We start from the raw sequence: 57,671 nt of genomic DNA, 5'->3' as shown, positions 1-57,671 counted from the left end.
CCGGCCGGACCTCTGCGCCGATGCGCACGATGCCCTGCTCGTCGAGGTCCTGCAGCGCGTCTTCGCCCACGTTGGGGATGTCGCGGGTGATCTCTTCAGGCCCGAGCTTCGTGTCGCGCGCTTCGCACTCGTACTCCTCGATATGGATCGAGGTGAAACGATCGTCCTTGACGAGCCGCTCGGAGATGAGGATGGCGTCTTCGTAGTTGTAGCCTTCCCACGGCATGAACGCCACCAAGACGTTCTGCCCGAGCGACAGCTCGCCGCCGTCGCTTGACGGACCGTCGGCGATGATCGCCCCGCGCTTCACGTGCTCGCCTTTGCTGACGAGCGGCAGTTGATTGATGCACGTGCCCGCGTTGGAGCGCATGTACTTGATCAATGGATAGGTCTTGACGATGCCTTTGGCGTTCTCGATCTCGATGCGTTCGGCGGTGACGCCGACCACCTTGCCCGAGTCATCGGCGACGACCACGCCGCCGGAATCCTTCGCGGCGCGATACTCCATGCCGGTGCCGACCAGCGGCGATTGCGGCCGCAGCAGCGGAACGGCCTGGCGCTGCATGTTCGCACCCATGAGCGCGCGGTTCGCGTCGTCGTGCTCGAGGAACGGGATGAGCGCCGTGGCCACGGACACGATCTGCTTCGGCGAGACGTCCATCAAGTGGACGTCGTTCGGCGTGGCTTCGATGTACTCTTCAGCATACCGGCACACGACGCGCTCGCCCAGCAGATGACCCTTCGGATCGATCTCCGAGTTGGCCTGAGCCACGCGGAACTGATCCTCTTCGTCTGCCGTGAGGTAGATGATGTCGTCGGTGACGATGCCCTTGCGCACGATGCGATACGGGGTCTCGATGAAGCCGTAGCGGTTCACGCGGCCGTAGGTGGCGAGCGATCCGATGAGGCCGATGTTCGGCCCTTCCGGCGTCTCGATCGGACAGATGCGTCCGTAGTGGCTGTGGTGGACGTCGCGCACTTCGAAGCCCGCCCGCTCGCGCGAGAGCCCGCCCGGGCCAAGCGCGGAAAGCCGGCGTTTGTGGGTGAGTTCGGCCAGCGAATTGGTCTGGTCCATGAACTGCGAGAGCTGGCTTGACCCGAAGAACTCTTTGATCGCTGCGACGACCGGCCTGATGTTGATCAGGACCTGCGGCGTGACCGTCTCCAGGTCTTGCACGGTCATGCGCTCGCGCACGACGCGCTCGAGCCGCAGCAGGCCGACGCGGAATTGGTTCTGCAGCAGTTCGCCGACGGAACGAATGCGGCGGTTGCCGAGGTGGTCTATGTCGTCGATGGATTGCGAGCCGTTGACCACTTCGATCAACTGGCGGACGACCGCGATGAGGTCCTCGCGCGTCAAGCAGCGCACGGACTTCGATTTGACCTTGCCGTGAATGTCCTTCACGTCTTCGATCTGCGGCGCTTCGACGTTCATCTTCGCGAACTGCCGCTCGAGCTTGCGGCTGAGCTTATAGCGGCCGACCGCGGCGAGATCGTAGCGCTTCTCGTCGAAGAACGTGTTGCGCAAGAGCGTCTCGGCGTTGTCCGGATTTTCGGGCTCGCCGGGCCGCAGCTTCTTGTAGAGCTCCTTGAGGGCGTCCTCGCGGGTCTTGATGTCTTTGTCTTTTTCGAGGCAATTCATGATCAAGGCCGGGACTTCGCCGGTCACTGGGTCGGCGAACAACGCCAGGAGGGCTTCGTCGGATTCGTACTTCTTATCCAACGCGCGCACGAACGTGGTGACCATGATCTTGCGGTTCTTATCGATCCGCACGCCGATGGTGCCTTCGGTCGTGTCGTTCTTCGTGCCGTTGTCAGTCTCGAATTCAATCCATGCGCCGCGATTCGGGATGACCGTCGCGCGGTAGATGGGCCGGTTGTTCGTGTCCTGGTCGCCGGCGAAATAGACGCCGGGAGAGCGGACCAACTGACTGACGATGACGCGCTCCGCACCGTTGATGAGGAACGTGCCTTTTTCAGTCATGAGCGGGAAATCGCCCATGAAGATCTCTTGATCGGGAATACCCTTGATCTCGCCCGACTCGGAGGTGATGAGCCGGACGCGCACGCGCAGCGGCGCGCAGAACGTCATGTCGCGCTCGCGGCATTCGTCAACGCTGTATTTCGGCTCGCCGAGGCTGTGCTCGCCGAACTCGAGCACCAGGTTGCCGGTGAAGTCCTTGATAGGCGATATCGACGTAAAGGCGTCGCGCAGACCCTCGGTGATGAACCAGTTGAACGAGTCCTTCTGGAGCTCGATGAGGTCCGGGATGTCGAGAGTGTGGGGGATTTTCGCAAACGTAAAACGCTCGCGCTTGAGGCCGGGCGGCCGCAAGTCCATGCTCGCGCTTTCGACCGTCTTGACCACGCCTTTGGTCTCGATCAGCGCTTCGAGAGCGGCGCGCGGATCGGTGAGCCGCGCGAGACGCGCGATAGGCCGAGGCTGGCGAGCGCGCGCACGAGCGACCGCGCTCCCTTTTTTCTTCGGCGGAGCTTTCGGTTTGGGAGGTTTTGGCGCTTTCGGCGCCTTGGGCACCTTCGGCACCGCGACTTTCGCGACTCGTGGAGTTTTCGGTTTGGGGGTCTTTGTTGTATCTTTGGTGGCCATCGTTCCCGGTTTCACCTTACTTTTGGTTCCGCCCATGCCGCGGGGCGGGAGTTGGCATCAAGTCATCGTGCGCCAAGCGCCTGCTCTAAGGAAGGCCGGTCGCTTCGTTGATCTGTTGACTCACATAGGACACGCGTGGGTCCAGCTGCGGTATGGGGACCGCGAAAGCGAAGCGGACGACGCGCTACTTAATTAAGCGACGGATTTACGGCGAGCCGTGTGGCTCAAGCCGACCCCGCCGCCCGGCGCAATCGTCCCACTTTGGCATAGATTCCAATTATAACACAAAACCCGATACAGTCAAGTTGCCGGGATGGCACCTTGAAAGAGCGGCGTCGATGTTCAATTCCGACAAGTCGTCGTTTCGCTGATACTCAGCCTTTTCTTCGGCCGGCGGACGATTCCTGGCAGCTAGCTCTAAGCAGATGCCGCTCGGAGCTTGACCGCTTCGCCGTAGACGCGCATCGCCGCGTCGAGGCTGTGCCCGAGACGATATTTCGCACGGACTTTCTCCCGGCCGGCGCGGCCCATCTCCGCAGCGTGGGCCGGATCGGCCAGGATGAGCTTCGCCGCCGACGCGAGGCCGCGGCGATCTCCCGACCGGACCATGATGCCGTCGAGCCCGCTTTGCACGAGCTCGCCGATGCCGCCGATGTCGTAGGCTATGACGGGCCGGGCGTGCGCCATCGCGTCCAGGCCCGTGAGCGGAAACGGGTCCAGCCAATTCGGCGTGATCAGCACGGCGGAACATTCGGCGTACGCGGATGAGAGCGCGCGAGCGTGCAGCATCCCCCGAACGTCCAAAGCCGGAAAGCTTTTTGCGGCCGTTTGAAAGCGCGGCAAGCCCGGCCCGCCTCCGGCGATGATGACTCGCGCCGTCACGCCGCTCTGCTGCAGGTCCCGAACGAGCCACAGCACGTCGTCGATGCCTTTTTGTTCGACAAGGCGTGCCGCGAACATCAGCGCGGGCGCGCTTGGATATGACGGCGCGAGCGGAAGATCGGCGAATGGCGTGAACGACGGAACGACGGCTATCCGTTCGCGGTCGACGCCGTTTGATTCGAGGATCGTCGCAACGCACACGCTCGGCGCTGCGATCATATCGGAGCGCTTCACCGACTCGAACAGTCGCTGACGCATGCGGAGCTTGCGCCAGGTTTGGGGGCGGGGCCCCGCCACGCAGCCGCTGACGACGCTATGAACGAGGCACGCTGAGCCCATCGGGCGCCGGCACGGCAGCCCCCAATGCGGGAGACGCCGGTCGCCGTTCGGACAATTCGTCCGATAGTCGTGACAATGCCAGACGAGCGGCCAGCGCGCGCGCAGCGCATCGAAGACTTCCCAGTCGAACGCGTTGTGCACGTGCACGACGTCGGGAGAGAATTCGCTTATCGCATCGACGACGTCTCGTGCGGCAACCGGATCGCCGGCTTCTCCCTCGCGGGCGAACGGCACGACGGCCAGCCCGATTCCCGGCGGAAGAACCGGGGCATCGGCGGCGACGTGAGAGACACAAAGACCGACGTGATGTCCGCGATCGTGTAGTCCGACGGCGTAGCCGTTGACAAATGCCTCAGCGCCGCCTTCGCGTGAGAACTGATCCGCGACCAGGACTATTCTCATCGGCACGCAAGTTCAGGCGCTATGCCGTCATTTCCCGGCATCGTCGCTCACCTCATCATCGGCAGCAAGCCCGAGCCCTATCTCGAAGCCGCGCTCTCATCCATCGAATCTGTTTCCGATCATCTCGTCGTCAACGACAACTCGGGCGAAAGTCCGGGGCCGCATGCGTCCACGCTCGCGAACTGCGCATTGGCGGCCCGAGGAAAGATGACGGTCGTCCGCACGACGTTCAGCGATTTCGCCGCGGCGCGAAACGTCTGCATCGAAGCCACCCCACCGGATATAAGGCAAGGCTGGGCCTTGTTCTTCGACGCCGACGAAGTCCACGGCGACGAACTGACCGCGATCGCTGCGCTGTTGGCGAAGCTACCCGCGGACGTGGAAGCGGTCGAAGGCTACAGCCGGCACTTCGTCGGCTCGTTCGGCTGGTGGCGCGACATCGCGCGCCGCCTCTGCTTCTTTCGCCTATCGCCCAGCCGTCGCTGGAGCGGGGCCGTCCACGAGCGGCTCGTACCACCCTGCAAGAGCATTGTCGTCGCTGACGTGTGGCACCACTACGGCCACGTGACCCCGCCCAGGCGTGAATGGGAAAAAGGTCGATTGTATCATTCGCTCGGGCAATCGGGCTTTGTGGCGACCGACGATCAATTGCGCGCCGCGTCGCCTGCGGGCGTGTGGGGACATATCGCCGCCGACGTGCTGCCGTTCGCCGGCTCGTATCCCGAAAGCGCGCTGCCTACCATCGAGCGACTTTCTTCGCTGTGGGCCGGCACGTTTGCCGAAGTCGACGCGCTTTTCTCTAAGGCCGCACGCGGCTGGCGCATCCGCCCGTGGCTGCGCCAGATGAACTACGGCCGGCTTTTGGCTATGCGCCGCCTCGAATCGCATCTGCGCCGGCGGTGAGCCCGCTACTCCCCGGTCGCACTCGACCTTAGCCCGGCGTTCATGCTTGAGTGCTGATCGGCCGGAATAAAGGCACGTTCTTTCGCATCGGGCAGAGGCATCGGCTCTTCGCCGTAAATCCTGTCGAGGCCGAACATCCGGACGATCTCGACCGCTCGTTTGATCTGCTGCGGGCTGACCTCCCGCCGCCATCCGCCGACGACGTCATCGCCGCTCACGATCGAACTGTAGCCTTGTCCGTCCAGATTTGTGCGCACCGTCTGCGAAGGGGTCGCGATCTCTTTGCGCACGTGGTCATCGAAACGCACGCGCAAAAATCCGGCGAACTTGCCCAGTTCTGCCTCCGGCGCCCGGCAAAAGTCTTCATAGAACGTCAAGTGGACATCGTTTGGAACGCATTGCGCCAGAGGAACGTAGTTCTCCACGCACCACGCGAAGATCTGGCGCTCCCACTCCGTGCCCGCCCGGGCCATTTCGCCCGCGAAGGGCGCGAGGTAGTCTTCGACGAGCGCGGGCTGCGACAAGAATCGCGCCTGCAAATCCATGTCCCACGATAGTGCCATGCGTGAAAGCGCCACCGCACATGGGTGCCGCATCAGCATCACGACCGGAATGTGCGGAAAATTGACGCACAGCCATTTGAGGAACAGATTGACGCGGATATCTTTGACGAGCCGGCGCTGACAGAAGAAACGCCGGTTATACCTGTCGATCCAATCGTGGCGGACGCGGCCCGCCAACACGACTTTCGCCGGCTGCAAGAACTCCGGCGACCGGTCGTTGGGCCGGATGTATTGGTTCAATCTGAATGCGATGCACTCAGGGATGAGATCTTCGCGGAACGGTTCGAACATCATCCGAAAATCGTTGCGATAGTTGATGACGCGCGAGACCCATGTCGAGCCCGAGCGTCCGCTGCACGCAAGCAGCACGGCGGCATTCGGATCGCCGTTGCTATCGATGAAGTGCTTGGTGAGGATATTTCGGACGACGGGGTTCATGCGCCGCTCATTCTGTCCAGGCTGACGGGAATCCGCCGTCAGCGTTGCAGCGCGCGCTGATATCCCTGCAGCGTGAGCGCGGCGGTGCGGCTCCACGTCAGACGGCGAACGCGTTTGTCGAGCGCGTCACCTTGTTCGCGGGGCGCTCGCTTGAGCGCAGCATTCACCGCCTTTGCGATGGAGTCGGGATCGGCAGGGTCCGCATATTCGGCGGCATCGCCGAGGTACTCCATCTCGCTGCCGCGGTCGCCGGCAACGATCTGCATTCCGCACGCTGCGGCTTCGAGGTTCACGATCGAGGCGACTTCACCCCACGAAGGCATGACGTGGACCTTCGCCTTTGCGAACATCGCATAGACTTCCGACGGTGAGACTTTGTCGAGAATCGTGGTCGCAGATCCCGAAAAACGCCGGACGGCGGAAAGATAGCCCGGGTCGTACGCTTCGCCGACGAAGGTCAGCTGCTCGGGCATATCGCGCAGCGCCAACGCTGTGATCGCTTGGTTCTTCATGGATTCGATCCGTGCGGCGCAAAGCAATCCCTTGCGGCTTTGCGCCCAAGGCTGCGCGAGCGCGTGATCGACGGCGTTCGGCACGACCGCGAACGGCACGTTCCTGACGTGCAGGCGCACCGAATATTCTTGCGCTTCAAACGCGCTCATCGGGAACAGCATGCTCGCGGCGCGCAACAAGCCGGCTTGCAGAGTCTCGGCTCGATCCTGGCGGATGCGCGTTCGCCGGTCTGCAAAGCGCGCGGCATCGAGCGCCGCGAATTCTTTCAAGCGCCGCTCTGCGTCAATCGCCCGACGCGCCTTTTGAATGACCCGTTCGCAGGCCGGAGCGCGATAGAAGAATTCGCGCCTGCTGATCCAGATCGGCGACAAGCCGATCGGCACATCCGCGCGCCGGCACGCGTCGAATTGGGCGGCGCAGATCTCGGGCTCGAACATGCCGAAAATGTGGACCATATCGTAGCCGCGCGCATCGGGCGTCTTCGACTCCACGACGCCGACATCGACGCCGAGCTGGCGCAATCCGGCCGCCGTGTTCGCCGCCTGGAGCACATCGCCGCCGTGACGCGCGCTCGCGTCGGGCCGCAGGACGAACAGAATCCGGAGCTGATTCACGGCGAGCGCGTTGGACGAGCGTTCACGCCTGGCCGGCGCCGATGGCCGAGGCGGCGTGGAGACGCGCATACACGCCGCTTTGCGCGAGCAGCCCGGCGTGGGTCCCTTGTTCGACCACGCGCCCGTCGACGATGACGAGAATCGTGGTCGCGCGGCGGATGGTCGACAGCCGGTGCGCGATGATGAAGGTCGTGCGGCCGACGAGCAGCCGCTCGAGCGCCTCGTTGATCAGCGTTTCGGATTCGACATCGAGCGAAGACGTCGCCTCGTCGAGGATGAGAACGCGTGGGGCGCGCAGGATCGCCCGCGCGATTGCTATGCGCTGGCGCTCGCCGCCGGAGAGCCGCATCCCGCGCGAACCGACGCGCGTCGAGTAGCCATCGGGAAAACGGCAGATGAAATCGTGGGCGTTGGCTTGAAGCGCGGCTTCTTGCACCTCGGCGGGCGTCGCCTCGAGGCGCCCGTACCGGATGTTCTGTTCGATCGTGCCGGAGAACAGTTGCGGGTCCTGCGGCACGATCGCGATCGCGTCGCGCAAGCTCGCGAGCGTCACGCTTTCGATATTCTTGCCATCGACGGAGATCGATCCGCCCGAGGGCGCGTAGAAGCGCGGTATCAGATTGACGATGGTCGTCTTGCCGGCGCCGGACGGCCCGACGAGCGCCACCACGCTGCCCGGCGCGACGCTCGTGCTGATGCCCTTGAGCACGTCGGTCTTGCCATCGTATGAGAATCTCACATCGGAGAACTCGACCGCGCCCTGCACGTTCACAAGCGGCACTGCGCCGGGAGCGTCGCTCGCCTCCACAGGCAGGTCCAGTATCTCGAACGCGCGTCGAGCGCCGATGATCGCCTTGTTCAGATCGCTGACGTAGTTGGAGATCTGATTTACAGGATTGCCGGAGACCATGGCGAGCGTGAAAAATGCGGCCCACTGCTCCATCGTCAGTCTGCCGACCACGACTTCGTAAAAGGAGTAGCCGGCGAGGATCGCAAGTCCGAGACTGACGATCACATCCACGACCGGCGTCTGGGTCAGCGCGATCTGCGACATCTTCAGCGACGCGCCGAGATACGCGTCGTTGCTGTTCGTGAACCTCGCGAGCTCGTAGCGCTCGCGGCCGAACGCCTTGATCACGCGCATCGAGTCGATGGATTCTTGCAGCACGGAGTTGACGTCGGCCACGCGCGCGAGCGAGGTGCCGGTCACGCCGCGCAAGACGCCAGAAAAACGAGAGACCGCATACGACACGAACGGCGCGACCGCGAGGAGCACAAGCATCAAGCGCCAGTTCACGACGATCATCGCGATGAGAGAGCCGACGAGCGTGAGCAACGCGCCGACGAACTGCGGCGACGAATTGACGCCTTGGACCATGAGATTGACGTCGTTTGAGAAGCGCGACATCAGCTCGCCGCCGCGCCAGCGATCGAATATCTGCAGCGGCAGACTTTCGATGCGCCGGAAGAGTTCGGCGCGAACGCGCGCGACGATCTGCTGGCCGACCGCCGCGATCGTGTACGACCCGGCGTAGGTCGCCGCATTCTTCAACACATTGAGCAACGCGAAGCCGGCAAGGGTCTCGAAGAGCAGATGAACGCTCTTTCCCTGCACGGACGAGACGAGGTACTCGGCGACTTTGAAGTAGGCGATGGTAGCGGCCGACCCGAGCGCCGTGCACAGCAGGCCGAGGAGCATTTGCCAGAGGTGCGGACGCGCGTAGGCGAGCAGTCGTTTGTAGACCATCGATTGCGGCCTCTTTGTCCTAAAACTCGCTGAAATCCCCCGCTTTCACGGCGCCGGAGCGGTTGAAACAAATCCGAGCGGCATGTAGTACGCCTCTATGAACGGACCCGCACGCACGGGAAAAAGCCGGTCCGGCTGTTATGGAGGGCACCGAAATGAGTTGCTACTATCACCCTGCGGTTCCGACCGCGGTCTTGTGCCGCGAATGCAATCACGAGATTTGTTCCACTTGTGCTGTCGACGCGATTTGTCCGGGCTGCCGGCTCGGACGCGCGATCGGCGCGAACGCGCCAGGTCCGCGCTCGCTGAACGCTGCGCCTGAAGGCGCCAGCTCATCGAACGCCGGCGCGACTTCCCAGGCGACGGCTCCGCCGCCGCCGCCGCCCGGACCAGAACGGCCAAAGGCCACGGTCACGTCGATCGAGACGCCGCCGACACCTGAAGAGCGTCTGCTCGCTGCGGTTTGCTACCCGTTGTGGCCGCTCGCACTGCTGATGGTCTTCCTTCGTTCGCACCGCACGCAATTCGTGCGCTTCCATGTGGTCCAAGCCTTGGGTGTGAACGCGCTCGGCGTGCTCGTTTACTTCGCGTATAACTTCGCAGCCGGTCTGCCCGTCGTCGGGTGGCAGAGCGCGATGTTGCTGCCGTTCATGATGCCCGCTTGGTTCTTCCTCGACTTGTACCTTGCGGTGCGGACCTACGGCGGACACTCGCCGCGCGTGCCGATCGCAGCGGACTACGCGGAGAAGTACGCGGCGTAACGGCACCGCGTTGTAGGAGGGGCTAACTGTACTCGGGCAAGCATCGCTTGCCCTATTTTTCTCCGCTGCAACTGGGGCAAGCGGGGCCGACCATAAAAGTCGGCCCCTACATTTCCGTTATGGGCTCTCGATCGCGTCGACGACCGCCGCCGCAGTGGCGAGATCGCCCCCTTTTGCTTTCTGATAGGCCTGCGCCGCACCAAATTTATCATGCGCTGCGATCAATTTTTTGATTTGTGACAGCAGTGGTTCATGCACGAGCGCCGCGAGTTTCCTGGCGTTTGCTTTCTGGGCGGCAGCCTGGGCTTGCATCGCTCGCATGAATTGCATCCCGGCTGTATTTGGACACGCTGTCACCCAATACCAAGAAGCGCCGCTGGGCGCGACCTCGAGAAGGTCGCTGAAGAGGGTGGCCGTATCGTTGCCGAATCCTATTTCGATGTCGTACGTCGGCATCACCGGATATGGAAAACTTTTCGCGGGCACGTAGTTCCACAGCGATGGCTCACTCTTCGGTTTAACGGGACCGATGTCGAGATTCGAATACGAGCCGCTTGGAAACCCGTCCATCTGTTGCGTGACGAGGTAATCGAAGAATGGACGAGTCCGGCTCGTCACGCATGCACGCAGCGTCGGGTGGAGGAGTTTCATCGCAGCCGCGCGGTTCTTCGTCTGCATGGCTGAAAGGTAGTCTTTCACGAACTTGACCTGTTGGGCTTTGACCGCTCCTGCATCTGCAGACGCATCGATGGCGAGCGTCATCGCGGTCAAAAAGAACAGCGCGCTCAGGCATATCGCTTTGATCATGACGGCGTTCACTTCGTCAGCACGTGCACGTCGGCGGCCTAGTAGTCATCGTCCCCCTGATTCTTAGCCTGCTTGAATCGCCCCTCGGTCTTCGAGGAGTCGCGTTTTGCGACAATCAACCCCGTTGCCATGGCATTCTACCTTTTGAAACTTATCGGACCGCGGCCCACGTTCGGCCCGGGAGACATGACCGCCGACGAGGCGCAACTCATGGGCGTCCACGGCACATACTGGAAGGCGATGTTGGACCGGGGCGTCGCGATCGCATTTGGTCCCGTGATCGATCCGAGCGGCTCGTGGGGTCTTGGCATCGTCAAGGTCGAGAACGAAAAAGAAGCGCGCGCGCTCACCGCTACCGATCCCGTGATCTTGGCGAATCGGGGCTTTCGGTACGAATTCTTTCCGATGCTGACGGTAGTCTCGCGGGAGTGAGCGACGCTTGCCCTCCTACGATGGGCGAGCGATGCTCGCCCTAATACAGGTCCGAGTCAAGGGCGCGAGCGGTAGACCTGATATCGCGTGAGAAACGCGCGCGCCGTGGCGTCGTGCTCGACGATCGGCTGGGTGTACTTTTCGCCGGTGAAAAAGCCGAGCTCGACCTGCCGCTCCCTATCGATAGTCCAAGGCGCCAGCGCCGCCGACGTCGGCAATTTCGCCAGCTCGGGCACATAGCGCCGGATATACACCGCCTGCGCGTCGAAATAGCGCGCCTGTTTCTCCGGATTGTAGATACGCGGATATGACGCCTGATCGGTGCCCGCACCGGCGATGCGTTGCCAGTTGCCGTTGCATAACGCTTCGTCCGCCTCGAGAATCTCCTTCATCCAAAGATCGCGGCCGATGCGCCAGTCCGCGCCGAGATCGAAGCACAAGAACGACGCTGCGCAGATCGCCGCACGCTCGTGCACGTGTCCTTCGGCATGAAGTTGGCGGAGTGCTGCGTCGACCAAGGGGTAGCCGGTTTTGCCGGCCACCCATCGCGCCACCATCCCGGCGTCGGACTCGGCCGAAAAACCGCGCATCTTCTCCTGCAGCTCGAGTTCATGGAGCGACGGCTCGAAGTAAGAAAGTTGGATGTAGAAATCGCGCAGCGCCAGACGTCGCAGGAACGCTTCCATCGACATCCGCTCTTCTGCCAACGTCCACGAGCGCGCCATGCGTTCGGCGACCGCGTGAAAGATCTGGCGGGGACCGATGCACCCGAACCGCAACGATGCAGCCATCCGCGACGTACCGCCGCGGCCCGGGAACTCCGCGTTCGTGCGATAGTCGCCGGCCGACGCCGTGACGAAATGCTTCAAGCGATCGAGCGCCCACTCTTCGCCCGGACCGGCGGACCCGAAGGACGCAACGAATTCCGGCAGCGCTCCCGGCTCGGGATCACGGCCGGTCGGTGCGGACTCCTGGGCGGGCTGCGAGACGGTCAGCGACTTCCAAGTCTCGTAGTACGCCGGGAAAACGCGATAACCGTCGCCCGGCGCCTGTTTGCGCTCCGCCACAATCTCCGGCTCGTGCACGCAATCCGCGCGTCCGATGTGCAGTTCGATGCCGGCGTTCGCAAGCGCGGCGGCGACGGCCGTCTCCTGCGCGCGTTCCTCGCGCGCATAGCCGCGCGCGCAGTACACCGCCGTCGCACCAACCCGGCGCGCAAGCGAAACCAAGCCGGCGGCCGCGTCGCCGCCGACGAGCGTGAGCGTCGCATCGCGCTTGGCAAGTCCCGCGCGCATCTGCTTCAAGCACGAGGATACATAGGCGCGCTGACGCTCGTTAAGCGCATCGAGGTCGGCGAGCGCGTAGGTCGCGTACGTCGCAGGCGCGGCGGCACGCGCTGCCGCGAGCGCCGGATTGTCGCTTATGCGCAGATCGCGGCGAAACCAATAGAGATTGACGGCCATCTCATTGCGGGTTTGACGTGCCGGCGACTATCCGCCTGCACGGACGGCGCACAATGCGAAACAGCCGGCCTTTTCAGGGCCGGCCGTGACTCGCTATCCGAGTTGACGTTATTTCAAGGAAGCGACGTAGGCGGAGATGTCCGCTAGTTCTTTGTCGGTGATCGTGAGCTTCGGCATGGACGAATCCTTATCGACGCCTGCCGGATTTCGCACCATGTATGCGACCTGACCCGCCTTGAAGCCCTCACCTGCGAGCGTCGGCCCTACCTGCCCGTTCTTGCCGCCCGCGCCGTGACAGCTTTCGCAATTAGCGGCGAAGAGTTTTGCGCCGTTCGCGACGTTGCCGGCGGCCACTTTCGCCGACGGCAGCTTGGCGAGCGGAATCGGAAGCGAGCCCTTTGGAGGTACCGGCGGCCCGGTGTCGACCGCCATATGCGTTGTCGCGGCCGGCATTGCGGCATCGGTGGCGGTGGCGGTTGTGCTCGAGCCTGAATCTGATTTGCTGCTGCACGCAGCAACCGTGATACCCGTGGCGAGTATGATGGCGAACAATGCCGCAATCTTCTTCACTTCGACGGTCTCCTTTTCCGAAGCGGTGAAAATCTGCTTGAGCCTTATCGGGGCTTGACGGCCATTCCTTCCGGCGGCGTGCGAACCGGTTCGCGCACGAATGCCAGCGCCACGGCGCCGAGCGCAAGGTACACAGCCACGAGGGCGAACAGCCAGCGATAAGCCAAGCCGAGATCGCCGCTGCTCGCACCCATGAGATCGACGAAGACGCCCCCGATGAGCGGCGCGAGCACTTGGGGCCCGGCAGCGCCGATATTCCAAATCGCCATCAGCGCCCCGGCGCGATCGGCGGGCAGCAAGTTGCATGCGAGCGCCCAGTCGACGGAGTAATAGGCGCCCCACCCTATGCCGATAGGAATCGCAACGGCGACGGCGACTTGCAGACCGGGGGCGAGAGCCAGTCCCACCGCGCCCACGCCGAGGCCTGCGATCGCGCCGAACATGAGGCCCTTCTTCGAGAAACGGTCGCTTGCGATGCCCGCCGGCAACGTGCCCACGAGCGAGCAGAGCGTCATCGTCAGGAGCAGGTCGACGCTCGTCGGAATATAGGCGGCGACATGCAGCGCGTTCTTCAAGAAGAACGCGAAGAACGGAACGATCGAATACAATCCGAGGCTGACGAGCGAGCGCGAAACAAGCAGCGCGACGAACGACTTCTTGTGCGTCCAGAACTCCGGCGGAACCGCCGCTGTGCCCGTCGGCGCTTCTGCGGAGAGCGGCTGCTCTGCGATGGAAAAAACGGTGGTCAGCATGCCGGCGAGCAGCAGCACGGAAATCGCGACGGCGAGCAGTACGAGCCCGTGTTGGAAATCCGCGATGCTCAGACCCGGTCCGGGTTGGTGCACGAAGATGCGCGCGAGAACGAATCCCGCGGCGTTGCCGCCGAGCCGGAAAAGACCCATCACCGCGGACGCCCGGCCATGACGGCTTGGGTCGACCCGGTCAGGAATGAGCGCTTGATATGGACCGTTGGCGGTATTGAGCGAGATCTGAACGGCCGCGAACGCGGCAATGACGGCGATGAACGACGGCGCGAGCGCGAATGCGAACAACGCCGCGATGTCGCACAGCGTTCCTGCCACCACGAACGGCAAACGGCGCCGTGCGCGGTCGGACGCGCGCCCTGCCACATACTGCGAAGCGATCGCGAACAGCGCCCCCAAACCGAGTAGAATCGCGGACGCCCGCCCGACGAACGACGGATCGGCAAACCGGGCGATCTGACCCTGAAGCGCGGCGCCGAGCAAAGCCGCCCAGTGGGCCTCCAAAGCGAACCAGTAAAACGAAAGCGCGGCCGGATTGGGGTTTCGCGGATTCGCTTTGGTATCGGCGGTCATGGTGGCGTCCGGGCGAGCAGCGCTTCGGCATAGTCGAAATCCGCGGCATCGTCGCAATCGAGCGCGAGGGCAGGGTCGGCGCCGCGCAATGCGACGACCGGCGCCCCGAACAGCGCGCTCGCGCGCGCCTCGATGTCGGCGACGCGAAGCGCGCCGCGCAAGTACGCAATCGTCAGCATCGGACCGAAAAGGGCGGCGAGCGCCGATAGGTTTTTTCGTGCACCGAACGCGCGCGTCACGATGCGCTCGCTGTGCAAGAGAGCCGCCGCACGCACCACGAACGCGCTCGCGCCGGTCCAGGCTCCATCGGCGAGCGTCGCAAAGCTCGACCTGCCCTTCGGATATTCGCGCTCGAATTCGTCGCGCGTGAAAATGGGATAGACCGCGCACGCGTCCGCGGGCGCCCGCTCGAGCAGATCCGCCAGGGCGCGCGTGGAGACGAACGGCATGTCCGACGCGCAGAACACAGTCCGATCACCGCTCGCGGCGCGCAGGGCGGCCAACAGATTCTCCTCACCGGTAGCGCGTTCGAGTATGAACTCATCCGCGTCGGCCATGCCGCGGGCGGCCTCGGGTCCCACGACGACGATCCGCGCCACTTCGTGAACTCCACGCAATGCTTCGATGGTGCGCGCGAGCATGGTGCTGCCGCCGATGCTCACACAAGCCTTGACGTCGGTGCCGAACCGTCCTGCAAGATCGGGCGGCAGACGCCCGCCGGCCGTGATTACCGCATCGATCACGCGCCGACGGTTCCGCACAGCACCGCCCACTTCTTCTCGCGCACGGTCGTGCAGACCAGGGTCGCATGTTCCGATCCTTCGGGCTTCAGCAATGCGGTGACGTCATCGGGCGTAAGCGGAAATGCCCGCGTCTTCACAACGAGATGACCGATGTTGCGAGCGCGAAGCCGCGCGCGGACGCGCTTGACGTTGAACGGGATCGCTTCGATCACCGGATACCAGCGCACGAACGGCGACGGCGCCGGCCGGTCCGCGGCGAGATATGCGACCCGTGAATCCATCGGGCCGGCGTCGGACGCGTCGCACACGGCGGCTAGCAATCCGGCGCGGATGACGGCTGGGTCCGGCTCGCCCACGTATGTGCCGAAACCCCGCAAAGCCGCTTTTTCGGTAGGGTCGCCGTCGAGAATGTGTATGCCCGAGGCATCGATCACCGTCGCTCGCCGCGCGCCGTCGGCCCGGGCGAGATCGCCGCACCACAACACCGCTTCCTTGCACGTGCCGCGTTCGGACACGAGTTCGATCTCAAGCGGCGCGCGCGCGAGCGATAAACGCAGCTGTGGATCCTCGAAGGTCAGGCCGGGCGCGACTTTCACCGCGAGCCGGCAGCCGGGCAGTTCGGCCGCGCGCGCCAGCAGCGACTCAAGGGCCGGTGAGTACCGGTGCCCGCCGCGCACGCGAACGCCTTCTCGGCGCCGCGATGGGTCGGCAAATGCGGCTTCTTGCCCGCGCAGATCAAACGTCAGGGCGTCGCTCGCCGCGATCCGGACGCGAGATCCGACACCCAACGCGTCCGCGTTGGCGCGCGCGCAGGCGAGCGCATCCGGATCGAAATCGACCGCGGCGACGCATTTCGTGACGGCCGCAAGTGCGACCGCGTCGCTTCCGATTCCGCAGCAGAGATCGGCCACGGTCCGGTAGGCGGCAAAGCGCGTCGCGCGGTGACGAGCGACCGCTTCCGACGTCGCCTGTTCGTAGCCGGCTCGCGTGAAGAGCATGACGTCCGCGCGCGAGAACTTGCCCGCGGCGATCGCTCTGCGGCGCGCAAACGCCGTGGCAAGCGCGGCGGCTGCCACCTCGGGTATCGCACGCGCGCGCGCGTAGGCCGCGGCATCGGTGGCGCGCTCCTCCGAAAACGCGCTCAATCCGGCCAGCAATGCCCGGCCGTCGTCGCTCGAAAGACCGGCATACGGGCTCTGCGGCGTCATCGCAAGCGGTTCATTGCGATGCGCGCGCAGCCGCGTCGTCCGCATCGAGCGCTTCCACGGCCAGTTCCCACGCGGCGAGGGCCGCGGTCGCCGCGCGATCGATCTCGTCGAGTTCGGACCGCAACGACCGCACTCGCTTGCCGTCACGGCTGATCTCGGGCGAGGCGAATCGTTCTTCGATGTCCGCGCGGCGAGCGTCGAGACGCACGATCTCCGCTTCCAGCCGCGCGCTTTCTTGCTCGAGCGAGACGCGCCGGTTCTTGGACAGCCGAGCTTGGCTGACCGGCGGAGCCGGCTCGTCTCGGACGATCTCGGCCGCAGGCGTGGCAAGCGAAGCCTGCGCTTCGGCGGCGCGCCGCGATTCATAGGCTTCGTAGCCTCCGTCGCCCAGCGTCCACTCGCCGTCGCGAAGGCTGAGCACCCGGTCGGCGATGCGCGCCAACAAGTACCGGTCGTGCGAGACCACGACGATCGATCCACCGTATCCGTCGAGCGCATGCTCGAGCGCCTCGCGGCTCGCGATATCGAGATCGTTCGTAGGCTCATCGAGCAACAGGCAATCCGCATCGCGCGCCATCAGACGGGCGAGCATGATGCGCCGCCGCTCGCCGCCCGAGAACGACTCGACCTTTTTGTCGGCCGCGTCGCCGCCTAGACCCATCGCGCCGAGAAGCGCTCGCGCCCGTTGCGGCAGCACGCCCGCTTCTTCGCCGACTGCGTCCACCGCGCGCATCCCGATGTCCAACGCCGCGGCCGAATCTTGCGAAAAGTACGACGGCTTCACGCCCGAGCGAAAATTAACGTCGCCCGAATCTGCCGGCGCGAGGCCCGCGAGGATCTTCAAGAGCGTCGACTTTCCCGATCCGTTCGGCCCGACGACGGCAAGCCGCTCGCCGTGTGCGAGGTCGAACTCGAGTCCGGCGAACAGCGGCGCACCGTACGCTTTTGAAAGGCCGTCGACCGCGAGGTCGATGCCATCGCGCCGCGCGCTTGACGACGCGAGCTTGACGGCGATTTTTTTCGCCCGCCGCCGCGGCGCATCCGGCGCATCGAACTTCGCCAACTGCTTTTCGCGGCTTCGCACTTGCGCGTAGTTATGCGACCCGTGCGTGCGCAACTCTGCGATGACCGCCTGCCGGCGTACGCGCTCCGCCGCATACCGCTCGTATTCGGCTTGAGCGAGTTCGTCTTTGCGGAGGCGCTCTGCGACAAAGGCGCTATACGCGCCCTCGTCGCGGCCTCGCGTGTACGCCGTGATCTCGCCGCGCTCCAGATCCCAGATGCCTGTGGCGACGTGATCGAGCACGTAGCGATCGTGCGAGATGATGACAAACGCGCGGCGGTCGCGCGCGATCAGTTGTTCCAACCAGCGGGTCGCCTCGATATCGAGATGGTTTGTGGGTTCGTCGAGCAGCAGCACGTCCGGGTCTTCGAGCAAGACGCGTGCCAGCGCCGCACGCGTGCGCTGGCCACCCGAGAACTCTTCGGTGGAGCGGTCGAGGTCTTCGGTCGCAAAGCCGAACGCTGCGATCATCGAGCGCATGCGGCGTTCGAAACCTTCGCCGCCGTGCCGTTCGAATTCGTCTCGTGCGCGGGCGTATTTCTCTAACAGATGCGCGAGCGCGACGTCGCCGTTCTCCCCCGACATCGCTTGCTCGAGGGCGCGAAGCTCTCGTTCGTGTGCGCGCACGGCGGCGACGGCGATCTCGAGCGCTTCGCGAAGCGAGCCGTGCGAGTGCTGCGACGCTTCTTGGCCTACGTATCCGATCCGGGTGCCGCGCGCGCGCACGACTGCGCCGCCGTCCGGCGCATCGAGACCCGCGAGAATGCGCAGCAGCGTCGACTTGCCGGCGCCGTTCGGGCCTACCAAGCCGATCTTTTCGGCGTCGCGAAGAACGCCCGTCGCTCCGCCAAGAACGCGCTGTGCGCCGTAGTAGCGCTCGATGCCGCCGAACCGGATCCATTCCATCGTTGCCGTCAGCCGATGACGACGACGTCTGACGCACGTTGTTCGTCGTAGATCGCCCGGACCGCGGCCGTTTGCGCATTCGCGCACGATACCGAAACGGCGATGCGTCCCTCGGCCATGCCGTCGATCAGCCGGAATCCGGCATGGGTTGAGAGTTGCTCGCCAAACGAACCGCCCAGGACGACACCCGAGATGCCGCCTGCGGCGAAGAACAGCAACGCGTCGACAAGCGGTGCTTGATCTGGGATCGGTGAGACGAAGCGCCCTGGAGGCAACATGCCAAACGCCGCGCCGATCAGTGCACCGGCGAGCGCGCCGATCATGCCGCCTCGATCGACGCGCCGGCGATGTTCGGCCTCAGTGCCGAGGCCGGGCGCGCCGGCCAGTGGATCTTCCGGGCTTAAGTCGCCATGTACGCCGTGTGCCGCCCCGATCGCGAGCGCCCGCGTGCTATCGTGCGCGCCGATCCGAATCGACGCAAGGCCGATGCCCGCCGCTCCGAACGCGGCGATGAGATTGCCGGCCGCAATTTCGTCCGCCGCGAGGCCTGCGACGACCGCCTCGTCTGCGGGCAGGTCCATACATTCACGCACCTTAATCTTGATGTGGATGTCTGCGGCGCCGTGCTCGCATGTCGAGCGCAAGCCGCCGCCATCGGCTGTCGGGAGAAAAGAGCGTGGACGTACGTCCGAAGGTGATCGTTGGCCGCTCCGTCGCCGTGCGCAAGACGCAGCCGGAACCCGCGTATTTCACCGACGTGCATCGCCGCTGGATCGGAAGTACGGGCCGCGTCCATGCGGTGGTTCCCGGTCAGCCGCGCGAGAACCCGCTCGTCAAGGTCGGATTCGAGGACGGCTCGCAGATCGTATTCTATCGCCTCGCCGACCTCGACGTCGATCAAGACGAGCCGCATGACGCGCACAAAAAACACGGCGAACGCGGAAGCCACCTGCCCGACGCACCGTGAATCCGGTCATCGTTTCGTGTAGCGTCGATTCCATCAAGAGCTTGCTCGCAGACAGAGCGGCGCTGACGGCGAGGGAGCAGTACGGCGCCCCATTCGACCCGTCGGCGCGCTCGTTTGGATTCGCCGTACACGGCGATTCGCAAACACCGCCGATTGCGGTCATGCTCATGACGATCGCCGGCGGAGTGGCGACCATCGACGAGCTCATCGTCGCCTCGCCCTCAAGCGGGTCCGCAGCCGCCTCAATGCTGGTCCGCCGGTTCGAAGAGACCGCTTCGTATCACAACTGCCACAAGGCGCGCGCACTCGTAAAACAAGATGGGGCGACAGCCGAATTATTGACGCGTGCGGGTTACCGCGTCGAGGCGCTCCTCAAGCGCCATTATTTCCAGGCCGATTTCATCGAACTCGTCAGGTGGCTGCAGTGATCGATCAGCGAGCGAGCACGTGCTGCAGCCAGTCGAGCCCATCCACAATGCGCGGACCGTCGCGCTCCATGATGTCGTCGGACGGAGGGCGGAGCACGCGGCCGGTGCGCACCGCTCGCAGACTGCGCCACGGCTCGCGCGATCGGGCGTCTGCGCCGAATGGCGTATCGCGGGCAACAATGATCACGTCCGGGTCCATCTTCACGACAGACTCCGCGCTCAGATTGGGATAGGGCTCATCCGCGGTGGCCGCGACATTCACCCCGCCGGCGGCCACGATCATATCGTTTAAGAACGAATGTGGACCGGCGGCATAACCGGGAAGTCCCAGGAGATAAAGCACGCGCACGTGCGGCGGCGATTTGAGCGCGCGCGCCCGTATCGCGGCGATCCTGCGATCGAGGAGATCCTTCAGCGTCGCCGCCTGCTCTTGACGGCCGCACGCATGGCCGACACCGACGATGTCGCCATCGAGATCGCGCAAGTCGCGATTGGGCATATACTCGACCGGCACGCCGAGCCGGTGCTCGATCGGCGACGCTTCGGCCTCTTCGTCGTGCAATGCCAGGACCGCGGTTGGACGCAGCTGGGCGACGCGTTCCAGGTCCGCGGTGCGCACGTCGCCGACGTGAGGCAAAGCGCGGGCGGCTGCAGGGTAGTCGTCGTATGCCGTGTCGCCGACGAGGTAGGCGCCGCATCCCACGGCATAGACGATCTCGGTGAGCGATGGCGCGAGCGAGATCAGCCGGGACTCGCGTGCAGCGCCGGAAGATGGCGGCGCATGCGGCGCGCACGAACACGTCGTCGCGAGCAGCAATGCGGCGCCGACGGCCGCGCGCTTGACGCTCACTGCGACGTCGTCAGCCGGACGCTTAACGTCGTGCCAAGCACCGGGTAGCCGAAAGTATCTTCGACCCGCTGGCCGGTGATGTTGTCGAGACGCACGGTGAGGCCGAACCCTCGACCGAGCGGCCGCGAGACGTAGGCGCTGAGATTCGCATACGCGGGCAGGGCGGTGGTGTTCGCCTCATCGGCGTAGCGTCTGCCGGTGAACGCGAGACTCAATCCCGCGCTGCCGCGGCCGAGCGTACGCCAATATTCAGTCGATCCGGTGGCAGTCGGACGATAGAGAAGGCGCGTCCCAGGCAGCGCGCTGAGATCGGCGGCGCGCGGATAGTCGGTATACCCGAAGCGGATGTGCGCGCCCGCCGAAAGCTTGAGTTCGGTCTGTGCTTCCATGCCGCGCACGCTCGCCTTCGCGATGTTGACCGGCAGAAACGTCGTCGGATTGAATACGATGAGATTGTTCGTATCGACGCCGAACCACGTCAGCGTCGCGTTGCCCGCTCCGAAATCCGCGGTCGCGCCGGTGTCGAACGTGGCTGCATACTCCGGCCGCAATGCGGTATTGCCGGCGAACGGAAAGTAGCGGTCGTCGAGATCGGGCGTGCGAAAGGCGCGCGCGTAGTTCGCGCGCAGCGTCACGCCGCCGAGCCGTTCGCTCATCCCTAGCGACGGTACGCTCGTCGACGCCGTTCCCTGCGGCCGCTCGCTGCGCAAACCGATCGAACTGCTGAAGCGCGCGTCCGGCGCATGCAGATCGTCGGCGACATACCACGCGGTCGTGGCGTCCGCGGCGACCGTCGGTGGTTTGGTCGTCAGTCCGGAGAACAGCGACGTATCGCCGCGCGAATCATAGCCGACGGTCACGAGCTGTGCGGAGCCCGCGCTGATCGAATCGCGAACCGAGAATCCACGCGACGTCGAGTTGTCGAGCGCGTCGAAGCCGAACGCAGGATTCGACGGCACGGGAACGCCGACGTGCAGCCGCCGGCCGTCGGCGAACAGCTGCAGCGTCCACGCGTTGCCGCCCGCCGGCACATCTAACGTGAAGTCGCTGCGATCAAAGATGCGCTGCTGTCTGCCGAGCGGAGTCAACTCGAAGGAGGCGTCGCCAGGGATCCCGGTGTCTTGCGTATCGTCGCTGAGACGGACTCGAGCGTGCGCCGTGCCGAAATCGCGCGAGACAGCGACGGCAACGTCGCCGATCTTGGCGTCAGTGTCCGTCCGCGTCCCCGGCGAAAGCGCATCGAAGGCTGGATAGTCGAATTGATCGCGGGCGTGCGTCGTGCGCGCGTCTACCCGTATGCCGAGTGACGATGCATCGTTGAACGACGCCGTCACGCCTTCGTCCACGGCGCCCGCATAGCCGAGTTGGATGAATGCGCTCGACGAATTCGCGGCCGGGCGGGCGGTGATGATGTTGATGACGCCGCCGATCGCGCTCGAACCGTAAAGCGTCGATGCGCCACCGGAAACCACTTCGATGCGGCTGATGCCGTTCACGGGCAGCGACGAGAAATCGACCGCCCCCGTGTCCGGATCGTTGATGGGACGACCGTCGATCAGGACAAGGGTCTGCTCTGATTTCGCTCCGCGCAACGCGACGGTTTGCAGCGACCCGGTCAACCCTGTATCTTTGACGGTGACGCCGGGCACGAAGCGAAGCGCATCGGCGACCGATGCGGCGCCCAAACGCTCAATATCCGCTGCGGTCAGCACCCAGGTTTCGCGCGAAGTCGATCCGATCGTGCCGGGATGGCGCTGCGCGGTGACGATCTCGGTGTCGAGCCGCTTGATGACGGGCGTCGCAGTCGGCGACGGCGATGCTGCCGACGCCGCGGGCGCCGGCGCTGCATCGGCTGCGCCGGATTGCTTGGACGCGATAAGCAACGCAGCGCAGAGCAGCGCGCCGGCCACGATCGTTCTCTTCATTTTGAAATACTCCGATAGTTGTCCGACGGCAAGCACACGAGGTACCCGTCGACGGGATGACGGTGGGTGGTGACTGCGATTCCATATGCGCGCTCGAGCGCGTCGGGAAGGAATATTTGTTCGGGGGGCCCCTCGATCAGCGTGCCGTCCGTGAATAGGGCGGCGCGGTCCGCGAATCGAGCGGCGAGTGTGAGATCGTGCACCGCGACCGCGACCGCGACGCCGCTGTCGGCGAGATCGCGCAGCGTCCGCAGCACTTCGATCTGATATCGAAGGTCGAGATGCGACGTCGGTTCGTCAACGAGCAGCGCGGCGGGCGTCGTCGCAAGCGCAGCGGCGATCCATGCGCGCTGCACTTCGCCCGCGCTAAGGCTGCCGATCGGGTCGTCGGCTCGGTCGGCGAGACCGGCGCGGTCGAGGCCCGAATTTATCGCCGACTCATCTTCCGGACCGGGCGCGAAACGATACCATGGGCGCCGCAGGGCAAGGCCATATCCTGCGAGATCGCGCGGCGTCACGTCCGGCGGCGGCGCCGAATCCGACGCGATCAGCATGACCCGCGCGGTCCGTTCGATCGTGCCGGCGGTGGGAGGCTGCACGCCGGCCAGCAGCCGCAAGAGCGAGGATTTCCCCGCGCCGTTGGGCCCGACGACCGCGGTGAGCATCCCGGGGTAGAGCGCGATGTCGACGCGATCGAACACGCCGCGCGGCCCGTAGTCGAGCCGCAAACCCTGCGCGCGCACCGCGGCCGTCATACGTCCACCGGCCGGCGCGCGACCGCGAGAAAAAACGGCACGCCAGCGAAGGCCAGCAGCACGCCGAGCGGGATCTCGCTGGGCGGCGCGATCGTCCGGGCAAGCGTGTCGGCGAACATCACTGCACCCGCGCCGGCCACTGCACAGGCCGGAAGCAGGCGGCGCGCATCGCCGCCGACCACTCGCCGCATCGCGTGCGGCACCATGAGTCCGACGAATCCGACCACACCGCTCACCGCCACGCACGCGGCGGTGATCAGCGATGCGATCGACAAGACGCGCCAGCGCGCGCCGTCGACGTTGAGCCCGAGTCCGCCCGCGGCCGCGGCGCCGAGCCGAAGCGCGTTGAGTTCGTTCACCACAAGAGCCGCGCCGGCAAAACCGACGGCGAGGTAGCCGGCAACCCACAAGAGTTCTGTCCAGCCGCGTCCGCCTATCCCTCCGGCGAGCCAACCCAGCACCGAAAGACCGCCGGTTTCGCCGGCGCGCAAGAGGATCAAGGTCACCGCGGCCGCGCATAACGCGGAAATCGCGACGCCGGCCAGCACGAGACGAAGATTGCCCGCCGTGCCGTCGCGCGCGCCGACCATCGCGACGATGAACGCGCACGCGAGCCCGCCTCCGAACGCAAGCGCGGGAATCGCGGCGAACGAAACGCCGATCGTGAATCCGATGGCGGCCGCCAGCGCAGCACCGGCGGAAACGCCGCTGATGTACGGATCCACGAGCGGATTGCGAAAGAGCATCTGCAGCATCGCGCCCGCCACGCCGAGACCGGCGCCGACGCACGCACCGATAAGCACGCGCGGCAAACGGATATCCCACACGATGATCGTCGCGAGATCCGAAGGCGACGGATGGACGAGCGCAGCGAAGATCGCGGCGGGAGAAAACGCCACTGCGCCAATCGCAAGGCCGGCAACGGCGCACGCGATCACTACCGCGCACAGCGCGAAGAGTTTCACCGCGACCGCGCGGGAAGACGCCATTGAAAACCCGCCCCTCTCTCGCGAAGAGGCCGTGTGTTTGCAGAGCGCGGTCGAGGCAGGTCTCCTGACTCCCGGATCGTTGCCTGGTGCCGGCGCCTTCCCATCGCAAGGACAGTGGCGCTGTCGGCGGCTCCCCGGTTACAGTGGCGCGTCCGCGCCGGATTCACACCGGCTTCCCTGACGCCTCGGACCGTGATGGCCGCCTATTCTTGCACAATAGGACATTTCCCGCTGTACGATAATCACCGACCATGCCCGCTGCATCGATGCAATACTTCGAACCGAACTTCGTGAACGAAGCGTTGGTCGTGCTGGAGCGTTTCGGCCCTCGCGCGAAAGCGTTGGCGGGCGGCACGCGGCTTGGGCCTTCCCTGCGCGGCGATTGCGGCGATGTGGTCGCGCTTGTCAATCTCAAGCGCATCGCCTCGCTCGCCGCCATCACCAGTGAACACGGACGCATGCGGATCGGCGCTCTCGTCACGGCAGCCGAGCTTGCGCATTCGCCGTCGATAGTCGCGGCCGCGCCGCTGCTCTCTCTCGCAGCGGCAAGCATGGGCTCGAGACAACTGCGCGCGCTTGCCTCGATCGGCGGCAACATCTGTTCCGGCGACGCCGCGTCCGATCTCACCACGGCCCTCCTCGCGTGCGACGCGGCGTGCGTGTTCGCGGCGCTCAATCACGGCGAGCGGCGTCTGGCGCTGAGCGACGTCCTCGTGCCGGGCGGCACCATCTGCGCGCCCGGTGAGTTGTTGGTGGCGGTCGAAGTGCCGCGCTGCGACGGTCTCACCGCATTCGAAAAGATGACGACCAGGCGTGGATTCGAGATGGCGCTCGTCGCTGTCGCCGTCACGATCACCATGGAAGGCGCACGCGCCGTTTCAGTGCGGATCGCGCTTGCGGGGGCGGGACCCACGTGCCAGCGAGCGACCAATGCTGAACGGTTCGCGACCGCGGAGTCGCCGGACGGCTACGGTCGCGAATGGGGCGAGCGGGTCGGTGCTGTTGCGGCGGAACGCGACGCCGCGCCGGATAGCGATGAACGAGCCGGCGCGGACTATCGCCGGCATCTCGTCGCGGTGCTGACGGCGCGCGCGCTCCGCACGGCTCTGGGCAGGCGGGCTTGATGCAACCGGTTCATTTGTGCGTCAACGGACTTGAGACGGACGTCGAAGTCCATCCTCTGGAGACGCTGCTTCACACCTTGCGAGATCGGATCGGATTGAACGGCACGAAGGAAGGTTGCGGCACCGGTTATTGTGGCGCGTGCACGGTGCTCGTCGACGGCGACGCGGTCAATGCGTGTCTCTTGCTCGCCGTCGACGCCGACCGCAAGGAGGTAGTCACGATCGAGGGTTTGGCCGGCGATGCCGGCGCGTTGCATCCGGTGCAGGCCGCATTTGTTGAAAACGGCGGCCTTCAGTGCGGCTTTTGCACGCCGGGCATGATCTTAAGCGCAGCTTCGCTCCTGGCCGCGACTCCCGATCCCTCGGATGACGAGATCCGCGCAGGGATCTCCGGCAATCTCTGCCGCTGCACGGGCTATCAATCGATCGTCGCGTCGGTGCACGATGCGGCGCGGCGGCTGCGCGAGAGCGGAAGATCGGGCGAACGGCCCGGTCCGCGCGCCCACATCCGGTCGCGAGCGTGAGCGCAGGCAGCATCGGCACGGTGCGCCCTCGCAGCGACGCAAGGGCAAAGGTCACCGGTACCGCTGTGTACACGGCCGATGTCATTCCGGATGATCCGCTCGCCGGAGTCGTGCTTCGGTCTCCGCACGCATTCGCGCGCATACTCAGCGTGGACACCGCGCGCGCCGCCGCGATGCCGGGCGTTCGCGCCGTCGTCTATTCCGGCAACGTGCCGGCCAAACCACTGGATTTCGGCATCAAAGATCAACACCTATTTCCGATCGACTTCGCGCGTTACCGCGGCGAGCCGGTCGCGGCGGTGGCCGCCGACACCGAGACGCAAGCGCGCGCCGCGGCCAAGGCAATAGATATCGTGTACGAAGTGATGGATCCGGTGACGAACATCGAGCAAGCGCTTGCACCCGGCGCGCAACTCGTCCACCCGGCATGGAAATCGTACGAGCACAGCGGCGAGCGGATTCTGCGCGAGAATGTCTGCGCAGTCAATCGCATCCGGCGCGGCGATGTCGACGCGGCGCTCGCGAATGCCGCGGTCGTCGTGACATCGCGCTTCACTTTTTCAGGCGGCCTCCCGGGATATCTCGAGCCACGGGCTGCCGTCGCGCAAGCCGGCCCGGACGGCACGCTCACGGTATGGTGCGGATCGCAGGCGCCGTATTCCAACCGCACCGAAATGGCTGAATTTTTCGAGCTCGCGCCGGCGAAGGTCCGCTTCATCAACCAATTCGTCGGCGGCGCTTTCGGCGGAAAGATCCTGATGGCTCCGGAGTGGTTCGCGGCCGCGCTCGCGCTTCGTTGCGACCGTCCGGTGCGGATGGCGTGGTCGCGCCACGAAGATAATCTGAACGCGGCGCCGCGCCATGGGGGCACGGCCACGTTCACTTCATGCGCGGACGCCGACGGCACGCTGCGCGCGATGCGTGCGTCGTTCGCATTCGACACCGGCGCGTATATCGGGTACGGCGGCGGATCGGCGCTCATCGCGACCATGCTCGCCTCCGCACCGTATCGCATCCCCAACTTGGATCTTGAAGCCACGCTCGTCTACACCAACAAGCAGGTCGCAGGGCCCGTTCGCGCCCCGGGCGGTCCGCAGGCGAACTTCGCGAAGGAGCTGCATCTCGACGAGATCGCGCGCAAACTTGGAATCGATCCGCTCGAGTTTCGGCTCAAGAACGCGTGGCGGGAGGGCGACGAGAGCCCGTCTGGGCAGCGCCTCACGTCTGTCAGCGTCGTGGACGTGCTGCAAAAAGCAGCAGACGCGATCGGTTGGGACAAGCCGCGCGCGAGCGGAAGCGGTCGCGGCATCGGCGCGACGTGGTGGTTCTCCTCGTGTGGGCTCTCCGAAGCCCGCGTCGAGGTGCTCACCGACGGGCGCGTTCGCGTGATCTCCGGAAATCCGGAGATCGGCACCGGGTCGGCCGCTCAAGCGCTACCGATCATCGTCGCCGATGCGCTCGGAATCGATCCGCTCGGCGTCGAGGTCGTGCTCGCCGACACAGGCGATAGCGCCGAGGACGGCGGCGTTCACGGCAGCACGTCCACGTTTTCCGCGGGGCAGGCCGCCGGCGCCGCTGCGGCTGAAGCGCGTGCGCGGTTGCTGGATCGCGCGGAATCGCTTCTCGAAGCGCGCCACGATGATCTCGATGTCCGCGACGGCTGCGTGTACGTCGTCGGCGCACCGGACAGCAAAGCGACATTCGCGCAGCTCGCCGCGCACGGCGACGAGCCGGTCATCGGCCGCGGCACCGCGCCGGAAATGGGCGACCCCGAGATCGACAACGATCTCGTGCAAGCGCACGGTTTTGCCGCGTGGCCCGCGGCGTCATTCACAGCCACGGCTGCCGAAGTCACGGTCGATAAGGAGACTGGCCGCGTGGACGTGCTGCATATCGCGACAGCACAGGACGTGGGCTTTGCGTTCAATCCGGCGGGCGTCACCGGACAGATCGAAGGCGGTGCGGTGCAAGGCCTCGGCTGGGCGCTCACCGAGGGATTAGTCTACGATGGCGCCGTGCTACGCGATCCCGACTTCAAACACTATCTGTTGCCGACGGCCGTGGACGCGCCCCGAATCACCGCGATGATCGTCGAGTGCCCGTCTGTCGAAGGACCTCGGGGGATGAAAGGCGTCGGCGAGCCGCCGGTCACCACGCCCGCCGCTGCCATCGGCAATGCGATCCGCGACGCGTGCGGCGCCGTGCCGCACGACACGCCGATGACGCCCGAACGGGTTTGGCGCGCGCTGCAAAAATAGTAGAGCAATCCGTACCGGGGCAACCGTACTAGGGCAAGCATCGCTTGCCCAAAAATGGGTGAGCGTTGCTCACCCTACTACGGATTTAACTAAGCTACCTTACGATCGAGTAGTCTTGCAAGTCGAAGTAGACTGCTTGGCACGGCGTGTCGTCGCAGTGCGCCGGACGAAACGCGGATTTCCGCGCGCTTTCCAGAGCGGCCGCATCGATGTCGGCGTTGCCGGAGCTGACGACGATGCGCACGTTCGCTGGCGTGCCGGTCGGATCGATCAAGACGCGCACGACGGCCCTGCCTTCAATGCCGGCGCGAAGCGCGGCCATCGGATACGACGTGTAGTAGTCTCGCGTCAAGAGCGGGGCGCGGTAGACCGATGACTTCATATCGGGCGGCGGTTCGAGGTATCCAAGTACCCGCGCCATGAAATCGTCCAGTGCCAGCAAGCGCCCGACGGCGCCGCTTTCCAACTCTGCGACCAGCACGCCGCCCGGAAACGACCACGCGCGAATGGTGGGGTCGGGTTCAACGATCGACGTGCCGCCCGCTGCCGCGACCGCGCCCGCAGCGTCGTCCACCGGAACGGCGAGCGCGCGAAACTCCGGCGGCTGAACGACCGGCGGCGGCGATTCGCCTTCGATCGACGCCGGAACCGCGACCAAGACTTGGCGAACGGTCATGTCGTCGTCGGTGAGCACTTCGCGGTCGAGGCCGCCAGCCTCGACCCACTGCCATTCGTGACCGAGATCGATGTTTCGGATGACGTCGGGTGCGCCGAAGATCTTTACCGCATCGAGTACGCTCGCGCCGATAGCCACGCTGCCGAGTGCCAGTCGCGGCGGAGGCTGCGCGTTGACGGCGGGTGATGGCGTAGCGACGGGCGAGGCGCCGCCGAGAGATACCACATAAAGCGCACACGCGACGAGCTCACCGGCGCGCCGGAAGAAATTCCGCAAGCAGGTCTTCATCCTTGGCCCAATGGGGAGGCGTTCCGTAACCCGTTGCGGCAGCAGAACCGACTCCGCGAGATAGTCCGTAGCGAAGCACTCGGCGCTCGCCGTCCAGATAGCGGCGTTTGGCTTCGAACTTTGCGTAGTACCACGCGAATTTCGCGGTCTGCGCCGCGCCGTCCGCCACGTTGTCGCGCACGATGAGCCCGTACTTGCGCGAAAACGCCATTGCCCTTGCCACGTAGATGCGTGGGAACCTTTCGTGCGCAACTCCCGCGACCACCACGTGCGCGAAGCGTTCGCCTTTCACACCGACAATCCCATCGCAGACCAGCGCGCCGGCGGTTCGCGCGGCCGCTCGCGGCTCGATGATCCCTTCCTCCAACGCCCCGATCGCGGAGCGCAGGCTTCCCGCAACGCCGGCACTCACCGCCGAGGCGATGGCTTCCTCGATGCGTGTAGCGTCGCCAATCAACCGGCTCATCGCAAACGCCGGTTGTCGGCGCCATCGAAGCATGAATCCCGAATCGCGCGCGAGCAGCGCGAAAGCTTCGGACGGTGCGAGCGCGGCGCATGCAGCCCGCCACGTCGTCAGCCGATCGCGAAACCGGCGCAGAACCTCACGCGTCGTTTCAGGCAGCGCTTTATCGGCGCCCCCGTACAGCACGTTGTCGGTCAATAACGTTCGCACCGCTCCCCGGTCACGTCCGCGCTTTTGTTCGCCACCGCCGACGTCCAATTCGAGTTGCGCGGCGCCGGATGCATCGCCGCAAAGAGCCCACAACGTCGCATCCGAGAATCCGACGAGCGGCGACGCCAACACGCGCAACACGCGCGCCTGGTCGTACGGGTCGTCCACGACATGCGCCAACGCGAACAGATCCGCGATATCATCCGGTGCGGCATACGCGTGGGGCGGCGGGAGCGCCGGCAATCCGCGAGCCGCCAGCAGCCCGGCGTACACGGACGCGGCATCCGCGTCGCGCGCAAGGATTGCGATTTCGCCGGGCTGGATTCCGGCGCCGAGCAGTCCGCCGACGCGATCCGCGATCCAATCGGTTTCTTCGAGTTCGTCGGCGAAGCGGTGGGCATCCACCGCCGGCCCCGGCAGCGGTGGACCTGCGACCGCGACCTGCGCCGCCGGTGGCACGGAAAGTGCGCGCCTTCCATGGAGCTCGTCGATGGCCGATGCTTCGTGCCCGGCTACTGCGATGAATGCGACGCCGGCATCGGCCGCGATCGCCAAGAACTCTCCGAGTGCGGGCTCCGCGTCCTCCGAATCGTCGACGGCGATCGCAGCGCAACCCGAAAATGCGCCGGCTGCCACGGAGGCATCGGACGAAAGCCAATCCATTGCAAAACCGACGATTTCACTCTCCGATTTCATCGTCGCCTGGCGCGCGACGCCGAGATACTCGCGGTATAGATGTGCCAAGACCCGCGCGAGGTCGCGCTCGGCGCGCCGCTGTGTCCGCAATCCGGCTTCACTCGCCAGCATGGCTTCACGTGCGCGTTTGCTGCCACGCCCCGTCCGCTGAACCTGGACGAGAAGATCGCGGGCTTGCTCGACATCATCGCCGTAGAACGCCGATACGCCCGCAATGCAGCACGTCTCAAATTCGGCCGCTGAGACTCTCGAACGGCGAAGCAGTTGGAACAACGCGTCTGCCGACTCAAGCAGCGCACCGGGCCGTCGCGCGAACGGCAAATCGAGATCGATCGAGCCGTCGCAAAGTTCCGGCCACGAGAGGTCGAGCAGACCGCGTGCCGCGCGCTCCACAGCGGCGTAGCTGGCCGCCGGGCCGCCGATCAAGAATCTCGGCGTGATCGCCGCGGAGGCGTAACCATCGCGCAGCATGCGCGCGAGGTGCCCAACGAGCGTGTCGACGACGATCGACTCGGACGCTCCTCCGGAGGCGGCGAGCGCGCGATCGAAAGCCCGGCACGCCGCGTCGTGCGAACAAATGACCAATACGCGGCCTAGCGCCGCGCGCTCCGCGGCGATCAACGCCAAGGCGGTCGTCTTGCCGGCGCCGCTCACCGAACGCACTTCAGCGGACAAAAATCGATTCCCGATCCGGTGGACGTTCGCGGCAGGCAGGCAGATAGGCGCAGAAGCGGCACGGCGGGTCCGAACCCACCCCGAAATGCGCCAAGCCGTCGCGCGTCAGCAGATCGCAGCGCCGGATGAGCGCGGCCAGCGACGCATCGAGCGTCGCGCGCGAACATGCTGCCGTCCCAGCGCGAAGCGGCGGCGGGTTCGCGCCGTCCTCGACGATGTCGAGTGCGATGACGCGCACGTCGTCGTGGATGTCGCGAATGGAGACGAGCGCGACCCTCGCCACTTGGTCGCCGCGCGCCCGGCGCATGAAGTAATACAGAGCGAGCTGCGCTTCTTCGCCCGTTCGCACCGCTTCGAGATATGCGCGCAGGTCATCGGGCACGCGTCCTGTCTTGTAGTCGAAGATCGTCACCGCGCCGCCGCCGGCCGGCCGGTCGATGCGATCGATATACCCGATGAAATCGTGCCCGCCGGCGTGCAGACGATTGATCGACTCGACCTCGACGATTTCCATCGGCGCCGCGGCAGCCTGCTTGACGAGCCAGTCGACATATTTCGGCGCGGCGCGGCGTGCCTGGAGGCGCGAGACCTCGTATTCGAATTGCGATGCGAAATCCGGCCGCATCGAGCCGAACGCGGCATCGATCTCGCGCAGGAACCGGTCCTCTAACACGCGTTGGTCGACGGCTGCCGGCTCGCGGATATCGCGATGCAACGCTTCGAGCGCCTGATGGACGGCTTTGCCGTATGTGGCATGGATCGAGCCGCGATCCTCGACCGCGTCGCACAGATACTCGAAGAACCACTGCCTCCCGCACTTCACGAACGCGTTGAGGCGCGAAGCGGAAAACGTCATCGGCGGAGCGATGACGGCTCGAGCGACCTCCGCGGCCGGCCACTCCCATGGTATTGGATCATCATCGGAAGGCGCGACGGATAGCTGATGCATGGCGGCTCCTCGACCACCACTTCCGTGCATGAACGAAGGACGAGCGATTGGCCACGCTGCGGTCGCCGCATCCGCGCGGACGAGCGCGTCGAGCAGGAGGCGGACGCGCTCGCGCGCAGGCGGCGGACGCGGGTGAACTTCCCACACGCGATCCGAATCTTCCGCCGCGAAGCCGATCTCATCGGCTGCGCCGGATTCAACGGTACCGGAATTGCCGTCGATCGAATCCATCGCGGTGACCGCAACGCGCGCGACCGCCGCGACGGTCGCGCCGTGAGCATCGAGCACGGTGGAGACCGCGCGCAAACCGCGCGCTGCGCGCATGGCGCGATCGCGGACGTCGCGGCCGCGAAAGCAGTTGAGCGTCTGCGCCAGCGTCGAAAGCAGCGACGATCCTTGGCATGCGATCTGCGCCGCGCGGATTTGCGCGATATCGAGGCCGACCTCGGGTGACGCGAGCCAACGAATCACGCTCTCGTCATCATCCGCTACAGCGGCTTGGAGCAGACCGCATATCCGTGCCTTCGCCTTGTTCCGCGGCATGCCGCCGCTTTCAACCGCCTTCTCGTTCTCGTTCGCCGTACTTCGAGCAGCGTAGCGCCGCGCGGCCAGCAGCACCTGTGCGAGCATTGCCGATGCAGGATCGCCTTCGGCCGCCGCCACAGCCAGCGCCGAATCGTCGACCTTCTGCTGCTCTGCAGCGATGGACAACGCGAAGAACCCGTCGATGAACGCCGCATCCCGCGCGAACGCCCGGCTATCGCCGTGCGCAAGTTCGGCGAGCGCAGCTGCAACCGCCGTTCTACGCCCCGCCGGAGCGCTCACGAGCGACCACGCCCGGTCGGGGAGCGGCGAGACCATTCAAACTCATCGACGTCAAGGACCAAGCCGAATACTCCCGTCATGGTGGTGAACGGTTTTCCCGCGGCATAAGGGTCTTGTCCCCCGGTCGCCGTACAGAGGTCAGAAATGCGCACGTAGCCCCAAAAATTACGTATATAATGAAGATGCCGTCGCCGCCCGGGGCGAGGGTCAGCGGATTTCGAGCGTCCGTCCCGCAGCGCCTGGCGCAGGTCACGCGCCCGTTGTGTCGCCGCTCAAAGTCTTACGCACTAGGTAATGTTAGCGGCTTTCTAGCCCGATATTCTACACATGGGGACCTGTCCCGAAACGGCCTCCAAAACACCTGGGACTACGGTAAATTTGAATGCTGCCAATCTTTTTCGGTGTAACGATACCGGGGGCAGTGCGGTCGTATCACCTAGAGCCCGTCTCCACTGGTCGAGATGTGGCCCTCATGCAGAAGATCGCCGGCGGTGACGGCGAGGCCTTCGCTGAGCTGGTGAGGCGATACACCCGAATGCTCTACAACGTAGCCTACCGCTACAACGCGTCTTCTGCCGAGGACCTCGTGCAGGAGTCGTTTTTGCGCGCCTACCAGCACGCCAACACTTTCTCCGGCCGCAGCAAAGTATCGTCGTGGCTCTACCGGATCTGCGTCAACGTCTGCCTGACCCACCAGGGCAAGGCCGGCCTGCCGATGACCGACATCGACGACGTCAACGAAGCCGAGTTGCAAGGACGTCACGATGAACGCCCGGAGGCCACGGCAGAGCGCGGCGAAACTTTCCGAGCACTCGAAGACGGTCTGCGTGCCCTGCCCAGCCAGCAGCGCATGGTCTTCATCCTGCGCGAATTGCAGGGACTCTCATACGGCGAGATCGCGGACATCTTAGGCATAAACGAACAGGCCGCCCGCACGAACCTCTGTCGCGCCAAGCGACGGTTGCAAGTGTGGCTCGACCCGCTGATAAGCTGAGCAGGAAGGAGAACGCAGATGGAATGTTCTGAAGCGCTCGACCTGCTCTACTCGGCATTCGACGGGCAGATCACACCAACCCAACAATCGTTGCTCGACGGACACCGCCGCGTGTGCTTCGCCTGTGCGACAAGTCTTGTCAAAGCCGAGCGGTTCCAAGAGCTCATCCGGCACGTGCCGCAGCTCTCCGTGCCGCGCGGACTCGAGCAGCGCATCATCAACCGGGTCACGCAAAAAACCGGCGCCTCGTCGTCATCGGGCAACAAGGTGCGGTCAATCGCGTCCGCCGCAAGCCGCTACTGGAAAGGCGCGGTCGCCACAGGCGGCGTGCTCGCCGCGGCATTCGCCATGACGTACGTGGCTCGCGATGCGATCAGCGCGATGATCACGCACCGTCCCAAGGACGAAACGGTCACTGCAATGGTGCAGGGCACGCTTCAGGACGTGGGACCGAACAATAAACAGTCTGAGGTCAACGGCTCGCAGATGCCGTTAAGCACCGGCGAAACGCTCACCAATCCGGGAACCAAGCCGGCGGTGGTGGCCTTCTCGCCGAACTTGGCTGTGACCATAGGCAGCCTCACGCAAGTTCACTTCAACAAAGTCAAGATCGGCGGCGACGGCTCGCTCGACACGGTCGACGTCCATGTGGATCGCGGAAGCCTGGGCGTGCACGAAGACCTCCATCACGGCGATTCTCCGATCAGCGTCGCGACGAATCAAGCCACGATGGAGCCCACCGGCACGAACTTCACGGTGACGGAATCCAAGAACCTGACCCACCTCGCGGTGGCGAAAGGCAGCGTCGCCGTCTACATGCCGGGCCGCACGTTCAACGTACTGGCCGGCCAAGTCGTCCAGATCTCGCAAGACGGCGTTCTGCACGAAGTCATCACGAAAGCCAAGCAGAAACCCGTCAGCAAGCTCGCGGCGCCGAAACCGCTCCAATCTCCGACGAACTGACAGATTCGGGATACGCAACCGACGAGGGTGGCCGCAAGGCCGCCCTCGTCGCATTTCACGCACGATCGGCCGATAACTCAAAGGATGCATCCAGCCGCCGTCGTCTTGGTCCTCGCGCTCACGCGTGGCGAGCGCATGACCGAATTGATCAGCTCCAGCGACCGCTTATCGTGGGTCTTACCCAAGGTCAAGCTCGATCAGCAACGCGCCGCCGGAATCATCATCGATGAAGATCTGGTCACCGTCGCCGACATGACCGCGACCGTCACCAGCATCGACAGCGGCGTCGCCACGTTGGATTCCGTCGCGGACGTCACCACTCTCGATGTGCCACGCCGTGACAAGCGCAGGCGCAAAGTTTCAGAAACCGTGACGGTTGACGCGCGCAACACTCCGCAGCGGGTCAGACTTTCGCCTGAAGACGCGGCCACGGCCGACTTGCCGGTCGAGGCTGTATCCGTCGGATCGTCGTGGACCACCCATGAGTCGGTATTGACCAGGCTTGGGAGCGGCGTGCTTGCGGTGCGGCACACCGTCACTGCGTGCGACGGCAACCGGGTGACCGTCGTCGTCCATGGTTCCGGCAAGATCGTCGGCATCGAATACGATCTGCCGCACCTCTTGCCCGGCTCGATGATTCTCGACGGCACCGCGATATTCGACCGCACGGCTGGAGCGTTCGTCAGCGAACATTACATCGTGCACAATTCGCTCCTCAAGCCCGACGGCACCGAACACATCGGCTTTGACGAACACGAAGTCGTGTCGATCATGACGAGCATCGCTCGTTAGCTCTTCAAGGACCGGGATAGACCGCCGCAAGATTGCGCAGCCATAGCTCGCCGCTTGCCGCGCGCTTGTCCGCCTGCGCCACGTAGAGACGCGTGATGGCCACCGGGAACCTCACTTGGGGCAGGAGGTCTGCGCGCACAGTCCGCCATCCTGTCCAATCGACATGGCGCGCGAGCGTCACGCTGTCGATGATGCCGTCGGCGTTGCGGTATGACGCGCGGATCCATTCGCCGTTGCCGTCGCCGTAGACGTCGCACGCGAGCGCGACCGGCACGCCCGGAATTGCGAAGTCGTTCACCAGGTACGCCGCGCGCGTCGAGCCGGCAGCCGGGAACCGGAAAGACAATCGAGTGCTCTGGGAGCCGTCGGGCGCTGGCTGCTCGTCCAGCGCGCCGTCAACTGCGCTTGACGACGGGGAAAAGCGCCATGCGCCAACCGCCGGACTGACAGGCAAGATGCGCTGCAGCGCTGCGACGTGATCTCCGATGTTGACGAGCGCCGAGGCTCGAGCGCCGCCTGCCTGTGCATGCACCGTGACCGCAGCCGCAGCCGAGCCCGCGACGAGGACTCCCGACGGCGTGATCGACGCGCCGCTGCTAGCCGACCACGTGAGCGCATCGGCGTCGAACACGACCGGCCTTCCCTGAGCGTCCGTTGCATTGGCTATAAGCGGAACCTTCGCTCCGGTCGGAACTTCGATTCCATAACCGGAAATCGTCAAACCGGCGATCGACGCGGCGACGTTCACCGCCAACGTCGCCGAAATCGTGCCGCTCGCCGCCGTGATCGTCGCATCGCCGGGAACGCGCGCGACAAAGCCGCCCGAATTGTCTTGCGTCAGTGCGCCTGCGGGATCGGCTCGCCACGTCAGCGATGCGGGCGCGACGCTGACCGGCTGAAGGTTTCCGTCGACGGCTTCTGCACGCACGGCGAACCTGCTGCCGAGCAGCACGACCGGTGCTGGAGCTCGCAGCACGAGTTGCGCGATCGGGCCCGCTTGCGCCGTGTTGACGACGAAGAGCCCATCCGCGATGGCCCGCTCGCGGCCGTCTGACGGAGTCGTCACGACGCTGACCCCCGGATCACCCGCATGACGCACGACCATTTCGCTCGAACCGCCGCTGTCGAACGCCATCGCGTCGGCGGCGCCGAGCGCGATGAAGAGCGCGCCGAACATCGGCCGCGTGATGCCGACGGAGACGCCGGGCCGGCGGCCGTCGACCACCACGAGCCATAGCGTGGCGCCGTTCGCCGAGAGACCGGCGCCGGTCAACGGATAGCGGACGTTCGATTCCTCAGGTGCCGGCGCGGCCGGATCGTCATAGACCGCGCCGCCGCGTACGAGCAGTGGACCGCCTCCAACCGCCGACGCGATAGACGCGAGCGGTGGATCGCCGTCGTAGCTAACGTCGACGGTGTCGTCCGGCGAAAATGCAGCCGCGATCGAAGCTGCGGCGTCGCCGTGCCCCGCGATGCCGATCTCGCCCTGCGCTAGCGAGGCCAGCGTCGCGAGATTTTCGGCGACCGACACAACGGTGAACGCACCGGCGCTGCCGGCAGGCTTGAGCACCGCTTCCGTCGCGCCGTACGCGTTGGCATTTCCGAGTTGATCGGTGAGCATCGCGAGTCGCGTGGACGCGGTCCAATCGTTCAGACTTGAGATCGACAGCGGTGAATTATCGGCCGGCGTGACGGTTGCACGCCACGTCAACGGCCCTAGATGGGGCCGCTTATCGGTGTCGACGAGGAATACCGCCGCGTTGCTTGGTTGATGCAAGAGCCGACCGCCGACGACCAGCGCGTTGAGCGGCGCACCGGTGCCGCCGATGTCGAAATAATCGCCGTTGATCCCGGCTTGTGCGGCAATCGAATCCGCGATCGTGGAAAGACGCGCGCCCGGACCTTGCACGACACCGCTTTGCGAAGCGGCGCTGAGCGCGACGAATGGGTTTGTCAAATCGACGGTGATGATCGAGATCGAAAGCGGTGCGTCCGCTTTGCCGCCCGATGCGGCGGCGAGCGCTTGAGCGCCGCTTAACGCCCAGTGCTCGTACGAAACGCCCGGTCCGATCTGTTCTTGCGCAGTGCGCGTCGTCGAATACGCGGGCCATCCGGGCGGCAACGGAAAGGTGTCGAACGCTCGCGCCGGCGCGGCGGCGCCCGCCGAGAGCATCGCCGCGAGGGCGGCGCCGAGCAGCGATCGCATCCTGCATGGCATGCGGGCGAGTTCTGCGAATTGGCCACCGATGCCTCATCGTATTCGTCGGTCCGCTGCGCTTGTGCTCACGTGCATTGTCGCAGCCTACACGAGTACGGCGATGGCGGCGCCGGCCGATGAACCGGTGCAGCTCGCATTGCACCTTTCGCCAAACGCCCACGTCACGGTCGCGCGCACAGCCGTCCACATCATCACGTACGACATGAATCACGCTCTGATGTCGCTGCTCGGTGACCGAGTCGCACCGACGACGCTGATCGACACGATCACGGCATCGATCGAGATCTCGCCGGCAGGCGGGCACATAGAGGAGGATATGACGAGTCTGCGCCGTTATGGGGGAACCAACCCGAAGGACAAATCGGTCGTGACTCGCCACGATCACTACGCGGGCGACCTGGCAAGCAACGGCGTGCGCACCCCCGCGGTCGAACGCTTAGCCGATGCGGGCGACGGCGCGCTCGACGAACTGCCGGCCGCTCCGCTGCGCGTCGGCCAAGCTTGGACCTTCAGCCGGCCGGTCAGTCTGGACCGGTCGCTCGGCCAAGGTACGATGACGTTCACGAACACGCTCACGGGTTTGGCGGACCGCAACGGTCATCAGATCGCGCTGATCAACGTGAGCGGCGCCGGCGTCGCACAGCCTGCATCGGATCTGCAAGCGAAAGGCTTCCACCCGGCATCGTACGTGCTGCACGGCAACGCAGAATTCGACGTCACGGCTGGGATGCCGGGCGTGCAGCACTACGAAGCGAACGTCGAATGGGATGCGCACGTCCTATTCTCCCGGATCGGTCTGAAGTTCGCCGACACGTACGATTCGGGCGGATGGACCGTCGCGGAACGTCACCCTTGACCACGCGCCTCGTTTTGTCGCCGGACCACGATCTCGACGATCGCATCTCTGCCGCGCTGGCCGCCTCGTCGCTTCAAGCTATCGGATACGCGTGCGTCATCGATCTCGATCGGATGTGCTGCGGCTCGTATCGCGCCGCCGCCGATATCTACCCCGCCAGCGTGATAAAAATCGCGGTGATGGCCGAAGCGTTTCATCAGTACGCTGCCGGCGCGTTGACGCGCGATCAAGCGGTATCCATCAGCGGCGCGAATCTGACGACGACGGCGGAGCCCACGCCGTTCGTCCCCGGATACCGAGCAACGGTGCAGGAGTTGGTCGAGTTGATGATCACACGATCCGACAACATCGCGACGAACCAGATGTTGGACGTGTTGCGACGGGAGAACGTGACCGCATACATGCGCGAGCTCGGGCTTGCGACGTTTCTTATGGGCCGCAAGCTGTCGGGCTCCGAACCGCTCATCGCCGATCCCGAGACCGTCGGCCGCAACCGATTGCCACCCGAAGAGACCGCGTGGCTGCTCGCAGTCATCGCGCTCGACATGGTCTCGGAAGCGGCGGAGCAGCGAGCGATCCTCGAGCGCTGCGTCCACAACGATAAACTTGTGCTTGGCCTCTTGCCGGGCGACCGCTTCATGCATAAGACCGGCGAGACGGACGAACAGAGTCACGACGCCGGCATCCTCGTGACTTCACAAGGACGCCGCTACGCGATCGTGCTCTACACGACGCCTGAGCCGCAACCCGACCGCTCCGACGCGTCGTACATCGATCCCAGGTTGACGTCGTGGATGCGCCACCTGCGAGGATCGCTGTGATGCTCACTATCGATTTGACCGGCTCCATCGTCTTGGTCACCGGCGGATCGCGAGGCATCGGCGCCTCGATCGTGCGCAAGCTCAATGTAGCGGGCGCGTCGGTCTTCTTCACCTTCGCGAGCCGCCGCGATGAAGCGCATGCGTTGGCGGATGAGTTGGGCGAGCGCGTCGCGTGCGCGCAATGCGATCTCGCCGACGGCGCTGCGTTGCCCGATCTTGTCGGCGCCTGCGTCTTGCGCTTTGGCGGCTTGCACACTCTGATCAACAATGCCGGCACGTTTGACACGAATCCGTTCGACGGCGAGGACTTCGCGGCATGGCGCGCCGGATGGCGGCGGACGTTCGACATCAACCTTTTCGGCGCGGCCGATCTTTCGTGGGCGGCGATGCGCCACATGCGCGCAAACGGCGGCGGCAAGATCATCAACATCGCGTCGCGCGCGGCTCATCGAGGCGAACTGGAGTACGCCGATTACGGTGCCAGCAAAGCCGCTCTCGTCAATCTCACGAAGTCGATCGCGCGGTCGTGCTCGAAAGACGGCGTGCTGGCGTTCGCGGTCGCACCGGGCTTTATCGAAACCGAAATGGCCGCACACGATCTCGCCACGCGGCGCGACGAGATCGTCGCCGAAATCCCGATCGGTCGGGTGGGAGAGCCGAATGACGTCGCAGGTATTGTCGCCTTTCTCGCATCGCCGATGGCCGACTACCTCAACGGTGCCACCATCGATGTCAACGGGGGTTCTTATGTGCGGTAGGGAATTGAAACCATAAGTGTGCGCGGACGCCGAGCCTTTTTCGCGGCGAGCCGGGCGCAGCATGCGAAAACACCAGGAGTAGTGAGTGCGCGAAGCCCTGCTGCCAGTCGTCCTTCCCTCGATGGGTGAATCGGTAACCGAAGGCACCATCACCGCTCTTCGCAAGTCACCCGGCGATATGGTCGAAGCCGGCGAGACCGTCATCGACGTCACCACGGACAAAGTCGACGTCGAGATCTCGGCGCCGGCTGCCGGCCGCATCAAACGCTTCCTTGTGAAAGACGGCGACACGGTCTCGGTGGGCGCGCTGCTCGCGGAGATCGAGCCGGCCGGCGCTGCGCCGGCTTCAAAACCCGCTGCTGCCGCCAATGCCACGTCCACGATCGTGGAGATGCCCGCGGTCGGCGAATCGATCAGCAAAGCCACTGTCGGGTCGTGGCATAAACGTGAAGGCGACCTTATCGAACGTGACGATGTCATCGTCGACATCGTCAGCGGTGACGGGAAGGTCGAGATCCCGTCTCCCGTCGGCGGCTACTTGCTTCACGTCTTCGCAAAGGTAGGCGAGACGATCGCGATCGGCGCGCCGTTGTGCGAGATCGGCGCTGAATCTGCCGTGGCGGCGACTTCGCATGCAGCGCCGCCGCCCGCCGACTCTTCTGCAGCGCCGCAGCCGGCTGCGCCGGCGGCCGCAGCCACGGCCGTCAAGGCAAGCCCGCCCGCAACGATCTCCGCGCCGGACGGGAAACATCCAGCGCCGGCGATTCACGCGCCGCCCGGCGTGCGCCGCCTTGCGCGCGAGAATGGCGTCGACTTGTCCAAAGTCAGCGGGAGCGGTCCGGCCGGCGTCATCCGCCGCAGCGACGTCGAGTCGTCTGCGCCGCCTGCGCCGGTGGAACAAATTCGTCCGCGACCGCCGGAGCCTGGCGCGACGGTCACCGAGCTAAAGGGTCCAGCTGCTTCGCTCGCCGCAGCGATGGAGCAGAGCCTCGCGATCCCCACCGCGACGAGTCTTCGGACAGTCGGCGTCGGGGTCTTGGACGAACGGCGACTCGCGCTCAACGCAGCGCTGAAATCGGCGGCCCGCAAAGAAAAGCTTTCGTACACCCATCTCATCGCGTTCGCGCTCGCGCGGGCCGCCAAGACCACGCCGGCAATGGTCACCTCGTTCCGCCGCGGTCCGCAGGGTCCCGAGCGCGTCACGCGCGGCGTGCACCTCGGCCTGGCGGTCGATACGCAGCGCAAAGACGGTTCCCGTTTCTTGGTGGTGCCGGTGATCCGCGACGCGGCGTCGCTCGACTTCAAATCTTTTTTCGCCGGCTACGAGGCGCTGGTCGCCAAAGCGCGCGACGGCAAACTCATGCCGGACGATTTTTCCGGCGCCACGATCACGCTCACAAACCCGGGTGGGATCGGCACCGTCGCGTCGGTGCCGCGCTTGATGACCGGCCAGGGCACCATCGTCGCGTCCGGCGCCATCGGCTATCCGCCGGGGTTTGCCACCGTCGCCGCCGACCGCTTGACCGAGCTTGGCATCACGAAAGTGATGACGCTGACGAGCACCTACGATCATCGCATCATCCAAGGCGCCGAATCCGGCGAATTCCTACGCCGCATCGATCAACTGCTCGGCGGCGCGAACGGATTTTACGACGAAATCGCAGCCTCCCTCGGCGTTGCGCTCTCGGCTACGACTCCCGCGCCGTCCGGCGAAGCGTCCGGGCAAATCCGTCCGAAGCCCAGCGATGGAAAACCCGGCCTGGACGCCGATGCGATGTCGCTTGCGATGGCAGCGGCGGCAGGCATGTCGATGATCAGCCGCATTCGCACACACGGGCACACCGCCGCCACGCTCGACCCGCTCGGCGGCCCGCAGGAAGGCGATCCCGTCCTGGAATCGACATCGTTGGCGCTCGATGAAGCCGCCGCGCGTCTCGTGCCGGCCGCGACCGTGCGGACGTATGCGCCAGGCGACAATCTGGTGGACGTGCTCGAGAACCTGCGCAAGATCTATTGCTCGACCATCGCGTACGAAGTCGAGCACATCACGAGCCACGAGCAACGGTCGTGGCTGCGGCGCGAGATCGAGTCGGGGGCGCACGTAAGGACGCTCCCTCGAGAGCGCAAACTCGAACTCCTCGACCGCCTCACGCGCGTCGAAGCATTCGAACGCTACTTGCGCAAGGCGTTCCTCGGCCAGAAGACGTTCTCGATCGAGGGCCTCGATGCGATGGTGCCCATCCTCGAGGAGCTGCTGCACCTGTTGGCCGATGACGGCGTCCACAAGATCGAGATCGGCACGGCGCACCGCGGCCGCCTTTCGCTCATCACGCACGTGGTCGACCGGCCGTACGAAGAAGTGCTGTTGGAATTCGAACAGGCAGAGCTGCGAGGCGGCGACATCCAAGGCGATGTGACGGGTGACGTCAAGTATCATCAAGGGGCGCAGGGCACGTACGCGACGAGCGACGGGAAATCCATCGACGTCGTGCTCGTCAACAATCCCAGCCACCTCGAGGCGGTTGACGGAGTCGTCATCGGCCGCACTCGCGCCGACCAGACCGACCGCACGTCGAATATCTCCACCACGGACGCTTCGCGCGCCGTGCCGTTGCTCGTGCACGGTGATGCGGCGTTCACAGGCCAAGGCGTCGTCGCAGAAGTGCTCAACATGCAGGCGCTGCGCGGATATACCGTCGGCGGCACGGTCCACCTCATCGCGAACAATCAGATCGCTTTCACCACCGAACCATCCGACGACCGCTCCACGCGCTACGCGAGCGACCTCGCCAAAGGCACCGACGTTCCGGTCATCCACGTCAATGCCGACGATATCGAGGCGTGCATCGGCGCGGTGACGCTCGCCGTCAACTTCAGGCGCAAGTTCAAACGCGACGTGCTCATCGACCTCATCGGATACAGGCGTTTCGGCCACAATGAGGCCGACGAGCCTGCGTACACGCAGCCGCTCATGTACGCGACGATCGCCGGCCACCCAACCGTGCGCGACCTTTTCGCCGAGCGTCTGATCGTGGAAGGCATCACGACAAAAGCCGATGCGCAGCAACGCTACGATACGGCCTACCAGCGTGTCGCCGAGGCACATGCGAACGTCAAAGAACGCATCAAGGAACACGGCTCGCTCGATCCAGGCAAGCGGCCGCAAAACGGAGCGCCGCACAGTGCGCCTGCTACCCGCGTTGCGGCGGACGTGCTGCGAGGCCTCAATCTGCAGCTGCTCGCTGCGCCGGAAGGCTTCACGGTCCATCCGAAATTGGTGAAGCAGTTGGATCGACGCCGGACCTCACTCGATCCGGGCGGCGAGATCGACTGGGCCACGGGCGAGGCGCTTGCGTTCGCTACGCTCGTCATGCAAGGCGTTCCCGTGCGGCTCACCGGCCAAGACACCGAGCGCGGAACGTTCAGCCACCGCCATTCTGTCTTGCACGACGAGAAAACAGGCGCGGCCTACGTTCCGATGCAGCACCTTCGCGGCGCTCGCGCATCGTTCGAAGTGTACAACAGCCCGCTCTCGGAGTACGCCTGTCTAGCATTCGAATACGGCTACAGCACTGCAGCTCCGAACGCCCTTGTGGTCTGGGAAGCGCAATTCGGCGACTTTGCGAACGGCGCACAGATCGTCATCGACCAATTCATCTCGGCAGGCATGGCGAAGTGGGGGCAGACCTCGCGCCTCACGCTGTTGCTGCCGCACGCCTACGAGGGCGCCGGACCCGAACATTCCAGTGCGCGGCTCGAGCGCTTTCTGCAGCTCGCGAGCGACGGCAACATCCGCATCGCCAATTGCACGACACCGGCGCAGTACTTCCATCTGCTGCGGGATCAGGCGCTCGGCACCAAGGCGCGCCCGCTCGTCATCATGACGCCGAAAAGCCTTTTGCGGCTGAAGGTGGCGACGTCTCGGCTCGAAGACCTCGCCGACGGCGCGTTGGCGCCGATTCTCGACGACCCGACCGTGAAGGTCCGCAAAGGCATCCGGCGTCTCATCTTGTGCAGCGGAAAGATCTACTACGACCTGATCGCAAACGCAAAACGCGCGGAGGCGAAGGACCTGAGCATCGTGCGCGTCGAGATGCTCGAGCCGTTCCCGCTCGAAGCCGTGATGGGGCTGGTCCGATCCTATCCGGACGTCAAACGAGTCACGTGGGTGCAAGAGGAGCCGCGCAACATGGGAGCGCGCGCGTTTGTCTCACGGCGAATCCGCGAGAAACTGCAGCCGCTCAACATCGCATTCGACTATGAGGGCCGGCCAGACCGCGCGAGTCCGAGCGAAGGATACCCTGGCGCGCATGCGGTGGAACAGGAGCGCATCGTCGCGGCGGCACTCGCGCCGCACCGCGCGTAGCAGGCACGAGATGGGCAGACGAATAGCGCCACTTGTGCTTGCCGCGATTCCCACGCTCGCGCTCTCGCTTGCGATTCCATTCGTGAACCGTTTCGAACCTAGTCTTGGCGGCGCGCCGTTTCTGCTCGTCTGGATCGTGGCCTGGGTTCTGGCCACGCCGTTCATGCTCTACGCCGCCTTCCGGCTGCAACAGCGCGTATGACGCCGGCAGCCGTCGCGCTCGGCATCGTGGCGATCGCGGTGATCGCGGCCGCCGTACTCGGCATCTGCGGCGCGCGCGGCCGTTTAAAATCACCGCTCGAGTACATGGTCGGCGGCCGTTCGTTCGGGTCGCTGCTGCTCTGGCTCCTGATGGCCGGCGAGATCTACACATCGTTCACGTTTCTGGGCGCAGCCGGATATGCGTACGGACTGGGAGCGCCTTGCTTTTATATTTTGTGCTACGGCCCGGTGGCATATGCGATCGGCTTCTTCCTGACGCCGAAGATCAGAGCCGTCGGTGAAAGATACGGAATGCTCACGGGCCCCGATTTCTTCCGGGTCCGTTATCGCAGCGTCGCGCTTGCGGGGCTCGTGACGCTTGTCGGCTTTGTCTCGCTCGTTCCTTACGTCACTCTGCAGCTGACCGGACTGCAGGTGCTTCTGACTATCGCCGGGTTCGGCGCGTTCGAGCCCAAGGGCGCCGTTGCCATCGCGTTGCTTTTGATCGCCGCGTTCGTATTCGCCACCGGTTTACGCGGCACGGCGTGGGCTAGCATTCTAAAGGACGCGCTCGTCGTGGTCGTCGTCGTCTTCGCCGGCATCGCGCTGCCGCAACGCATTGCCGGCGGGTGGGAGGGCACGCTGCGCGCAGTCGAGACCGCGCATCCCGGCTGGCTTACCCTCGCTCCCGGTACTGCGCCGCACGGCGTCGAATGGTTCGTCGGTGCGGTCGTCGTCTCGGCGCTTGGATTCTTCTTATGGCCTCAGGGCATGGCTGCCACCTATAGCGCGAAGAACGGTGATGCGCTGCGCCGCAACGCGATCTTCTTGCCGGCGTATAGCTTGATGGTGCTGTTCGTGCTCTTCGCCGGCTTCGCGGCGCTCATCGCGCTGCCGGGCCTGAAAGGAGCTGCCGCCGACCAAGCCTTCATGCTCGTCGTCCGGAACCAGTATCCGGCGTGGTTGCTTGGCGTCGTTGCCGCAGCCGGCGCACTGGCGGCGCTCGTGCCGGTCACGGCCCAGCTTCTTGCCGGCGCCAGCATTGTCGCAAAAAACGTGGTGAGCGACATCTTCGGCGCGTGCACCGACGACCGCTCGCGCACCGCGCTGACAAGAGCGCTCGTGATGGCCGTCGCGCTGCTCGCACTCGGCTTGTGGTTCGTGCTCAACACGTATCTCGTAAATCTTCTTCTCTACGCCTACAACGGCATCGCGCAATTCGTACCCGGCGTCGTGATGGGATTCTCGTGGCGCAGGGCCAGCGCGTGGGGCATCGGGGCCGGCATCGTGGCAGGTCTCGCGGTGCTCGTGGCGACGGGCGCTTTCGGCATGAAGATTTACGGCCTCAATCCCGGCCTCGTGGGAATGGCCGTCAACGCACTGGTGGCGACCGTCGTCAGCCTCTTCACGAACGCACCGGACGCGGCCCATTTCGAAGAATTCTGCGCCGCCGCGCGAGAGTGACCTTTGGCCGCAAGGCCGGCGCAGACGTGCACGCGAACGAGCGGGTGAATTCCGGCTCTTGCTTCGCCGGCACTGAGGAGAGATCGAATGCGGACGTACAAACTCGCGGCTATCGCCGTTGCCGTTGTCACGCTTGCCGGTTGTTCGTCGGGTCACAAGACGACCGTCGTCACGAGTGGCGGCGAAACCGTGACCACCGATACCGGTGCGGATAAGACGACCACCATCACCACGCAGGGTGGCAGCATGAAAGTGGGCCAGAACGCCGTCGATCCGGCGTCACTCGGCTTGCCGGTCTATCCGGGTGCATCGACCGCAGAGGGCGGCGGATGGGCCATGCAGTCCAAAGAAGGCGGCGGAGAAATGGTGACGCTGACGACCTCCGATCCGTACGACAAAGTGGAGGCGTGGTACAAGTCCAAGATGCCTGCCAATGCCGAATCGATGAACGTGAAGAGCGGCGATACGGCGTCTGCGGTATTCACCGTCGGCAAAGACTCGGACAAAGATCAGAGCACCGTCATGATCAACGGCGAGAAAGACAAGACCACCATCACGCTCACGCACCGGGTGAAAAAAGATTCGTGATAACGCTCTAGCAAGGATTGCCGCCGCAGCCGTGCTCGGCGTCCTCATCCTAGACGCTTGCGCGCGGGCGCCCGTTCAAGTTACGAGCACCACGGCCCCGGCAGCGACAGCGGCGGGTTCCGTGCCGATGGTGACGGGTCCCGCGCCGACGTCCCCGCCGGCCATGCCCACGATTCGAATCGCCGACAGACACGGAATCGTCAGCATCGGCCGCGGCGCTGTTGACCCGAAAACTCTACACGTGCCGCTCTATCCCGGCGCGACGCAGTCGTCCGGTATCGGCAGCTTTTCGGATTCAGATGCGCACGGCTCGACCGCGATCACGACGCTGGACGCAAACGCTGCGTTCGCACTAGTCGACGCGTGGTACAAGGCGCACGCGCCGGCCGGCGCACAATCAAATCGTCTGAGCGTCGGCCGCGAGATCACTGTTTCCTACGAATGGGTGAGCGATGACGGGCGTGCGGATCGCGTCGTCACCATCAATACGAACCATGGCAGTCCGATCATCACGATCTCACAGCGAACCACGGTCGGTCCATAGGAGGGCAACTGTACTAGGGCAAGCATCGCTTGCCCATTGGGTGAGCGATGCTCACCCTAGTACGGGAACAAGAAAACTAGGGCAAGCATCGCTTGCCCATTGGGTGAGCGATGCTCACCCTAATACGGGAAAAAAACTAGGGCAAGCGATGCTTGTCCTAGTACGGTTTCTCTAGTTCAATTGCGAATCTAGTAGATCGGGGAGCCTGCGTCTTTCCACGCGACGAGGCCGGTGCCAAGCGTCGGCCAGTCGGGCGGCGTCATTTGACGCGTGTCGTAGTTGTACGTGTCGCTCCAACCCTTGATCAGAAGGCCGGACCCAGAACTGAACTGGCCGAGCGGCTTCACTTCGTTCTGGACGAGGCTGCCGTAGATATTGACTGACGTCTTGAGCGGTAGGGAGCCGACGCTGTCAACGGTGCCGAATCCGCCATCCGTCTGGTTGTGCAAGGCCTCGTACTGATTGCCCGCGATGATATCGGACTGGATCTTGAGCACGCTCGGCGTGATGCTCGCCGGTCCGAGGTTGAAGTTGTCGCACATCAAGCCGAGGACGTCGTCGCTTGCGCCCAGCGTCGGATCGGCTTTGTATGTGATGTTGTTCGTAACGACGATGTCATCGACGTTTGTGGTGCTGGAGGTCTGGATGTCAGGGACGGCTATCGTGTACTGTCCATTGAGGACGCCCGAGATCGAATCGACGTTGCCGTTGACGAAGATCGAACCATTTTGCGTTGCCGTGCTACCGGTGGGTTGATTCTGCGGCACGCCGGTGTAGGTGACAGTCGTGCCGTTTTCCAAGACTTTCGTGGTATTAGCGCCGTAGTCGACGGTAATGGTCACTGTGTAGGGGATCGTGTTCGTGTTGTCGCCCGTGTAAGAGGAGTTATACGGAACCAGCTCGGCTGCCGTCACCGGGGTGAACGTGAATATTTCGTTTGTGGCGGTGGTCGAAGCCATCGAGATGTTCACATTGCCGTTGATGAATATGCCCGATGTCAATGCGCCCGAGCCGCTCTTGGCGAGGCCGCCGTTCATGTACACGTCTTTTGTGGCGGGCGCCGGCAGCGACGAAGCTCCGGAGGTCCCGTTGAACGCCTGGTTTGCGGCGATATAGGTGCTGCCGATCGGCGGATACGATACGTAGCCGGCCGTGGTCGTCTGCGTGAGGCTGGCTGAACCACCGGCGATGACTTGTGTCCACTGCGAATTTGTGGTCGGTGCGCTCGGCGAGAACCCGTAGTTCCCGGCGATGATCGCGGTGCTCAAGAATATCGGCTTGTTGATGTTGTACCACTGGAAGTTCAGCTTATTGTTCGTGCCCTGCAGGTAGACGGGCCCGTCGAACGAGTTGATGCCGCTGACGAAGTAGTTCCCATTGGCGTTCTGATACGTGTAGTACGCATAGTGCGTGTACGACTGCACTTCCAGGATGGCATCGACCTTGCGGTCGCCGCCGCCCGGCGCTTTGCCTTCTGAGTGCACCAGGTAGTACAGGTTGCCGTTGCGCAAGTACGGGGTCGGATCCATCACAACCGTGAACGTCGCGGTCTTGCCTGACGGATCTGCCGGCAAAGTCTGAGTCCACGTCGAGCCTGGCGGCGGCGTGGCGTTGTTCGCGGCATAGTTGTCGATCTGCTGCTGTGCGAACTGAACGCCGGCATCGGCCGAGTAGAGCGCCCTGTTGTCGAAACCGGCGAAGCTCACGCTGCTGAGCTCGCCGGTGATGATGCTAAGCATCGATCCCACAAGCACGAGCATAACGAGCACGATCAGCATCGTCAAGATGAGCGCCATGCCGCGCTTCGGTCGTTGAACTCCGGCTAACTTTTTCACGATGTCCGTACCTTTACTTGTTTGGCTTGAAGTAGCTGATGAAAACGTCGCTCGACAGGGTAAAGGGCGCCGATAACTGGTCGGCGCGGTGCGGGGGCGACACTTGAATCGTCACGTTGTAGCTTCCCGACGACGTCGCGGCAACGGTGAAGACCGTGACATTTTTTGCAAGCGTTCGAACGATTTTGACAGTTCCGGTGCTGACATCGGTCACGGTCTCGATGAGGTCGGACCCGTTCACGCCCGGTATCGCCGGATTCAGCCCAATCACGTCATTGCCGTAGTGCAACTGGTTCGGATCAGCGCTGGTGATCGAGGGGTCGTCCACCATCTCGAACTGTAATCCGGTCGTCGGCGCGGCGGTTGGGTAGGGGTTCGTGCACCCGCCGGCGGCGATGCAGTCTGGTGACGACACCGGCGAGATCGCCGCGGTTCCTGCCGGCATCGCCGCTTGACGCAGCGACTGCGTGACCAAGGCCATCGCGGCTCGCGCCTGCGTTTCGCCGGTGATGTCGACGGTGGTCTTGGAATAGTGCTTCCACGCTTGCGTGAACTCTGCCACTGCCAGAGTCATGACTAAGCCGAGGATCGACATCGCGACCATCAGCTCGATCAGGGTGAAGCCGCGCGCTTTAGTCCGGCCAGCTATCGTCCGCATGTTCAATTGCTCCGGGTCATGCCGGTGACGGTATAGACGTTGTTTTGGGCGGCGCCGTTGAGTACTTCATGCGTGAAGACCCAGATGGTGATCGTCGCGTCGAGAGGGCTGACGATGTTTCCGGCGCTGTCGCGAAGATAGTCGGCTTTCCACTGATATCTGTACGTCCAGTTCAAGCCGGCGGGCAGATTTGGCGAATTGAATCCGGGATGTTCGTTCGCCGGTAAAATGCTGTACGTGTCGTTATAGGCGGGCAGCGCCGTTCCGGTATTCGGATCGGGCGGGCCGGTGATGTTCCAACAGTTGATCGTGCAGCTCGAGCCGACGTATTCGACGCCTGCGTTCCAGAAATTGGGATCGCGGCGCGCGTACTCGAGTAGGTAGTTGGCGATCTCGGTCGATCGGGCATGGGTCGCTGCCGTATCTTGACCTTTGGTAGCCGCAATCATGCCGCTTCCAAATGCCATCGAGGCGAACGTCAGTATCATGGCCGAGACGAGCGTCTCCAGCAACATGGAACCTCGGCTGCGATGGCGTGTTGAACCCAAGCTCTTCTTCATGCTTCTTGTGGTCGGAGCGGAACGAGCCGTTCCGCACGTGTTTTGAGGGAAGTGTGACGGCTCAACGCCTCTAAATGCAAGGCATTGCGACTTTTCAATATACATATGTTTAGGACAGCGGCTGGAGCCAACTTGTAGCATGACCGCCGTCACACGTGAGGCGCTAAATAGCCCTCAATATGATGCATTTGAGATATGACGTTTCCGGTGCATTGAGGAGCGCAGGGTGGTCGGTCGGTTGCCCCCGTTCCTCGACGATCTGCAGCTCGCGGCCCGCGTCCAGTGCCGCGCTCCAGACGAGCCCAAGGAAATCGCGCGGCGTCAGCGGACGCGAGCACGAGCACGTCACGAGGACGCCGCCGGGTTCGAGCATTTTGATCGCACGAAGGTTGATCTCTTTGTAGCCGCGAGAGGCGGCCTCGGCCGTGCTTTTGCCGCGCGCGAACGCCGGCGGGTCGAGGATGATCTGACCGAAAGTGCGCCCGGCGTCACTTGCATCGCGAAGATAGTTGAAGCAGTTCGCCTCGATGACCGGCGCCTCGGCAAACCCATTGCGCGCCATGTTCTCGCGCGCGAGACGGCATGCCTCAGCGGAGATGTCCACGCTCGTGACTTCGGCGGCTCCGGCTAGTGCTGCGTGCACGCTGAAGCCGCCCGAATACGCGAAGCAATTGAGCACCGTACGACCTGCCGAATATGCGGCAGCGGCGGCACGATTCAACCGCTGATCAAGGAACAGGCCCGTCTTTTGCCCGCCGGCGATATCGACTTTCAGGCGTGCGCGCCCTTCGACGATCTCAAGTTCTGGCGGCGGCGGCGCGCCGGCCATCACGCCGGTGCGCCGGGCAAGCCCCTCGAGCTCTCGCTCCGGCAGATCGCTGCGTTCGAAAATGCCTTCGGGAGAGCACGAAGCACGTAAGGCGGCGACGACCGCCTCCCGCGCGGACTCAACCCCGAGGGTGGAGATCTGCACGGCAAGCCACGCGCCGTACTTGTCGACGACCAAGCCGGGAAGCCCGTCGCCTTCAGCATTGACCAACCGCACGCCGGCGTCGACCGGCTGCATGCCGCGGCGCGCGACGGCGTCGTTTATCCGCCGCCGCCACCATGCGGCGTCGACCGGTTCGTCTACCCACGTCAGCACGCGGAGAACGATCTTCGATTTCCGGTTGCAGTAGGCGCGCGCGAAAAACGCACCGCGGTGATCGAGCACCGTGACGACCTCGCCGTCCGCGACTCCCGCGGGAAGTTCGGCCACTTCACCTTCGAAGATCCACGGATGACGGGCGCGTTCGGGGCGTCGCGGGCGGATCCGCGCGGCCGGCGTCAATTCAAGGCCTTGGCTTTTTGGGCCTTACGGAAAACGATCTCGCCCTGATCGAGCTCGACGTCGACGATGTCGCCGTCGACGAATTCACCGCTCAGCACGCGCAGTGCAAGCGGATCGACGATCTCCTTTTGCAGCGCGCGTTTGAGCGGGCGAGCGCCGTAGACCGGATCGTAGCCGTGATGCGCGAGCAGAGCTTTGGCGCCGTCGGACAGGTGCATGGTGATCCCGCGCGTCGCGAGACGTTTTGTGAGACTCGCGAGCTGGATGTCGACGATGCGCTTGATGTCCTCGAGCGTCAACGACTTGAAGATGATGATCTCGTCGAGACGGTTCAGGAACTCCGGCCGGAAATGTTCCCGCATCGCTTCCATGACCTTTGCGCGCAGTGCCGTTTCATCACCCGCGAGCTCCGAGATGGCCGATGAGCCGATATTGCTCGTCATGATCAAGACGGCGTTCTTGAAATCCACGGTGCGGCCCTGACCGTCGGTGAGGCGGCCGTCGTCGAGGATCTGCAGCATGACGTTGAAGACGTCCGGATGCGCCTTTTCGATCTCGTCGAACAAGACCACGCAGTATGGGCGGCGCCGAACCGCTTCGGTCAATTGTCCACCTTCGTCGTAGCCCACATAACCGGGCGGCGCGCCGATCAAACGCGAGACCGCATGTTTTTCCATATATTCCGACATGTCGATGCGGATCATCGCGTGTTCGTCGTCGAACAGGAATGCCGCCAGGGCTCGCGCGAGCTCCGTCTTGCCAACGCCCGTGGGCCCGAGGAATATGAACGAACCCAAAGGCCGGTCGGGGTCCTGCAATCCCGCGCGCGCGCGACGGACCGCAGTCGAGACCGCCGTCACCGCTTCGTCCTGGCCGATGACGCGCTCGTGCAGCCGCTCCTCCATGTGGAGCAGCTTCTGCACTTCGCCTTCGAGAAGTTTGCTTACCGGAATGCCGGTCCACTTGCCGACCACGTCAGCGATATCGTGCTCGTCGACTTCCTCTTTGAACATCTTGCCGTTGGCGTGAACCGAGGTGGTGTTGGCCGCGTCCAATTGTTTTTGCAGCTCCGGCAGCGTGCCGTACTCGATCTCCGACGCTTTGCCGTAGTCCACCGCGTCTTTGGCGCGCTGCAGCTGGAGCTTCGCGGCCTCCATGCGCTGCTTAATCCGGCTCACCTCACCCATCGCATCCTTCTCAGATTCCCACCGGCTACGTAGGCTGTCACGCTTTTCTTGCAAGCCCTTGACCTCGTCTTCGAGGTGGTTCAAGCGCGCGCGCGAGGCTGGATCGACTTCCTTTTTGAGCGCTTCCCGTTCGATCGAGAGCTGCATCAACCGGCGCTCCACTTCGTCGAGCTCGACCGGCATCGAGTCCATCTCCATGCGCAGCTTGCTCGCGGCTTCGTCGACCAAGTCGATGGCTTTGTCCGGCAAGAACCGGTCGGCGATGTAACGGTGCGAAAGCACGGCGGCCGCGACGAGCGCGGAATCCTTGATCTTCACGCGATGATGGACTTCATACCGTTCGCGCAAGCCGCGCAGAATTGAAATCGTGTCCTCTACGCTCGGTTCGCCCACCATGACGGGTTGGAAGCGCCGCTCCAACGCGGCGTCTTTTTCGATGTATTTGCGGTATTCGTCGATCGTGGTGGCGCCGATGGTGTGCAGCTCACCGCGGGCCAGCATGGGTTTGAGCATATTCGAGGCATCCATCGCGCCCTCGGCGGCGCCGGCGCCGACGACGGTATGGAGTTCATCGATGAATAAAATAACGTCGCCCTGACTTTGCGTGATCTCTTTGAGGACTGCTTTGAGCCGGTCCTCGAATTCGCCGCGATACTTGGCGCCCGCGATGAGTGAACCGAGATCGAGCGCGACGATCCGGCGGTTCTTCAGACTCTCGGGCACGTCGCCTCGGACGATGCGGTGCGCGAGACCTTCAACGATCGCAGTCTTGCCCACGCCCGGCTCGCCGATCAAGACAGGATTGTTTTTCGTGCGCCGGGATAGGACTTGTATGACGCGGCGGATTTCCTCATCGCGCCCGATGACCGGATCCACCTTGTTCTGGCGGGCAAGGGATGTGAGATCGCGGCCGTAGCGCTCGAGCGCCTGGTACTTGCCCTCCGGATTCTGATCTGTGATGCGCTGGCTGCCGCGAACGGTGGCCAAGGCGGAAAGCATCTTCTCTTTCGTCGCGCCGGCAGCTCTCAGCAATTCGGCCGCCTCACTTCTGCCGGGCGTATCCGCGACCGCGAGCAGCAGGTGCTCCGTGGATACGAACTCGTCTTTGAAGTTGAGGGCCTCCTCGCCGGCCCGGCTCAGGACGTCGCGCAGATCCCGGCCGACGCCGGGTTCGGAGGCGCCGAATACCTTCGCGCGCGCATCAAGCGCAGCGGTGACGGACGCGATGAGTCTCCCAGTGTCGACGCCCATCTGCCGCAGGACGACGGCCGGCACGCTTTCGGCATCTTCGAGCAAGCTTGCCAGTAGGTGCAGCGGGTCGATCTCGGCGGCGTTGCGATCCTGCGCGATGTGTTGCGCGCCCATGACCGCGGCTTGGGCGCGCTCGGTCAGTTTGTTGAAGTTGTTCATGTGGTCTCCGTCCGCTGGGAGAATGTGAGTTCTCCTCGGACCGATGTTCTTCTTGTCGAGTAGCGGCCTAGGGTCTTTTTTGGTTCAACGAAATGCATGCTCAGAGTGGTGGCTATTGTGGATTGAAAGCCTCGGCAGCGTCCAAGATATTGCCGTCGCTGAAGCCGCCGACCGCATAGAGTCTGCCCCTGAGGGTGCCCGCAGCCAGGACACGGCGAGCCGTCGGCATGAATGCCTTGCGGGTCCACTTGTCCGTCACAGGATTGTAAGCATCAACCGTATTCAAGGCGTTGAAGTTGTAGTCGCAGCAGCCGCCGACAACGTAGAGTCGATCTCCGATGACGCTTGCAGCCAGTTGCCAGCGCGTCGACGGCAGAGGTGTCTTTGTGGTCCACGTATCGGTCGCAGGATTGTAGGCTTCAACCGTATTCAACGGGCCATCACTGCTAAAGCCGCCGACGGCGTAGAGTATTCCGTTGAGGACGCCAACTGCTAGGCCTTCCCTCGCCGTCAGCATCGGTGCCTTGGTCGTCCAACTCCCGGCTGCTTGCGGCACGCCCACGATATTCGTCAAGCCGGAATGAAGCAATAGCGAGGAATGCGGGCCGCCCGAGCATCCGGAGACGGTAGAGAGGCACGGGCACGCCAATAGTGCGCCAACGATTGACAATCTTTGAAGCATAACTTTCTCACCTCGTTATCGTTCGCGGATGGAGAACAATGCAGAGAGATGTCGCGGCCGACGCACACTTCCGCTGGGACGGCGTCGTCCCGGGTGCCTCTATTGCATTTGGGGTAAGAGGGTCATAACAACTATGACTGGAGACTTCATTTGCAAGTATCAACCCACGCGTGGACATTAGTAGACCTAGAGCTCGTGCTTGGCCCGTCGATCGATCACGGCGACCGGCTAGAGATAACGACCGGTTTGGGCAGTCCAACTGCTTTTTCCCACGCTGCGCCGTACACGTTCGAATGCGGTTGCCTCGCAGTGGGCCTTACACCGTATCTGATGTTGCGAGCGTGCTCACGCAACCACGCAGACCTGAAGTCTGCCGTCTAGCGTAACAAGTCTTTTAGGCGCGCTTTGACTTCTTCCCATTCGGAATCGATTACGCTGAATATCATGTGGTCTCTATTGGTTTGATCTTGCTCCCTAAACGCGAAGTTCCGAAAGGCGCCTTTGTAGACACCGCCGATTCGTCGAATTGCCATTTCTGATCGCACATTCTCGGAATCGGCTGCGATCTGCACGCGACGCACAAGCGTGCTCTCAACGCTGGACAAATCCTCAGCAAGTCTCGTGTAGCGGAATATTTCAGGATCGTTTCCAGCCAAGTGCAAGTCTTCGGCGTGGGCGGCTAAGAGCGGCGTCAAACGCACGCGAGTCGTCTCGAGAATCAAGTCCTTCGGAATCATATCATTAGGGTAGAGCGCGATCGAGCGTCACGGTTGCAATTCTAGCAGCTATGTCCGATCATATTGGCCGCTTGTCCGCTGAGACTATTCAACGCGGCGTGCGAACGATGTGACGGCTCTATGACATCGCGCGAACGCGGATATTTCGCGACCATCACGGGGTGAACGACTCAACTTTACCTAGGGGGCAACCCACAAGACATGCATAGCCACCGATCGCGTAGAGTTTGCTTCCCGCTACACCTGTGACTAGTCCGGCCCGCGCCGTCGGCATCGTTGACTTCGCCTGCCAACTGTCCGTCGCGGTATCATAGGCCTCGACTGTATCCAAGAATCCATCGTCGTAGTTATAGCCGCCAACGGCAAACAGTTCGCCTCCGAGGACGCTCGCAGCCAAGTTGAAACGCGCCGTGGGCATCGAAGCCTTCGGAGTCCAACGATTTGTGGCCGGATTGTAAGCCTCAACGATACTCAATGGGTTTGGGTAATAGCCGCCGACCGCGTAGAGCCTGCCGTTGACGACGCCAATGGCGAGGCAGCATCGCGCTGTGGGCATAGATGCCTTGGCGGTCCATGTGTTTGTAGCAGGGTTGTAAGCCTCAACCGTACTCAAGTAGAAACCGTCGCCGGCGCCGCCGACAGCATACAGAATGCCGTCGATGACGCCAACAGCTAGGCCGGCGCGCGCTGTCGGCATGGATGCCTTTGCAGTCCAAGTATCCGTCGCAGGATCGTACGCCTCAACCGTATTCAATTGGATGTTGTTGCTGCTGCTGACGCCGCCGACAGCATAGAGAATACCGTTGATCACGCCAACTGCGAATTCGTAGCGCGCCGTCGGCATGGGTGCCTTGGACGTCCACGTATCCGTCCTGGGATCATACGCCTCAACCGAACGCAACCCGGTGATGTTGAGATTGCCAGTGGCGCCATCGTAGCCTCCGATGGCGTAGACTTTGGCGTTAACGGTACCGGCTCCAAGAAAGGAGCGTGCCGTCGGTAACGATTCCTTGGTAGACCAGCTCCCGACGGATTGCGGCGCGTGTCGAAATCCGACCGCATTTGCAAGGGGTGACACCATCGGATTGCTCGCACTCGAGCATCCTGACGCAGCGAAGACGAACGCGAAAACGAACACCGTGCACGCGATGGGTATCTGTCGATACATAGTGTCACTCCCCATCGGGAATTTTCGCAGCATCACAGGCTGAACGCCTCAACCGTATTGAGCACGCCGTAGTTCTTATAGCCGCCGATGGCGTAGAGCGTGTTCCTGGCGACGCCCGCGCTTAAGTACCCGCGCGCAGTCCTCATGGATGTCTTTTTCTTCCATAAGTTTTTCGCAGGATCGTAGGCTTCGACAATATTCAAAAAACCGTGGCCGTTATTGCCTCCGACGGCGAAGAGCCTGCCGTTGATATCGCCTGCAGCGAGGCCGTATCGCGCCGTCAACATGGGTGCCTCCGTAATCCAGGTATTTGTCACAGGATCGTATGCTTCAACTATATTCGACTTGTGATTGCCGTGTTTTCCGGTAGCGCCCCCGACAGCATAGAGTTTGCCGCTGATGACGCCCACGGCGACGCCGTCACGCGTCGTCGGCATGGGTGCCTCGGTGGTCCAGGTATCGGTCACAGGGTCATAGGCATCAACGGTATTCACGGTGCCGTGAAGCTCATAGCCACCGACCACATAGAGTTTGCCGTGAATGGCTCCCATTGCAACGCCTCCGCGCGCAGTCGGCAAGGGCGCTTTGGTGGTCCAGGTATCCGTCGCTGGATCATAGGCTTCGACGACATCCAAGAT

The 57,671-nt window shown here is 64.0% G+C and carries 50 protein-coding genes and 1 riboswitch (1 of these 51 running past the window's edge); of the genes, 20 read left to right on the top strand and 30 right to left on the bottom strand.

The annotated features are described in order from the left end of the window. Both rpoB and VII69_04265 read right to left on the bottom strand, forming a co-directional pair. On the bottom strand, positions 1 to 2,545 hold the 5' portion of the coding sequence (rpoB, locus tag VII69_04270; GenBank protein HEY5094318.1) for a DNA-directed RNA polymerase subunit beta. 1,238 nt of this gene lie to the left of the window's left edge; only the first 2,545 of its 3,783 coding nucleotides appear in the window; the start codon lies at positions 2,543 to 2,545; its stop codon lies beyond the left edge, outside the window. 480 nt (positions 2,546 to 3,025) lie between these two features. Continuing rightward, positions 3,026 to 4,231 (bottom strand): glycosyltransferase family 4 protein, encoded by a 1,206-nt coding sequence (locus tag VII69_04265; protein HEY5094317.1) that lies wholly within the window; start codon positions 4,229 to 4,231, stop codon positions 3,026 to 3,028. 21 nt (positions 4,232 to 4,252) lie between these two features. On the opposite strand from VII69_04265, the gene VII69_04260 reads away from it, so the two are divergent. Continuing rightward, the gene (locus tag VII69_04260; GenBank protein ID HEY5094316.1) at positions 4,253 to 5,134 is read left to right on the top strand and encodes a glycosyltransferase; all 882 of its coding nucleotides are present in this window, start codon (positions 4,253 to 4,255) and stop codon (positions 5,132 to 5,134) included. Between the two features lie 5 nt (positions 5,135 to 5,139). Here VII69_04260 and VII69_04255 read toward each other — a convergent pair whose 3' ends face one another. From VII69_04255 to VII69_04245, 3 genes are read right to left on the bottom strand one after another with little or no spacing between them, the layout of a single operon-like run. Further along, positions 5,140 to 6,135 carry a sulfotransferase gene (locus VII69_04255; GenBank protein HEY5094315.1) on the bottom strand — a complete coding sequence of 332 codons (996 nt, stop codon included), beginning with the start codon at positions 6,133 to 6,135 and terminating at the stop codon, positions 5,140 to 5,142. Between the two features lie 38 nt (positions 6,136 to 6,173). Further along, the gene (locus VII69_04250; protein HEY5094314.1) at positions 6,174 to 7,262 is read right to left on the bottom strand and encodes a glycosyltransferase family 4 protein; all 1,089 of its coding nucleotides are present in this window, start codon (positions 7,260 to 7,262) and stop codon (positions 6,174 to 6,176) included. Between the two features lie 22 nt (positions 7,263 to 7,284). Further along, positions 7,285 to 9,009 carry an ABC transporter ATP-binding protein gene (locus tag VII69_04245; protein ID HEY5094313.1) on the bottom strand — a complete coding sequence of 575 codons (1,725 nt, stop codon included), beginning with the start codon at positions 9,007 to 9,009 and terminating at the stop codon, positions 7,285 to 7,287. Positions 9,010 to 9,149: 140 nt separating this feature from the next. Here VII69_04245 and VII69_04240 point away from each other — a divergent pair, with 140 nt between their 5' ends. Then, the gene (locus tag VII69_04240) at positions 9,150 to 9,770 is read left to right on the top strand and encodes a hypothetical protein (protein ID HEY5094312.1); all 621 of its coding nucleotides are present in this window, start codon (positions 9,150 to 9,152) and stop codon (positions 9,768 to 9,770) included. A gap of 117 nt (positions 9,771 to 9,887) precedes the next feature. Here VII69_04240 and VII69_04235 read toward each other — a convergent pair whose 3' ends face one another. Then, entirely contained in the window at positions 9,888 to 10,577 is a 690-nt protein-coding gene (locus VII69_04235) for a hypothetical protein (protein HEY5094311.1), read from the bottom strand. Between the two features lie 129 nt (positions 10,578 to 10,706). Between VII69_04235 and VII69_04230 the strand changes: the two genes are divergently transcribed. After that, complete coding sequence (locus VII69_04230) at positions 10,707 to 11,009, top strand: YciI family protein (GenBank protein ID HEY5094310.1); 303 nt, start codon at positions 10,707 to 10,709, stop codon at positions 11,007 to 11,009. 56 nt (positions 11,010 to 11,065) lie between these two features. Here the strand turns inward: VII69_04230 and VII69_04225 are convergent, their stop codons facing one another. From VII69_04225 to VII69_04195, 7 genes are all read right to left on the bottom strand, one after another. After that, positions 11,066 to 12,472, bottom strand: coding sequence for an FAD-binding domain-containing protein (locus tag VII69_04225; GenBank protein HEY5094309.1), 1,407 nt, complete (start codon positions 12,470 to 12,472; stop codon positions 11,066 to 11,068). 108 nt (positions 12,473 to 12,580) lie between these two features. Continuing rightward, complete coding sequence (locus VII69_04220; GenBank protein ID HEY5094308.1) at positions 12,581 to 13,042, bottom strand: cytochrome c; 462 nt, start codon at positions 13,040 to 13,042, stop codon at positions 12,581 to 12,583. A 44-nt stretch (positions 13,043 to 13,086) separates the two neighbouring features. After that, entirely contained in the window at positions 13,087 to 14,379 is a 1,293-nt protein-coding gene (locus VII69_04215; GenBank protein HEY5094307.1) for an MFS transporter, read from the bottom strand. After that, complete coding sequence (locus tag VII69_04210) at positions 14,376 to 15,122, bottom strand: NTP transferase domain-containing protein (GenBank protein ID HEY5094306.1); 747 nt, start codon at positions 15,120 to 15,122, stop codon at positions 14,376 to 14,378. The genes VII69_04215 and VII69_04210 overlap by 4 nt, the downstream gene beginning before the upstream one ends. Next, positions 15,119 to 16,375 (bottom strand): class I SAM-dependent methyltransferase, encoded by a 1,257-nt coding sequence (locus VII69_04205; GenBank protein HEY5094305.1) that lies wholly within the window; start codon positions 16,373 to 16,375, stop codon positions 15,119 to 15,121. Before VII69_04205 ends, VII69_04210 begins: the two co-directional genes overlap by 4 nt. Continuing rightward, complete coding sequence (locus VII69_04200; GenBank protein ID HEY5094304.1) at positions 16,341 to 18,299, bottom strand: ABC-F family ATP-binding cassette domain-containing protein; 1,959 nt, start codon at positions 18,297 to 18,299, stop codon at positions 16,341 to 16,343. The genes VII69_04205 and VII69_04200 overlap by 35 nt, the downstream gene beginning before the upstream one ends. Before the next feature lie 8 nt (positions 18,300 to 18,307). Further along, the gene (locus tag VII69_04195) at positions 18,308 to 18,943 is read right to left on the bottom strand and encodes a hypothetical protein (GenBank protein ID HEY5094303.1); all 636 of its coding nucleotides are present in this window, start codon (positions 18,941 to 18,943) and stop codon (positions 18,308 to 18,310) included. Between the two features lie 32 nt (positions 18,944 to 18,975). Here VII69_04195 and VII69_04190 point away from each other — a divergent pair, with 32 nt between their 5' ends. Together VII69_04190 and VII69_04185 are read left to right on the top strand one after the other, a co-directional pair. Next, the gene (locus tag VII69_04190) at positions 18,976 to 19,266 is read left to right on the top strand and encodes a hypothetical protein (protein HEY5094302.1); all 291 of its coding nucleotides are present in this window, start codon (positions 18,976 to 18,978) and stop codon (positions 19,264 to 19,266) included. Continuing rightward, positions 19,263 to 19,694, top strand: a complete 432-nt coding sequence (locus VII69_04185; GenBank protein ID HEY5094301.1) for a hypothetical protein — start codon at positions 19,263 to 19,265, stop codon at positions 19,692 to 19,694. The genes VII69_04190 and VII69_04185 overlap by 4 nt, the downstream gene beginning before the upstream one ends. A gap of 4 nt (positions 19,695 to 19,698) precedes the next feature. Here the strand turns inward: VII69_04185 and VII69_04180 are convergent, their stop codons facing one another. The 4 genes from VII69_04180 to VII69_04165 are packed head-to-tail and all read right to left on the bottom strand — an operon-like array spanning position 19,699 to position 24,213. After that, a complete protein-coding gene (locus VII69_04180; protein HEY5094300.1) occupies positions 19,699 to 20,544 on the bottom strand; it encodes a helical backbone metal receptor in 846 nt (281 codons plus the stop codon). Further along, the gene (locus VII69_04175; protein ID HEY5094299.1) at positions 20,541 to 22,469 is read right to left on the bottom strand and encodes a TonB-dependent receptor; all 1,929 of its coding nucleotides are present in this window, start codon (positions 22,467 to 22,469) and stop codon (positions 20,541 to 20,543) included. The genes VII69_04180 and VII69_04175 overlap by 4 nt, the downstream gene beginning before the upstream one ends. Continuing rightward, positions 22,466 to 23,224, bottom strand: a complete 759-nt coding sequence (locus tag VII69_04170; protein ID HEY5094298.1) for an ABC transporter ATP-binding protein — start codon at positions 23,222 to 23,224, stop codon at positions 22,466 to 22,468. Before VII69_04170 ends, VII69_04175 begins: the two co-directional genes overlap by 4 nt. Continuing rightward, positions 23,221 to 24,213, bottom strand: coding sequence for an iron ABC transporter permease (locus tag VII69_04165; protein ID HEY5094297.1), 993 nt, complete (start codon positions 24,211 to 24,213; stop codon positions 23,221 to 23,223). The genes VII69_04170 and VII69_04165 overlap by 4 nt, the downstream gene beginning before the upstream one ends. A 36-nt stretch (positions 24,214 to 24,249) precedes the next feature. Then, positions 24,250 to 24,435, bottom strand: a riboswitch (cobalamin riboswitch). 29 nt (positions 24,436 to 24,464) lie between these two features. Here VII69_04165 and VII69_04160 point away from each other — a divergent pair. The 3 genes from VII69_04160 to VII69_04150 are packed head-to-tail and all read left to right on the top strand — an operon-like array spanning position 24,465 to position 28,119. After that, positions 24,465 to 25,337: an FAD binding domain-containing protein gene (locus tag VII69_04160; protein ID HEY5094296.1), complete on the top strand. Its 873-nt coding sequence runs from the start codon at positions 24,465 to 24,467 to the stop codon at positions 25,335 to 25,337. Further along, positions 25,337 to 25,861: a (2Fe-2S)-binding protein gene (locus VII69_04155; protein HEY5094295.1), complete on the top strand. Its 525-nt coding sequence runs from the start codon at positions 25,337 to 25,339 to the stop codon at positions 25,859 to 25,861. The genes VII69_04160 and VII69_04155 overlap by 1 nt, the downstream gene beginning before the upstream one ends. Further along, a complete protein-coding gene (locus VII69_04150; protein ID HEY5094294.1) occupies positions 25,858 to 28,119 on the top strand; it encodes a xanthine dehydrogenase family protein molybdopterin-binding subunit in 2,262 nt (753 codons plus the stop codon). The genes VII69_04155 and VII69_04150 overlap by 4 nt, the downstream gene beginning before the upstream one ends. Positions 28,120 to 28,213: 94 nt before the next feature. On the opposite strand, the gene VII69_04145 is transcribed toward VII69_04150, so the two are convergent. The 3 genes from VII69_04145 to VII69_04135 are packed head-to-tail and all read right to left on the bottom strand — an operon-like array spanning position 28,214 to position 32,937. After that, on the bottom strand, positions 28,214 to 29,071 hold the full coding sequence (locus tag VII69_04145) for an energy transducer TonB (GenBank protein ID HEY5094293.1): 858 nt from the start codon (positions 29,069 to 29,071) through the stop codon (positions 28,214 to 28,216). Beyond that, positions 29,043 to 31,115, bottom strand: coding sequence for a hypothetical protein (locus tag VII69_04140; protein HEY5094292.1), 2,073 nt, complete (start codon positions 31,113 to 31,115; stop codon positions 29,043 to 29,045). Before VII69_04140 ends, VII69_04145 begins: the two co-directional genes overlap by 29 nt. Position 31,116: 1 nt before the next feature. Next, entirely contained in the window at positions 31,117 to 32,937 is a 1,821-nt protein-coding gene (locus tag VII69_04135) for a PD-(D/E)XK nuclease family protein (GenBank protein HEY5094291.1), read from the bottom strand. Positions 32,938 to 33,373: 436 nt separating this feature from the next. On the opposite strand from VII69_04135, the gene VII69_04130 reads away from it, so the two are divergent. The 3 genes from VII69_04130 (at position 33,374) to VII69_04120 (ending at position 35,650) form a co-directional block, all read left to right on the top strand. Beyond that, positions 33,374 to 33,895 carry an RNA polymerase sigma factor gene (locus VII69_04130; protein ID HEY5094290.1) on the top strand — a complete coding sequence of 174 codons (522 nt, stop codon included), beginning with the start codon at positions 33,374 to 33,376 and terminating at the stop codon, positions 33,893 to 33,895. An 18-nt stretch (positions 33,896 to 33,913) separates the two neighbouring features. After that, the gene (locus VII69_04125) at positions 33,914 to 34,858 is read left to right on the top strand and encodes a FecR domain-containing protein (protein HEY5094289.1); all 945 of its coding nucleotides are present in this window, start codon (positions 33,914 to 33,916) and stop codon (positions 34,856 to 34,858) included. Positions 34,859 to 34,942: 84 nt separating this feature from the next. Beyond that, a complete protein-coding gene (locus VII69_04120) occupies positions 34,943 to 35,650 on the top strand; it encodes a hypothetical protein (GenBank protein HEY5094288.1) in 708 nt (235 codons plus the stop codon). A 4-nt stretch (positions 35,651 to 35,654) separates the two neighbouring features. Here VII69_04120 and VII69_04115 read toward each other — a convergent pair whose 3' ends face one another. Then, complete coding sequence (locus tag VII69_04115; protein HEY5094287.1) at positions 35,655 to 37,856, bottom strand: phosphodiester glycosidase family protein; 2,202 nt, start codon at positions 37,854 to 37,856, stop codon at positions 35,655 to 35,657. A 40-nt stretch (positions 37,857 to 37,896) separates the two neighbouring features. On the opposite strand from VII69_04115, the gene VII69_04110 reads away from it, so the two are divergent. The 8 genes from VII69_04110 to VII69_04075 all read left to right on the top strand — a co-directional run bounded on the left by VII69_04110 (position 37,897) and on the right by VII69_04075 (position 47,466). Continuing rightward, positions 37,897 to 38,724: a hypothetical protein gene (locus tag VII69_04110; GenBank protein ID HEY5094286.1), complete on the top strand. Its 828-nt coding sequence runs from the start codon at positions 37,897 to 37,899 to the stop codon at positions 38,722 to 38,724. Continuing rightward, the gene (locus VII69_04105) at positions 38,721 to 39,545 is read left to right on the top strand and encodes a serine hydrolase (GenBank protein HEY5094285.1); all 825 of its coding nucleotides are present in this window, start codon (positions 38,721 to 38,723) and stop codon (positions 39,543 to 39,545) included. Before VII69_04110 ends, VII69_04105 begins: the two co-directional genes overlap by 4 nt. Further along, positions 39,545 to 40,303 (top strand): SDR family NAD(P)-dependent oxidoreductase, encoded by a 759-nt coding sequence (locus VII69_04100; GenBank protein ID HEY5094284.1) that lies wholly within the window; start codon positions 39,545 to 39,547, stop codon positions 40,301 to 40,303. Before VII69_04105 ends, VII69_04100 begins: the two co-directional genes overlap by 1 nt. A gap of 85 nt (positions 40,304 to 40,388) precedes the next feature. Then, on the top strand, positions 40,389 to 44,669 hold the full coding sequence (locus VII69_04095; protein ID HEY5094283.1) for a multifunctional oxoglutarate decarboxylase/oxoglutarate dehydrogenase thiamine pyrophosphate-binding subunit/dihydrolipoyllysine-residue succinyltransferase subunit: 4,281 nt from the start codon (positions 40,389 to 40,391) through the stop codon (positions 44,667 to 44,669). A gap of 34 nt (positions 44,670 to 44,703) precedes the next feature. Next, positions 44,704 to 44,871 (top strand): DUF3311 domain-containing protein, encoded by a 168-nt coding sequence (locus VII69_04090; GenBank protein HEY5094282.1) that lies wholly within the window; start codon positions 44,704 to 44,706, stop codon positions 44,869 to 44,871. Further along, a complete protein-coding gene (locus VII69_04085) occupies positions 44,868 to 46,334 on the top strand; it encodes a sodium:solute symporter family protein (GenBank protein ID HEY5094281.1) in 1,467 nt (488 codons plus the stop codon). Before VII69_04090 ends, VII69_04085 begins: the two co-directional genes overlap by 4 nt. An 87-nt stretch (positions 46,335 to 46,421) precedes the next feature. Then, positions 46,422 to 46,922 carry a hypothetical protein gene (locus tag VII69_04080; GenBank protein HEY5094280.1) on the top strand — a complete coding sequence of 167 codons (501 nt, stop codon included), beginning with the start codon at positions 46,422 to 46,424 and terminating at the stop codon, positions 46,920 to 46,922. A gap of 31 nt (positions 46,923 to 46,953) precedes the next feature. Continuing rightward, positions 46,954 to 47,466 (top strand): hypothetical protein, encoded by a 513-nt coding sequence (locus VII69_04075; protein ID HEY5094279.1) that lies wholly within the window; start codon positions 46,954 to 46,956, stop codon positions 47,464 to 47,466. Between the two features lie 188 nt (positions 47,467 to 47,654). Here VII69_04075 and VII69_04070 read toward each other — a convergent pair whose 3' ends face one another. The 6 genes from VII69_04070 to VII69_04045 form a co-directional block, all read right to left on the bottom strand. After that, entirely contained in the window at positions 47,655 to 49,301 is a 1,647-nt protein-coding gene (locus tag VII69_04070; protein HEY5094278.1) for a hypothetical protein, read from the bottom strand. A gap of 13 nt (positions 49,302 to 49,314) precedes the next feature. Further along, on the bottom strand, positions 49,315 to 49,959 hold the full coding sequence (locus VII69_04065) for a prepilin-type N-terminal cleavage/methylation domain-containing protein (GenBank protein HEY5094277.1): 645 nt from the start codon (positions 49,957 to 49,959) through the stop codon (positions 49,315 to 49,317). A 2-nt stretch (positions 49,960 to 49,961) separates the two neighbouring features. Then, positions 49,962 to 50,519, bottom strand: coding sequence for a hypothetical protein (locus VII69_04060; GenBank protein ID HEY5094276.1), 558 nt, complete (start codon positions 50,517 to 50,519; stop codon positions 49,962 to 49,964). A gap of 163 nt (positions 50,520 to 50,682) precedes the next feature. Then, the gene (locus tag VII69_04055) at positions 50,683 to 51,849 is read right to left on the bottom strand and encodes a class I SAM-dependent rRNA methyltransferase (GenBank protein ID HEY5094275.1); all 1,167 of its coding nucleotides are present in this window, start codon (positions 51,847 to 51,849) and stop codon (positions 50,683 to 50,685) included. Continuing rightward, positions 51,846 to 54,446, bottom strand: coding sequence for an ATP-dependent chaperone ClpB (clpB, locus tag VII69_04050; GenBank protein ID HEY5094274.1), 2,601 nt, complete (start codon positions 54,444 to 54,446; stop codon positions 51,846 to 51,848). The genes VII69_04055 and clpB overlap by 4 nt, the downstream gene beginning before the upstream one ends. Before the next feature lie 112 nt (positions 54,447 to 54,558). After that, entirely contained in the window at positions 54,559 to 55,128 is a 570-nt protein-coding gene (locus tag VII69_04045) for a kelch repeat-containing protein (protein ID HEY5094273.1), read from the bottom strand. A 150-nt stretch (positions 55,129 to 55,278) separates the two neighbouring features. Between VII69_04045 and VII69_04040 the strand changes: the two genes are divergently transcribed. Beyond that, on the top strand, positions 55,279 to 55,509 hold the full coding sequence (locus VII69_04040) for a hypothetical protein (GenBank protein HEY5094272.1): 231 nt from the start codon (positions 55,279 to 55,281) through the stop codon (positions 55,507 to 55,509). On the opposite strand, the gene VII69_04035 is transcribed toward VII69_04040, so the two are convergent. From VII69_04035 to VII69_04025, 3 genes are all read right to left on the bottom strand, one after another. After that, positions 55,506 to 55,865, bottom strand: coding sequence for a GNAT family protein (locus VII69_04035; GenBank protein ID HEY5094271.1), 360 nt, complete (start codon positions 55,863 to 55,865; stop codon positions 55,506 to 55,508). The genes VII69_04040 and VII69_04035 overlap by 4 nt on opposite strands. 154 nt (positions 55,866 to 56,019) lie before the next feature. Continuing rightward, entirely contained in the window at positions 56,020 to 57,033 is a 1,014-nt protein-coding gene (locus tag VII69_04030; GenBank protein HEY5094270.1) for a kelch repeat-containing protein, read from the bottom strand. 32 nt (positions 57,034 to 57,065) lie between these two features. Then, positions 57,066 to 57,671: kelch repeat-containing protein (locus tag VII69_04025; protein ID HEY5094269.1), on the bottom strand; the 606-nt coding region annotated here is incomplete at its 5' end.

It is taken from the genome of Candidatus Eremiobacteraceae bacterium, assembly GCA_036511855.1.
Classification (GTDB): Bacteria; Vulcanimicrobiota; Vulcanimicrobiia; order Eremiobacterales; family Eremiobacteraceae; genus JABCYQ01.
The sequence above is the reverse complement of the archived record's forward strand: the minus strand, read 5'-3'. Positions and strand labels throughout refer to the sequence as shown.

Coding starts and splice junctions, on each gene's coding strand:
- VII69_04230 (HEY5094310.1), top strand. CDS start 10,707: ATGGCATTCTACCTTTTGAAACTTATCGGACCGCGGCCCACGTTCGGC.
- VII69_04135 (HEY5094291.1), bottom strand. CDS start 32,937: ATGGTCTCGCCGCTCCCCGACCGGGCGTGGTCGCTCGTGAGCGCTCCG.
- VII69_04085 (HEY5094281.1), top strand. CDS start 44,868: ATGACGCCGGCAGCCGTCGCGCTCGGCATCGTGGCGATCGCGGTGATC.
- VII69_04100 (HEY5094284.1), top strand. CDS start 39,545: ATGCTCACTATCGATTTGACCGGCTCCATCGTCTTGGTCACCGGCGGA.
- VII69_04225 (HEY5094309.1), bottom strand. CDS start 12,472: ATGGCCGTCAATCTCTATTGGTTTCGCCGCGATCTGCGCATAAGCGAC.
- VII69_04130 (HEY5094290.1), top strand. CDS start 33,374: ATGCAGAAGATCGCCGGCGGTGACGGCGAGGCCTTCGCTGAGCTGGTG.
- VII69_04235 (HEY5094311.1), bottom strand. CDS start 10,577: ATGATCAAAGCGATATGCCTGAGCGCGCTGTTCTTTTTGACCGCGATG.
- VII69_04255 (HEY5094315.1), bottom strand. CDS start 6,135: ATGAACCCCGTCGTCCGAAATATCCTCACCAAGCACTTCATCGATAGC.
- VII69_04170 (HEY5094298.1), bottom strand. CDS start 23,224: ATGACGGCCGCGGTGCGCGCGCAGGGTTTGCGGCTCGACTACGGGCCG.
- VII69_04260 (HEY5094316.1), top strand. CDS start 4,253: ATGCCGTCATTTCCCGGCATCGTCGCTCACCTCATCATCGGCAGCAAG.
- VII69_04240 (HEY5094312.1), top strand. CDS start 9,150: ATGGAGGGCACCGAAATGAGTTGCTACTATCACCCTGCGGTTCCGACC.
- VII69_04175 (HEY5094299.1), bottom strand. CDS start 22,469: ATGAAGAGAACGATCGTGGCCGGCGCGCTGCTCTGCGCTGCGTTGCTT.
- VII69_04125 (HEY5094289.1), top strand. CDS start 33,914: ATGGAATGTTCTGAAGCGCTCGACCTGCTCTACTCGGCATTCGACGGG.
- VII69_04245 (HEY5094313.1), bottom strand. CDS start 9,009: ATGGTCTACAAACGACTGCTCGCCTACGCGCGTCCGCACCTCTGGCAA.
- VII69_04110 (HEY5094286.1), top strand. CDS start 37,897: ATGCCTCATCGTATTCGTCGGTCCGCTGCGCTTGTGCTCACGTGCATT.
- VII69_04120 (HEY5094288.1), top strand. CDS start 34,943: ATGCATCCAGCCGCCGTCGTCTTGGTCCTCGCGCTCACGCGTGGCGAG.
- clpB (HEY5094274.1), bottom strand. CDS start 54,446: ATGAACAACTTCAACAAACTGACCGAGCGCGCCCAAGCCGCGGTCATG.
- VII69_04200 (HEY5094304.1), bottom strand. CDS start 18,299: ATGGAATGGATCCGGTTCGGCGGCATCGAGCGCTACTACGGCGCACAG.
- VII69_04060 (HEY5094276.1), bottom strand. CDS start 50,519: ATGAAGAAGAGCTTGGGTTCAACACGCCATCGCAGCCGAGGTTCCATG.
- VII69_04165 (HEY5094297.1), bottom strand. CDS start 24,213: ATGGCGTCTTCCCGCGCGGTCGCGGTGAAACTCTTCGCGCTGTGCGCG.
- VII69_04080 (HEY5094280.1), top strand. CDS start 46,422: ATGCGGACGTACAAACTCGCGGCTATCGCCGTTGCCGTTGTCACGCTT.
- VII69_04045 (HEY5094273.1), bottom strand. CDS start 55,128: ATGCTTCAAAGATTGTCAATCGTTGGCGCACTATTGGCGTGCCCGTGC.
- VII69_04160 (HEY5094296.1), top strand. CDS start 24,465: ATGCCCGCTGCATCGATGCAATACTTCGAACCGAACTTCGTGAACGAA.
- VII69_04035 (HEY5094271.1), bottom strand. CDS start 55,865: ATGATTCCGAAGGACTTGATTCTCGAGACGACTCGCGTGCGTTTGACG.
- VII69_04265 (HEY5094317.1), bottom strand. CDS start 4,231: ATGAGAATAGTCCTGGTCGCGGATCAGTTCTCACGCGAAGGCGGCGCT.
- VII69_04155 (HEY5094295.1), top strand. CDS start 25,337: ATGCAACCGGTTCATTTGTGCGTCAACGGACTTGAGACGGACGTCGAA.
- VII69_04115 (HEY5094287.1), bottom strand. CDS start 37,856: ATGCGATCGCTGCTCGGCGCCGCCCTCGCGGCGATGCTCTCGGCGGGC.
- VII69_04215 (HEY5094307.1), bottom strand. CDS start 14,379: ATGACCGCCGATACCAAAGCGAATCCGCGAAACCCCAATCCGGCCGCG.
- VII69_04030 (HEY5094270.1), bottom strand. CDS start 57,033: ATGTATCGACAGATACCCATCGCGTGCACGGTGTTCGTTTTCGCGTTC.
- VII69_04205 (HEY5094305.1), bottom strand. CDS start 16,375: ATGCGGACGACGCGGCTGCGCGCGCATCGCAATGAACCGCTTGCGATG.
- VII69_04065 (HEY5094277.1), bottom strand. CDS start 49,959: ATGCGGACGATAGCTGGCCGGACTAAAGCGCGCGGCTTCACCCTGATC.